Raw genomic sequence first — 56,393 nt, 5'->3', positions numbered from 1 at the left:
AGCGTCGCGGCGTCGTCTTTGCCGTGCACCAGGTCAACGTGCAGCCCCTGAACCGGCAGCCCTTTGATGGTATTCAGATTCTGGCCGATGCTATCGAAATAGGTGGTCAGCAGCAGTTTCACCTGCCCTTGCAGTGCGTCGTACGCCGGTTTGAACGCCGTCAGCCATTTGTCTTCAAGTTCCAGCACCAGCGCCGGCTCGTCGATCTGCACCCATTCGATACCGCGTTTCGCCAGTTCACCGAGAACCTGTTTGTACACCGGCAGGATATCGTTCAGCAGCGACAGGCGATCGAACGCCGCGCCTTTCACTTTACCCAGCCACAGATAGGAGACCGGTCCCAATAGGACGGGCTTGACTTTATGACCCAGCGCCAACGCTTCATCGACTTCGTCCAGCAACTGCGTCCAGGTGAGTTTGAAACGCTGACCCTGGGTAAATTCAGGCACCATGTAGTGGTAGTTGGTATTAAACCACTTGGTCATTTCCGCTGCGGCAGCCGGTTCGCCGGTGGGCGCACGGCCACGACCGATGCGGAACAGCGTATCCAGATCGACGGAGCCATCCGCATTCTGGTGACGCGCCGGCACATTGCCGAGCAGCAGGCTGGTGGTTAATACATGATCGTACCAGGCAAAATCGCCCACCGGCAGCAGGTCCACGCCAGCATCCTTTTGTTGCTGCCAGTGACGAGCGCGCAGATCGCGACCGACAGCCAGCAGTTCTTCCTGGGTGGTGTTTCCTGCCCAATAGCTTTCCTGCGCTTTTTTCAACTCACGACGTAAGCCGACGCGAGGAAAACCGAGAGTATGATTTACAATTGCCATGCTTGAATTCCCATTTAGCCGTCCAGATGTTTACACATCCATAATCCGCAGGTAGTGTAGTAAGCACAAGCGCAATTTATTCATTGTCACTGTGAAGGACTCTCATGATCGAACTAAAACACTTACGGACGCTGCTGGCGCTGCGCAATACAGGATCGTTAGCCGCCGCCGCCGCACAGCTCCATCAAACGCAATCCGCGCTATCGCATCAATTTAGCGATCTGGAGCAACGTTTGGGATTCCGGCTATTCGTCCGTAAGAGCCAACCGCTACGATTCACTCCACAAGGAGATATTTTGCTGCAGTTGGCGGAGCAGGTGCTGCCGCAGATCCAACAGGCGCTGCAGGCCTGCCACGAACCTCACCAGGCCACGCTGCGTCTGGCCATTGAATGCCACAGCTGCATTCAGTGGCTGACGCCAGCGCTGGAAAATTTTCATCAGAGCTGGCCGCAGGTCGCCATGGACTTCAAGTCCGGCGTCACGTTCGACCCGCAGCCGGCTTTGCAGCAAGGAACGCTGGATTTGGTGATGACTTCAGATATTTTGCCGCGTAGCGGTCTGCACTACTCGCCGATGTTCGACTTCGAAGTCCGACTGGTGCTGTCCCCCGACCATCCGCTGGCGGCCAAAGAACAGATCGACCCGGAAGATCTCAGTGAGGAAACGCTGATGATTTACCCCGTGCAGCGCCAGCGCCTGGATATCTGGCGCCACTTCCTGCAACCAGCGGGCGTCAGCCCGGCGCTGAAGAGCGTGGACAATACGCTGCTGCTGATCCAAATGGTGGCGGCCCACATGGGGATCGCCGCGCTGCCGCACTGGGTGGTGGAGAGTTTCGAACGTCAGGGACTGGTCGTCACTAAAACGCTGGGGAAAGGATTGTGGAGCCGGCTGTACGCCGCAGTGCGCGATGGCGAGCAGCGTCAGCCGGTGATTGACGCTTTTATTCGTTCGGCGCGTCAGCACGCCTGTTCGCATCTGCCGTTCGTGCGGGACGCTTCGCAACCCAGCGCTGATGTACCCACAACGACGATAGAATAACGGCCGAGCCGACGATAAAGCTCGGCCAATGCGGTCGTTCCTGCCAAATCGCGAAATTGACCAACAGGCCTGCCGGAACGTGAAAGTTGTTCATAATTCCCAACGTTCCGGCATCCACCTGCGTCGCGCCATAGTTCCACATGAAATAACCGATGCCGGACGCCCCAATTCCCAGCCATACCAGTACGCCCCACTGCACAGAAGTGGTCGGCAACTTATGCGCGTCGCCGAACAGCAGCCAGGCCGCCACCGAAACGCCCAGCGCCCCCAGATAAAACCAGGAGAATGCGCTGTGCTGCGGCATGGGGTAGACCTCCATCAGCCGCTTGTAGCCAACCTGTCCGATGGCAAAGAAGATATTGGCCGCCTGCACCAACAACAAGCCCCACCAGAACTGTCCGCTGATGCCGTCGTAACGAATCACCGCCGCGCCCGCCACGGCCAGCAGCGCACTGAGCGCGTAGCCCCAACGCAAGGGTTCCCGTTTTAGCAGATCGTAAATCAACGTCACATATAGCGGCGTCATGACGGTAAACAGCAGGAACTCCGGCACGGTGAGATAGAGATAGGCCTGGAAAGCGAACAGGTACATGATGCCCAGTTGACAGGCGCCCACCAGCAGATAAAGCAGCAGCGCCCGCGGCGCATAGCCCCGCCAGCGCAGGAAAGGCAGAAAGATGAGGGCGGCTAGCCCGACGCGCACCAGCACCGAGAACCAGCTGTCGACGTGACCCGCCAGGTATTCGCCAATCAGGCTGAAGGAAAAGGCCCATAGGATAGTCGTAACGATCAGTAATAGCACGGGGTGACTCACTCAAATAGCGCTCAACAGGAACCACTATTGTAAATGAGTTCTACGCGGGATTTTTCACCAATGCGGTTGACAACCGAACAAATAAAGCGCGATTGTCAGCCGCATTTCACGTTAACAACTTAGAATTGCCAGCGCAGCCAGGCGAAGAAGACGTTGCCGTTGTTGTATGTTCCAGGAATGTAGGTTGCCTGGAAAGACAAACGCTGATAGTTGATCGAGGCCAGCGGCAGGAGCACCGGAATCGGGATGTAGTTCCAGTTATCCCGCATGGTTACGCCCGCCGTGAAGCCCAGCCCCAGATGGAAATCGCCATTGACCGTCGGCTGCCAGCGTTTTTCATAGCCGTAGCCTCCAATCGGCTCCCACTTGTTAAATGAGTCCTTGAACGCCATCAGATACAGGCCATGCCAGTCGCCGTCCTGATCAAACCGCGTCACGCCGAAGCCCGCGCCCCATGGACGCTCATTGTAGCGATCGGTCTTTTCCTTGTCGTAGGTCCAGCGGTTATGCCAGGTGATTGTCGGTACGTAGAGATCGTAAGACTGCGGCGCGCTCCAGGTCGTGGACAGATTGGTTTTGGCCCGTTGCCAAAACCCCGCCTCCGACGCCGTCGTTTCCTGCTCTTCCGCATTTATGGAAGCGTTTTTGGAAGCCATATCTTCAGCCATCACCGGGGCCGAGAGTACGGTCAAAAGGGGTAAACACCGAGAAGGTACAGCTAATTTCAACAACATATCCAGTTCTCAATTACTCATAAAATCCGCACAGCCGCTGTCAAGGCGGTGTCTTTTCAGAGGGTGCGGCGATGGGGAAAGATAGAAATAACATGTGTGGTCTCAGGCAAAAAAATCGCGTTGCTCTTCAGGAAGATCACACCACGAGGACAGGCGACGCAAAGCGTTTCGCCCGAGAGTGCGGCCTCATTCCAGAGCGCTTGAGAGCATCAAGATCGACGGCGCTCAAATGCCGTCTCCGTATTCAAAACCGCGAGCGCCGTTGAAATACTGATCCATATCCATGGAAGGTTTATCTGTTTCAGGTCGACCCACGATACGCGCCGGCACACCGGCGGCGGTGGTATGAGGAGGAACCGGTTGCAGCACCACGGAGCCGGCGCCGATTTTGGCTCCACGTCCCACCTCAATGTTTCCTAAAATTTTGGCGCCAGCGCCGATCATCACCCCTTCACGAATTTTGGGATGGCGATCGCCGGACGTTTTACCGGTTCCGCCCAGCGTGACCGACTGAAGAATCGACACATCGTTTTCCACGATAGCGGTCTCGCCGATGACGATCCCCGTCGCATGGTCCAGCATGATGCCGCAGCCGATGCTCGCCGCAGGATGGATATCCACCCCAAAGGACACTGAAATCTGATTTTGAAAGTAGGCCGCCAGCGCCCGGCGATCCTGTAACCAGAGCCAATGACCGATGCGATAGGCTTGCAACGCGTGAAACCCTTTCAGGTAGAGTAAAGGCGTAGAATACTTATCCACCGCGGGATCGCGCAGGCAGACGGCTTGAATATCGCGCGCGGCGGAGACAATCATCTGAGGATCGGCCCCGTAGGCCTCTTCCAGCACTTCACGAATGGCAATGGCGGGCATGGTGGAGCTGGCCAGCTTGTTGGCCAGCATGTAGCTCATCGCGCTGCTCAGATTCTCATGTTTCAGTAACGTCGCATGAAAAAAGCTGGCCAGCATGGGTTCGCCCTCGGCCAGACTTCGCGCCTCATCTTTGATGTTTTTCCAGACCAGCTCTAATTCATCATTAGACATTGCAACCGTCCTCCGAAGTCCATCGCGTACTAAAGTCATGTCTTCTCTCTGCAGGACAAAACGCGATAGGCGCCATCAGTCGGCGAATACCCGTTATCCTTGAAAAGGGATTAGCTGGCGCTCTCGTCCTTACGCGACCGGCCCAGCAGGCTCAGCGCGGCTTCTCGTGCATCTTTGCCGCAGTAAAGCACCTGCCACAACTGTTCGGTAATCGGCATCTCGACGTTAAGACGCTTGGAAAGGGCCATGACTTCTTTTGTGTTACGGTAACCTTCCACGACCTGACCAATCTGGTCACGGGCCGCATCGACGCTCATCCCCTGCCCCAGCATCATGCCAAAACGTCGGTTACGCGACTGATCGTCGGTACAGGTCAGAACCAAATCGCCCAATCCGGCCATCCCCATAAACGTCGAAGGGTCCGCCCCCAGCGCAACGCCAAGGCGAGTCATTTCCGTCAGGCCGCGGGTAATCAATGCCGTACGGGCATTCGCGCCGAAGCCCATCCCATCAGACATGCCCGCGCCAATGGCGATAACGTTTTTAACCGCACCGCCCAGCTGCACGCCGATAAAATCCGGATTTCGATAAACCCGGAAGCTCTTGCCGCAGTGCAGCAGTTCCTGCAGGTCATCGGCAAACTGGCTGTCCGTCGACGCCAGCGCGATAGCGGTAGGCAGGCCGGCAGCCAGCTCTTTGGCGAATGTCGGCCCCGACAGCACCGCCAAAGGTATTGCGTCGCCCAACGCTTCTCGCGCCACGTCCTGTAAGAGACGCCCCGTTTCAGCTTCCAGCCCCTTGGTCGCCCAAACGATGCGCGCATCCGCGCGCAGATGCGGCTTGATCTGGCGCAAGACGTCGCCAAAGACATGGCTCGGCACCACCACCAGAATATTTCGGCTGGCGGCCACGGCACGCGTCAGATCGCTCTCCAGCAGCAACGTATCCGGAAAAGGCACATCCGGCAGAAACGCTTGGTTGCACCGGGCATCCTGCAACGCCTGCACGTGGACAGGATCATGACCCCAGAGCACCACGTCATGGCCGTTGCGCGCCAGTGTGATCGCCAGTGCGGTGCCGTAGGAGCCGGCGCCGATAACGGTCATGGAAGCATCAGGCATGTTCATCAGGCATCCAGCTGCGGCGCGGCGGCGCCTTCTTCGGAAGCTTGCTGTTCCAGGTAGTTCATGAACAGAGCATCAAAGTTGACCGGTGCTAGGTTCAACTGCGGGAAAGTACCGCGGGAAACCAGGCTGGTGATGCATTCGCGCGCATACGGGAATAGTACGTTCGGGCAGTAAGCGCCCAGGCAATGAGCCAGCTGCGGACCTTCAAGACCGGAAACGGTGAAAATACCCGCCTGCTGAACTTCACACAGGAACGCCGTTTCTTCACCCAGCAGCGCAGTCACCGTGACACGCAGTACCACTTCATAGACGTCATCGGCCAGCTGGCTTGACGCCGTATCCAGATCCAGTTTGACCTCTGGGCTCCACTCCTGCTGAAACACCTGCGGTGCCTTCGGCGCTTCGAAAGAAATATCTTTAGTGTAGATACGTTGGATTTGGAATGAAGTTTCGACGTTGTTGTGTTCGGACATAGTTAAAAATACCTTTTGTTAGATTTCCTTGACGCGCTTCCCTGTCTGCGGAAAGTCAACGCCATCGCTAAGGGCCCGCGCCCGGTCAATCATTGCCGCAGGCGCGACGAACGGCCGTCCGGGTTACTTGCCGCGGACCAGTGGAAGGTTCTCGCCGCTCCAACCCGTAAGACCCTCTTTCAGGATCACGACGTGGGTAAAGCCCGCATTGAAGAGCTGCTCCGCCGGCTGACGAGAAGACATCCCGTTAGCGCAAACCACGATGACAGGCTGAGCCTTGTGTTTTTCCAGTTCGCCCAGGCTACCGTTTTTAATATCGTTAGGTAACAGGTTGATGGAACTGGCGATGTGTCCACGGCGATACTCTTCGCGCGTACGCAAATCCACAACGACCGCATCTTCTTTATTGATGAGTCGGATTGCTTCTGTACGAGCAACCTCCTTCACCTTCGAAAACTTACTTTTAAACGTAAGCACAATGACCATAACAAGCAACACAACCCAGGCCAGGCTGAGGATCGGGTGTCTGCTAACGAATGGCATAATCTCTTGCATAATGTCTTGCATGAGGTGTAACGACTCCGGAATCAGTTAAGCAATCAATATTGAGGTGTTTGAGTATACCTGCGCGATAGGGCAAATACAGCCTGAAAGCCAATATCGCCGAGCGAATCTGCGCGTAGCTACATAAAAACCCGCCATAAAGCGCCGCGAACGATCATTTTATGCGGAGAGCCTTCTACTTATCTATTATTGATGTCATTGCAGCCTGCGCCGACGCCTCTCGCACACAGTTAGTAATAGAAACCCTGAGTGAGACAACTGGTCAGCGGCTGTGCATCGTGGAATAATCCATCATCATGAATAAAAGCGCGTTTTCTGTACCGTTACGGACAACAGGCCGCCAACGTCGGCGACTTCGCTGCGCCAGTGCATTATGCATTGGCGCTTTGCTATTGCCGTTTTGCAGCGCGGCCGACGACAGCCAGCAACAGCTCAAATCTTTGCAGCAGAATATTGCGGCTAAAGAAAAGAGCGTGCGAGAGCAGCAACAGCGGCGCAGCGCGCTGCTGGAGCAGTTGAAACGGCAGGAACAGTCGATTTCACAATCCAGCCGCCAACTGCGGGAAACGCGCGGCACGTTGGAGAGTCTCGCGCAGGAAATCAAGGCGCTCAACGCCTCCATCACCAAACTGCAGTCGCGACAGAAAGCGCAGGAGCAACTGCTCTCACAACAGCTGGATGCCGCCTTCCGTCAGGGTCAGCACAGCGGGATTCAACTCATTCTGAGCGGCGAGGAAAGCCAGCGTCGCGAACGTATTCTGGCGTATTTCGGCTATCTAAATCAGGCCCGTCAGGAATCTATCGCCCATCTGCAGCAAACGCGCACCGACCTTGCACAGCAAAAACAGGCGCTGGGAGACCGGCTGGCGCGTCAGCAAAGTTTGCTCAGCGAACAACAGCAGCAGCAGAAAACTCTCGAACAGGCCCAGGGCGAACGCCAGAAAACGCTGAGCACGCTGGAAAGCACGCTGGAAAAAGACCAACAGCAACTGACTGAACTACGCCAGAACGAAGCGCGCCTGCGCGACAAAATCGCCCGCGCAGAACGGGAAGCGCGCGCGCGCGCCGAGCGAGAAGCCCGGGAGGCTGCGCGCGTCAGAGAGAAAGAAGACAAGGCCAAACGCAGCGGCACCCGCTATACCCCCACCGACAGCGAACGTTCTTTGATGGCGCGCACCGGCGGACTGGGAAGACCGGATGGACAGGCCTTCTGGCCGATTCGCGGCCAAACCCTGCACCGTTACGGCGAGCCATTGCAGGGCGAACTTCGCTGGAAAGGACTCGTGATCGGCGCACCGGAAGGCACCGAGGTCAAGGCTATCGCCGACGGCAGCGTGCTGATGGCCGACTGGCTGCAAGGCTACGGTCTAATGGTCGTGGTTGAGCACGGTAAAGGCGACATGAGCCTGTATGGATATAACCAGAGCGCACTGGTATCCGTCGGCGACAAGGTCAAGGCAGGACAACCTATCGCGCTCGTCGGCACCAGCGGCGGACAAAGCCAACCGGCGCTGTATTTTGAAATTCGACGTCAAGGTCAGGCCGTTAACCCACTCCCCTGGTTAGGAAGGTAGTTTTGCGTCCATTCATTTCTCGCGTTATCTCGGCTATCGCCCTGTGTGGCCTGGTTGTTCCAGCCTGGGCCGGCAAACTGTCCATCGTTATCGACGACTTCGGCTACCGCCTCCACGATGAACGACAGGTGCTGGCTATGCCGACGGCAATTTCCGTCGCGGTGCTGCCGAACGCGCCTAACGCGCGAGAAATGGCGACGGAGGCCCACCAGCAGGGCCACGAAGTCCTGATCCATCTGCCCATGGCCCCGATGAGTAAGCAGCCGCTGGAGCGTGATACTTTGCGTCCGGACATGAGCAGCGAAGAGATTCAGCGCATTCTGCGCGAGGCAGTCAGCAAAGTCCCCTATGCCGTCGGGCTGAATAATCACATGGGCAGCGCCATGACCGCCAGTCTGCCGGGAATGCAGAAGGTCATGCAGGCCATGACCGCATACCCGCTCTACTTTCTGGACAGCATGACAATCGGCAGCAGTCAGGCCAGCCGCGCAGCGGAAGGCACCGGCGTCAAAGTCGTCAAGCGCAGGGTTTTTCTGGACGATAGTCAGAACGAAAACGACATTCGCAAACAATTCAACCGGGCCGTCGAGCTGGCCCGCCGCAACGGTTCCGCCATCGCCATCGGGCATCCGCATCCGAACACCCTTCGCGTACTTCAACAGATGCTGCCCACGCTGCCGCCCGATATCGTGCTGGTGCGGCCTAGCCAGTTATTGAACGAGCCTCAGGAACCGCAGCATTACCGGACGGTGCCGGTTTACACCGCATCGAAAAACGCGTTCCGCGCGCCGCAGCAGTGCCGCGCTAAACATCAGCTGCCGCCGATGCCTCAACCACAGGTGCTTAGCCAGCTTAGCGAGAACATGGGCAACAGCGTTCCCGTCGTCTATCTCAAGCAACGTTGGCAAACCTGGATGGGCGCCCCCTTCACCGGGACATCGCCTGTCGAAAACTAATGCCAAGCTGTCCGCTGGAAAATGAAATGCTATGATAGCGCCCAATAGATAGCGTGAGGCGCGGTGCCTCACCTAACAGCTTAGCAAGGGTAACTCCCATGATTATCGTGACTGGCGGCGCCGGCTTTATCGGCAGCAATATCGTGAAAGCCTTGAATGACCAGGGTTACCGGGACATTCTGGTAGTTGATAACCTGAAAGACGGCACCAAATTCGTCAACCTGGCGGATCTGGATATCGCCGACTACATCGACAAAGAAGATTTCATCGCCAATATCGTCGCCGGCGACGATTTAGGTGACATCGAAGCGATTTTCCACGAGGGCGCCTGCTCTTCCACCACCGAGTGGGACGGCAAGTACATGATGGATAACAACTATCAGTACTCCAAAGAGGTGCTGCATTACTGCCTGGAACGCAGCATCCCCTTCCTGTATGCCTCTTCCGCCGCCACCTATGGCGGACGTAGCAAGGATTTCGTGGAAGAGCGTCAGTTCGAACAGCCGCTAAATGTCTACGGTTACTCCAAATTCCTGTTCGATCAGTACGTGCGTGAAATCCTGCCGCATGCAGGCTCGCAGGTCTGCGGCTTCCGCTATTTCAACGTCTACGGGCCGCGTGAAGGCCACAAAGGCAGCATGGCCAGCGTGGCATTCCACCTGAATCAGCAAATCCATCAGGGCGAAAATCCGAAGCTGTTTTCCGGCAGCGAAAGCTTCAAGCGCGACTTCGTCTATGTCGCCGACGTCGCCGCCGTGAACCTGTGGTTCTGGAAACAGGGCGTCTCCGGTATTTTCAACTGCGGGACTGGCCGGGCTGAGTCGTTCCAGGCCGTCGCCGACGCCGTGCTCGAGTATCACAAGACCGGCAGCGTTGAGTACATTCCCTTCCCGGAAAAACTGCAGGGCCGCTATCAGTCCTACACTCAGGCGGATCTGACCAAACTGCGCGCGGCCGGTTATGACAAGCCGTTCCACACCGTCGCTGAAGGCGTAGCCGACTACATGGCCTGGCTTAACCGCGACGCGTAATCCTGCGTTACCGTAGGGGATATCGAACGGTATGAAAATTCTGGTAATCGGTCCATCCTGGGTTGGCGACATGATGATGTCGCACAGTCTTTATCGCACGCTTAGGACCGAACTCCCGGATGCTGTCATCGACGTGATGGCGCCGGCCTGGTGTCGTCCGCTGCTGGCTCGCATGCCGGAAGTGAATCAAGCGCTGGCTATGCCGCTGGGCCACGGCGCGCTCCAGCTGGCTGAGCGTCGCCGTCTGGGCATCGCACTTCGGCCTCAGCGCTACGATCGTGCATACGTCCTGCCTAACTCATTCAAATCCGCGTTGGTGCCGTTTTTCGCGCAGATACCCCAGCGCACCGGCTGGCGCGGCGAAATGCGCTATGGATTGCTGAATGACGTTCGCGTGCTGGACAAGGCGGCCTTTCCGCTGATGGTGCAACGATACGTTGCGCTCGGCTATGACGCGAAGGCGATGAACAGCGCGGACGATCTGCCCGCCTCACTGCCGTGGCCGCAGTTACAGGTCTCCGAGACCGAAATCTCAGCGGCACTCGCCGAGTTCAGCCTGCCGGGCGACCGGCCGCTGATCGGGTTCTGTCCCGGCGCGGAATTCGGTCCGGCCAAACGCTGGCCGCATTACCACTACGGCGCACTGGCTCAAGCGCTGATCGAACGCGGCTATCAGGTCGCGCTGTTCGGTTCAGCCAACGACCGTCAGGCAGGCGAAGACATTCGCAACGCCCTGACAACACAGGCTCAGGCCGATTGCTTCAATCTGGCAGGCAATACCACGCTGGATCAGGCGGTCGTGCTGCTCGCCGCCTGCCGCGCCGTGGTCAGCAACGACTCCGGTCTCATGCACGTCGCCGCCGCGCTGAATCGGCCGCTCGTCGCCCTCTACGGTCCCAGCAGTCCCGACTTCACTCCGCCGCTTTCCAACGACGCGGAAGTGATCCGCTTGATCAGCGGCTACCATCGTGTACGCAAAGGCGATGCGGAACAGGGGTATCATCAGAGCCTGATCGACATTCATCCGGAACAGGTGCTGAACGCGTTGGAAAAACATGTGAATGTGCGAGGAGCACAGGCATGAGAGTGCTGATTGTGAAAACCTCCTCGATGGGAGATGTCCTGCACACCCTACCCGCATTAACCGACGCGATGCATGCCGTGCCCGGCATCCAATTCGACTGGGTGGTGGAAGAGGGATTTTCCCAAATCCCTGGCTGGCATCCGGCCGTTGACCGGGTCATCCCAGTTGCAATTCGCCGCTGGCGCAAAAGCTGGTTCAGCCCCGCCGTTCGCCAGGAGCGTTCTACGTTTAAACAAATGCTGCGTTCCCGACGTTACGATGCGATCATCGACGCGCAGGGACTGATCAAAAGCGCGCTGTTGGTCACGCGCCTGGCGCGTGGTAATAAACACGGGCTGGACTGGAAGAGCGCCCGCGAACCGCTGGCCAGCTGGTTTTATCAATACCGTCACCGAGTGGCGCGCGAGCAGCATGCCGTCGAGCGCATTCGTGAACTGTTCTCAATCAGCCTGAACTATCGCCGACCTACGGAAGCCGGGGATTTTTCAATTGCAGCCAAATTCCTGACCTCCCCCCCGGAAGACGCCGGGCGTTATCTGGTCTTCCTGCACGCCACCACCCGCGACGAGAAGCACTGGCCGGAAGATCACTGGCGCGAACTGATCGCGCTGACGCAACCGAGCGGCCTACGCATCAAACTGCCGTGGGGAGCGGATCATGAGCACCAGCGCGCGCTACGGCTCGCGAAAGGTTTCCCCCACGTGGACGTTCTGCCGCGGCTGAATCTGGAACAGGTGTCCAGGGTATTGGCCGGCGCAAAGGCCGTCGTATCGGTGGATACCGGGCTGAGTCACCTGACGGCGGCGCTCGATCGGCCGAATATTACGCTCTATGGCCCGACGGATCCGGGACTCATCGGTGGATACGGGAAAAATCAGACCGCCGTCGTATCCCCAGATAAAACGATGTGTTCAATCACCAGCGCTGATATTTTTTCCCGCTTGCCGCTTGATCAAAAAACATGATTCTAACGACAAAAAGACAAATAAGAATATTCCATCTCATCAATGGGATACTTTGATGTCATGTTTAACCTTGATGATATGAAGCATACAAAATACAGAATAGGGAGCTGGAGATTCTTCCCAGAAGGTAAATATGTCGATATCGATCCATAAACCCATTGCGCTATTTTTACTGGTAATAACGTTATTGCTGTGCTCTTTTTGGGCTATTCCCAGCAAACTTTTGCCCTTCCATCGGAATTTACTTATTTATAGCGCCTTCGTCTTTTCCTTGTTACTTTTTTTCAAAGACCGACGCTTTTTGCAAAATCTCAACGCAGCAAAGTTAAAAAATGTGCTGATGATATTAGGCATAATGACCGTCGTAACGTTGTCATGTTCACTCTTATTTTCACACCACTTGCACGAGACGTTAAGGGCCTGGCACAGTCAATGGATGAGGCCGCTGATGTTATTTGTTTATGGCCTGGTCTTTTATTCGATAATTGCGTTTAATTTTCCAAACTTGAGCTATAAAAAACTGATTACCGCCATCATTCTGAGCTTTTGGGCGCCGATCTTCCTCCATATTCTGACGATTGCTTATATTTACTTTAAGTCCGGCGCTATCATGTGGGGAGAAACCTATATCTTCCCATCGCGTCTGGAACTCAGCTTTCAAATCAACCTGATAAGCATCATCATCTTCTCTGATTTGCTGTTGCGCCTATTGGAAAACCGCCGACTGCTGACGTTGAATACCTGGATTGTCGTCACGCTAGTTATTTTCAACGTCATCGCTACCGGTCTTGCAAATACCCGGTGGGGCACGGTCGGCATGATCTTCGGAATATCTTCCATCAGCCTGATTTTTATTATTAGAAAAATCAACGCCATTAATTTGGGGAAATTAAGCCTATACTCGCTGCTTATAGTTTGTACGGTAATGAGCGTCGGCCTGTTTTCCTATGAAAAAGATCCTCGCTGGAAAAGCATCGTAGAAGATGTAGAAATTGGTTGGAATGCCCCCAGCAACAGCTTTTGTTTTATTTTCAATAGCCCGGAACGCGTAATTCCGCTGCACGCAGATGGCACGCCGGTCAGCCATTCTAACGCCTGTCGTATCGCCTATGTCCACCAGGCAACGAAATTTATCGTGGAACATCCGTTGGGAATTGGCACCAGCAAAACCGCTTTTCTACAACGATTGCATGAGAAATATCGCAATCCGCTGATCGATATCAGCCATAGTCATAGCGGTCTTCTGGAATATGGTTTGCAATACGGCGTTCTAGGAATGCTACTGTGGATCATTTACAACCTTATGATATTTAAAATATCCATTCGGGCATTCTTTAAAGAAAACAAAACCGTTGGCGTAGTGCTATTACTCCTTTCGAGTGGTTTTTTCTTCCGGTCAATGGTAGACAGAATATTATTAGATCATTATATGGAAGAATATATGTTCCTGAGCGGGCTACTCTTGGGGATTCTTGCCTATAAACCGGTGCCGTCCACGAAAATCGCGAACGGTTGAAGTTACACGGAATATCATCAACGTCATGATGGTATTCCGTTTTTTATTGCATACAGTGTATTCAACCATATAATAACTTTAGTTTAATTATTATTTACTTATAGGCCGTCATGGAAAACATTCTAGAAATTAACAGGGTTGATAAGTCACATATCAAACTAAGCTACGTCACCCACTTTTATTGCAACCAAAGCGATATCGAGTCCGTTATCTCGCTGTTGCGCGAGTACGAGCAGTACTCCCCCGATCTGCTGGACGTCATCCAGTTCGTCATCGTCGACGACGGCTCCCCGGTCAGCTATGAGATTCCAGAATTCAACCTGAACCTTGTCTGGCTCAAGATTAACGAGAACATTCCGTGGAACCAGGCCGGCGCACGGAACCTCGGCGTGCTGTATGCCAAGTCCGACAAAATCGTCATGACCGATCTCGACCACATCATCCATGAGAATACGCTGCGCTACATGACGGAAAGGCGTAATCCGGGACGCACCTTCTTCAAGCTCTATCGCAACTCGCCGGAAAACCCGCAGAAAATCTACAAAGGCCACTCCAACCTGTTCTTTATGTCGCGCGCCCGATTCATGCGCTTCTTCGGCTACGATGAGGAGTTTGCGGGCAACTACGGAGCGGAAGATTATCGCTTCGTGAAATACCAGAAGTATCACGGATCCATTCAGCGTTATTTATCGAAGAAATACCTTTGTTCAGAAAGGAATGTGAACCGCAATAAGTCGTATCACACGCTGGACCGCGATCTCTCCGCCAATACGCCCGTCGATGATAAAAAGAAACATGAGATAGAAACCTACGGCGATGAGTTCGGCCACAGCAGAATGTTTCTAAACTTCAGCTGGAAAATCGTAAAAAACGTCCACCGTACGCCGCCTGCGCGTAAGAAAAACACGCTCTGGAAACCCATGTGGTGGTTCAGATACCTGTTCGGTTTTCTGGCCCGCTAAACAACACGCCCCTGCCTTTCGGCAAGGGCGTTTTTACTAGCTCAATCAGACAGGCCGTCAAAGATATAGCGGTACAGCCTCAGCGAAGCATACCTTCCGCTTGCGTCTTTATCCGTTCGATACGATGCGCGACCCGGTCAATCACCTGCTGCGGCTTAATCGCCTCCATCACATGACCTTGCTGGATAGCGAGGTTGTTGGTGGCGCCATAAATCACATCGTGCAGGTCAGGATCCTGATAGGGTCCGGTACTGTGCGGCTCCGCGGTCACAAACAAACTCACCGTCGGCACCTTAAGCGCTATCGCAATATGCAGAGGCCCGGTATCCCCGGTCACCAGCACATCCATACCGTTGATCAGCCCCACCAGCTCTTTCAGATTGGACGAACCGATATGGTTAACGATGCGAGAATGCAGCGCCGGATCGACCTGCCGCAGCAGCGACTCGGCCAACGGACTATCCCCAGACCACCCCGTCAGCGCAATCTGGCAGGTCGGGTCCGTGGCAAGAAAATGCTCGGCCACCGCGGCGAAATACTCAACCGGCCAGCAGCGCTCAGACGTTGAGGCTCCCATCTGAAAACCAATCACCGTGCCGCGCCCCGCTTTGTCGACAGGTGCCACCGCAAAAGGGATGCGCATGCTGATATCGCTGACGTCCGCCCCCAGCATAGAGACCAGCGCCAGCTTGCGCTGAATAACATGTCCGCGAAATCCGATGACATATCCCGCCAGCCAGCGATCCATCGGCGTAATGCCGTCGACATAGTTATCGCGCAACACGTATTTCGCCCCTGACATCACCGCGCTTAGATAATCATAAGGATCGTGTGAATGCAGAATGATGGCCAAGTCGGGCATACCGAACTGTTGAATGTCCCGCACCAGCTGAGGAACCGTTTTGATTTTGGTATTCCAGCATACGACATGCTGCCAATCGTCCCCGTCTTCAACAAAGGCTTCCAGCTTCTTGTGCACGACCAGCGTGATCTTCGCCTGGGGGAAGCGCTGGCGCACCGCATGGATCGCCGGCGTATTGAACATCAAATCGCCCAGCGCGGTCGTGGAATAAATGACGATATGGGAGAACGCGCTCTCCGTAACGAGCTGCTGCGAAGGCTGAAGCCGCCCCTTGCCGCGAGTGTACAGACGCAAAAACAGATCAACGAGCTTAAATTTCCAGCCTTTCTTCATCTAATCAGCCTTAATTCCCTGATAAAATTCCGACAACGTTTTGCCCTCTGTTTTTTCCGCGAGCGAAGCGAATAACGCGTCTAGGTCGCGATACAGCATTTCGATATCTTGCTCGGTAGTGAACGTAGGGCTGCCTCCCGGCATAAATTCGGACGAGTGGAGCATGAACTCCACGTAGTCGCTGCCATCGGCCAACATCTTTTCGACCACCGATTCCATCTGACGCAGGTTGCCGCCTTTCGGCCGCACCCAATTCACGGAAGCGCTGCGCTGTTTTCCGCGCAGGCAATCGTATATCCGTGTCATCGCGTTGAGTAGCCCACTGTGCTTATACTGAATGCTCATCGGCACTTCCAGTAATGTGGAGTTCCCCGGCTGCGCAATATTATTCGGGTCCATGAAGTAAGCATGGTGTGGGAAGCGGCTATAGTCTGTGCCGCCCTGCCCGTTCGGGTCGCCCTGCGAATACCGCCAGTTCACCAGCGGCGTGACGGAACAGTCAATCTCATAGCCATACTCCATCAACAGCTGAACGTACTCTTCGTTCAACGCCCAGCGGCCAGCGCGATGGCTGCGGATTTTACGCTGGAACGTATCTTCGAGTAACGACGTTATGTACTCAATTTTCCGTCGCATCAACGCCTTAGGGTATTCGATCAGATAAGGTTTATAGCGCCAATCATTCCCGGTCAGATCAAACTCAGGCGGATTGTTCCAGGCATGTAGGTGCATCCCAACCTCGCCTTGGTCTCGGGCGATGACGTCCCTGGCGAACTCTATATAAGCGGGATCCAGCGCCATCTCGTAATTCGTCAACCAGGTGGGCTTGAAACCGTATTTTTCACAGAGCTGCTGAAATCGTGGCAAATAATGAGAATTTCTTGTCGAAATCTTGTCATTATTCTGCCAAAGATTATCTCCTTCCGTGTCGATCGTGATGATAAATGCTGGTTTACACATGGAAATTGCGCCTGATAATCTTAGGACGTAAAGTACGTCGGTGACGTGGGCAGCCTAAACCGCTACCGTCACCCTGAAAAGTCATTATTGTAACTGAAGATGTTGCTACGCAGGTAAAAACGGAGAACACAGTTCGTCGGGGATCAATAGTAGCCACTCTTGGCGATGTCATCTAAAATCGCCCTCTGCTTGCAATGAGAAACGTCGCTGATGAATCACACCACAGCCCATGCCGTCAGGCATATTCTGCTGATAAAATTTCGCCATCATGGCGACATGCTGTTAACCACTCCGGTCATCAACACCCTGAGTCAAACCTATCCAGATGCCGAAATCGATGTGCTGCTGTACCTCGAAACGCAGGACATGCTGGTAGCCAATCCACGCATCCATCGCATTTTCGCCATCGATCGCCAATGGAAGAAACAAGGACTGCGGACCCAGCTCAGCAAAGAGTGGCAGTTGATCGGCCAGTTGCGTCATCAGCGCTACGACCTCGTCATTAACCTGGCCGATCAGTGGCGAAGCGCTTTGATAGCGAAACTGACCGGCGCGCCGGTGCGGTTGGGTTTCGACTTTGAGAAACGTCAACACCCGCTCTGGCGATACTGCCACAGCGATTTAGTCAGCTCCGAGCAGCATGGGCAGCAGCATACCGTGGAACAAAACCTGTCCATCCTCTCACCACTGGGCATTCCTTCCGTCAGCACGCAAGTCACGATGGGGTATACCGCTGAAGACTGGGCGCAGTGTCAGAAGAAACTGCGGCAGCAGCAGGTTGACGGTCCCTACATCGTCGTCCAGCCGACCTCCCGCTGGCTCTTCAAATGCTGGAGCGAAGAGAAAATGGCGGCGGCGATTTCTGCACTGAGGCAGGACGGGCACACGATCGTCGTGACATCCGGACCCGATGTCAAAGAGCAGAAGATGGTATCCGATATTCTCGCCCACTGCCCGACCCACGGCGTGGTCTCGCTCTCCGGCCAGCTAACATTGCGCCAGCTGGCGGCGCTTATCGACCATGCACGCCTGTTTTTGGGCGTAGATTCCGTCCCCATGCATATGGCAGCCGCCCTGCAAACGCCCAGCATCGCCCTGTTCGGTCCTTCCAAACTGCACTTCTGGCGTCCCTGGCAGGCGCCGGGAGAGGTGATCTGGGCCGGTGATTACGGCACGCTACCCGATCCGGATGATATCGATACCGGCACACAACAACGCTATCTCGACCTGATCCCCGTCGAGGCGGTAACGGCCGCGGTACGGAGACAACTATCATGAGTCATTTTCGCCTCGCCATCGTGCGGCAGAAATATCGGCCGGACGGCGGCGCCGAACGCTTTGTAAGCCGCGCGCTGGAAGCGCTGGAAGATGAAGATTTACAGCTGAACGTTATTACGCGTCAGTGGCAGGGTGAAAAGAAGCCGGACTGGCATTTGCACCTGTGTCATCCCCGCTACTGGACCCGAGTCGGGCGTGAACGCGGATTCGCCGACGCTGCCCGCGCCCTGTGGCAGAAAGAGCAGTTCGATTTGGTGCAGAGCCACGAACGTATCGCAGGATGCGACATTTATCGCGCGGGCGACGGCGTTCATCGTCGCTGGCTCATGCAGCGCGCGCGTCTGCTTCCCGCCTGGCGCAAACCGTTACTGTTCTCCAACCGATTCCATCGCTACATCATGCAGGCCGAAGGCGATATGTATCGGGCGCCGCAGCTGAAAGCGGTCATCTGCAACGCAGAATTGATTAAGCAGGAAATTATCGAAGAGTTTGGTCTCAGCGCGGATAAGATCCACGTCATTTATAACGCTATCGACAGCACGCGCTTTTTACCCGCGGAAGAGTCGCAGCGCCGGGCGATGCGCACCGCGCTGACGCTGCCGCAAGACGCCTGCGTGATGGTTTACGTCGGCTCCGGCTTCGAGCGCAAAGGGCTAGCGGCCGCCATCCGGGCTGTCGCCGGAACGAACCGCTACCTCATCGTCGTCGGGCAGGATAAAGCGGAACGTCAATACCGGGCGCTGGCGGCTTCATTGGGATGCGAATCGCGTATCCGGTTTACCGGTATGCAGAAAGATCCGCAGCCTTACTATCATGCGGCTGACGGCCTGCTGCTGCCGACGCTCTACGATCCCTTCCCCAACGTGATTCTGGAAGCGATGGCCTGCGGACTGCCGGTCATCACGACCACGACCTGCGGCGGATCGGAATTCATCCGGGCCGGTGAAAATGGTTTCGTCTGCGATGCGCTCGATATCCCGGCGCTGACCGATGCCGTGATGGCGCTGCCCGTCGCCGCACCCGGCAGCCGCATGGGCGACGCGGCGCGCGCGCGCATTATCGATGCGTCGCCGCAAAAGCTTTCTCAGCAGCTTATCTCGCTCTATCGAACCCTATTGGACGAATAACACATGCGTATCTTGATGATCATCGACGGTCTGCCTGGCGGCGGCGCAGAAAAAGTGGTGTTGACGCTGGCCGCAGGCTTTGTGGCTCAGCGCCATCAAGTTTCGCTATTTTCGCTGCGCGACGTCTGCGAATACCCTGTGCCAGAAGGCGTGGATTATCAGACGATCGCCGACCACAGCCGAGCGCCCTGGCGCAAGCTCACCGAACTTCGCCGCCGCGCCGCAATGCTGGATGCGGCGATCCAACGTACGCAAGCGCAGCTGGGACCGTTTGATCTGGTGTTGTCAAATCTGCACAAGACCGACCGCATTGTGGCCCGCAGCCGGGCGCTCAATCCCGACAACGTCTGGTTCTGCCTGCACGGCATGTTCTCCCCGTCGTATCTCGGCCATCGAACCGGTCTATCCCGTTGGTTGAAACGCGCCAAAATTCAACGGGTCTACCAGCAACGCAACATCGTTGCGGTGTCTCAAGCGGTGCTGTCGGATTTACAAAGCGCCTTTCAGGTACGGCCTTCCAACGCGGCAGTCATTAACAACCCGTTTGATTTTGCGGCGATTGCCGTACTGGCTGACCAGCCCTGCGAACGCGCCGGGACGGATTATCTGGTGCACGTCGGTCGTTTCCATCCCAACAAACGTCACGACCGTCTGATTCGTGCCTATGCGCTGAGCGGCATCGAGATGCCGTTGGTCTTGTTGGGTAAAGGCCGGGACGAGGAAGTACAGCGCATACGACAGCTGGCCGTCGAGTTGGGCGTGGCCGATCGCGTTATTTTCCAAGGGTTCTGCGACAACCCCTACCCTTATATCCGCCATGCCCGACTGCTGGTGTTGAGTTCCGACAGCGAAGGCTTCGGCAACGTGCTGGTTGAAGCGTTGAGCTGTGGAACGCCGGTCGTCAGCACCCGCTGTCCCGGAGGGCCGGAAGAGATCCTGACCGGCCCATTGGCTCAGGGTCTCGCGGCGTTGACCGACGACTCGCTGGCAGCGGCGCTGAAGTCGGTTCTGGCGTCTCCGCCGGAAATCGACAAGTCCCAGCTGGAGCGCTACCGCATCGAATCGATATGCGCGGCCTATCTCGCGCTTGCAGAGCGTCAATCGGCTCACTGACCGCCGCGATTTTACGGCAGTGCGGCCCTGACACGCTTTTCAGCGCTACCGCATCCGCAGCGGGAGACAAAATGCCTCCCGCGTGTTTATTAACATTCCGGCTATACCTCGTATGCACGACGAGGCTGTCGGAATTTATCTGAAAGAGCGGGATAAAACGCCCGCCGGAGACGACAACAACGAACCGGTATCCTCCATTGTTCACAGAAAAATAGGCGAATACGCACAATTCTGTTTCGTTTTTTTCATCGGAAGAAAATGGGCTATCAAAGAAAATAACGCCGGGGGAGATAATCCTGACTCTGTTCTTCGCATCGAGCTTCTCTACCAAATAAGCGCAACGTCGAGAAAACAGGAATACACCGCGAAGAATCAAGGCCCATTCGCCGGTATTACTACGCGATATTTTCGCGAAACGCCCGTGCCACATTGAAACGGAACCGGCTCGATGCAATAAGCAACATATGAAACATTATCCTTATAATTCAATTGGTTGTCTTCTGTAATATAATTTTCTTTGACTCATCGACAAAGGAGCTATGCCGTCATGGGTATCTCTGGCTACCGCGATGCGAGGACGAAAAGAAAATAAATACCCAAAAGTTTCGATACTTTATTTCGAATAATTAATTAACGCAGAGAATATTCACTGAAATAGTAAATAGCGATGCGATAAGACAAAAAACAGAGAATATATTCACCGGCTATTTAGCCTTTTGTTAATAATGACGAGACTTGATAACACCCGTATGAGGTTATTAATTGAGGATGTCATTTCGCTCTCTTTTTTCAATTTTTATTTACATAAATCATATGATTTTTGCACAACGCCATTATGGGTAAATGCATGGCGCCACTTACCTTAAAGACTAGTTATTACAGCGAGTTACGTCCAGATGACGACACGACGCATGAGTTGCAACATATTGATTAAACGCGTATTACACCCAGGCCCCAAGAAAAGGGATATCCCGGCCTCCGTTATCGTAAATGATAGATTTAGCGTCTATAAATATATAGAATTCGCTATCTCTGACTTAAATATAGATACTTATGTTACAGCTGCTGTATACCGTTCTGCTTTACCTCATCCAGCCTCTGATCTGGATTCGTCTTTGGCTACGCGGCCGTAAAACCCCTGCCTATCGCAAACGCTGGGGCGAACGTTATGGCTTTTACAAAGACACCGTAAAACCGGAAGGTATCCTGCTGCATTCCGTTTCCGTGGGAGAAACACTGGCCGCCGTCCCGCTGGTGAGAGCGTTACGCTACCGCTATCCGTCGCTGCCCATCACCGTGACCACCATGACGCCGACCGGCTCGGAACGCGCGCAATCCGCCTTTGGCAAAGACGTGTACCACGTCTATCTCCCTTATGATTTACCGGGCGCGATGAAACGATTTTTAAATCACGTTCAGCCACGGCTGGTCATTGTGATGGAAACCGAACTTTGGCCCAATATGATCGATGCCCTGCATCAGCGCCATATTCCGCTGGTCATCGCCAACGCACGTCTTTCCGAACGCTCCGCCGCCGGTTACAAAAAGCTGGGCAAGCTGATGCGCACCCTGCTACGACGTATCACCCTGATCGCCGTTCAGAATGCGGAAGACGGCGAACGGTTTATTTCGCTGGGCCTCAAGCGCAAACAGCTGAACGTCACCGGCAGCCTTAAATTTGATATCTCCGTGACACCGGAGCTGGCGGCGAAGGCGGTGACGTTACGGCGTCAATGGGCTTCCCAACGCCCGGTGTGGATTGCCGCCAGCACCCATGACGGCGAAGAGAAGATCGTTGTCGACGCACACTGCGAACTGCTGAAGACCTTCCCTAACCTGCTGCTGATTCTGGTGCCGCGCCACCCAGAGCGTTTCAACGACGCCAAAACCATCGTCAGCAAGGCCGGTCTCGATTATACCATGCGCAGCGAGGGTGCTATCCCGCCGGCCTCATCGCAGGTGGTCATCGGCGATACAATGGGCGAACTGATGCTGCTCTACGGCATCGCCGACCTGGCTTTTGTCGGCGGCAGCCTGATTGGACGCGGCGGCCATAACCCACTGGAGCCAGCGGCGCATGCCATCCCGGTACTGATGGGACCGCATACGTTCAATTTCAAAGATATCTGCGCCCGATTGCAGCAGTCCGATGGTCTGATCACGGTGACGGACACCGCCTCCTTGGTCGAACAGGTCAGCAATCTTCTCTCCGACGATGACTATCGCCAGTATTACGGCCGTCACGCGGTACAGGTGCTGCATAAAAATCAGGGCGCGCTGCAAAGTCTGCTAAAACTACTGGAACCTTATCTACCGCCGCGGAGACAATAATGAGCCATCCTCGCCTGTCTGTTGTGCTCATCAGCCGTAATGAAGCAGAGCTGCTGCCGGACTGCCTCGCCTCTGTTTCCTGGGCGGACGAGATCATCGTTCTGGATTCCGGCAGCTGCGACGATACGCAGGCGATCGCCCGTCAGTACGGCGCACAGGTGTTCCAGCATCACGACTGGCCGGGCTTCGGCCGACAACGACAACGGGCGCAAAGCTACGCCAGCGGCGACTATATCTTCATGATCGACTGCGATGAGCGCGTCACACCCGAGCTGAAACTCGCGATCGAGCAAGTGCTCGCGGCGCCCGATGGAAAAACCGTCTACCGCTGCGCGCGCCGCAATCTGTTTTTAGGTCGGTTTATGCGCCACAGCGGCTGGTATCCCGATGAGGTGATCCGCCTCTACCCGCGCCACTATCGCTACAACGATAACGCGGTGCATGAGTCGCTGGATTACGGCGACGCGCGCGTCGTTTCGCTGGCAGGCGATCTAGAACATCTCACTTGCCGGGACTTTTTCGCGTTTCAGCAAAAGCAATTCGACTACGCTACCAGCTGGGCGCAGTCGCGTTTTGAGGCGGGTAAACGCTGTAGCTACCTTTCCATCCTGACCCATACGCTCGGCGCTTTCGCCAAGACCTGGCTGCTGCGCGCCGGCTTTCTGGACGGCAAGCGCGGACTGCTGCTGGCGATAGTCAATGCGCAGTATACGTTTAATAAATATACTGGCTTGTGGGCACTGAATAACCAGCGTAAACATCATGACGACTAGAGCGATTTATCCCGGCACCTTCGACCCATTGACCAATGGCCATCTCGACCTGCTGACCCGCGCCGCCCGGATGTTCGACCATCTCATCCTGGCGATTGCCGCCAGTCCCAGCAAAAATACGCTGTTCACGCTGGAAGAACGCGTTGCGCTGGCGTGCGAAGTGACAAGCCATCTGACCAACGTGGAAGTCATGGGATTCAGCGAACTGATGGCGCATTTTGCCCAGAAGCATCAGGCGACTATTTTGGTGCGCGGACTGCGGGCGGTATCGGACTTCGAATATGAGTGGCAGTTGGCGAAGATGAACACGCATCTGATGCCCGAACTGGAGAGCGTGTTCCTGATGCCTGCGGAGCAATGGTCCTTTATTTCGTCCACACTGGTGAAAGAGGTCGCCCGGCACGGCGGCGACATCGATCCGTTTCTTCCTCCGCCCATCTCGGCGGCCCTGCGGAAAAAGCTGGCCTGACGCGCCGTCAGCGCTGGCAGGTGCGGCAATAAAACGTGCTGCGCTGCCCTTGTTTCAAACTTTCGATCAACGTCCCGCAGTGGCGGCAAGGTTCGCCGCAACGGCCATAGACCTGCAGTTCCTGCGCGAAATAGCCCGGTTTGCCATCTGACTGCAAAAAATCACGCAGCGTGGTTCCGCCTTGCTCGATAGAACGTAGCAGCACTTTCTTGATGGTGACCGCCAAGAGTTGGAACTCAGCCTCGCTCAATGAGCCTGCGGCTCTCTCCGGCGAAATACCCGCGCTGAACAGGGATTCGCTGGCGTAGATGTTACCCACGCCGACCACGAGCTTGTTATCCATGATCCAAAGCTTTATCGGCGTCTTGCGGCCCCGCGATTTCTCGAACAGGTAGTCGCCGCTGAACGCATCACTGAGCGGTTCCGGACCCAAATGAGCCAGCACGGAACTTGTCGCCGGATCCGCGCTCCACAGCCAGGCGCCGAAGCGTCGCGGGTCTGTATAGCGAAGCACCTTGCCGCTATCCAGAACCAGATCAACATGGTCATGCTTACCGGGTTCCATGTATTCAGGCAACACGCGCACACTGCCGGACATACCGAGATGGACGATAATCCAACCGCGAGTCAGCTCGATCAACAGGTATTTAGCGCGACGCTGTACGCTGAGCACCGCTTCATCGCTCAATGACATAACTTCAGGGGATACCGGCCAGCGCAGGCGCGCGTTGCGCACTTCCGCATGCAAAATGGTGTGTCCGACCAGATGAGGTTCGATACCCCGGCGACTGGTTTCCACCTCTGGTAATTCAGGCATGTTTCCTCCCGTGAAAAGTCATGGTCAACACTCTACCACAGCCGTATTCGCCAATTGCAGACACAAAAAAACCCGGCCGAGGCCGGGTTTTTGATAATCCACTAAAATTATTTGATTTTAGCTTCTTTATAGATCACATGCTGACGGACAACGGGATCGAATTTCTTCAGTTCCAGTTTTTCCGGCTTAGTGCGCTTGTTCTTCGTAGTGGTATAGTAGTGACCAGTACCAGCAGAAGAAACCAGCTTGATCTTCTCGCGAACACCTTTAGCCATGATTCAGTTCCTTAATACTTCTCACCACGGGCACGTAAGTCGGCCAGAACCGCCTCAATACCCTTTTTATCGATAATACGCATACCTTTAGCAGATACGCGCAGCGTAACAAAGCGCTTCTCACCTTCCACCCAGAAACGGTGTGAGTGCAGGTTCGGCAGAAAACGGCGTTTGGTCGCATTCAGTGCGTGGGAACGGTTGTTACCCGTCACCGGACGCTTGCCAGTAACTTGGCAGACTCGGGACATGTCTATTCTCCAAAAATCAAATCAGCTCGAGCTTCGTATAGGGTATTGGCCGCCTCGTCAGGCTCTAGAGCCCATCTCAGCAACTTCACTGAAAAGACTCTGTCATCAGGGGAAACCTGCTGAGATAGGCTCTTAACGCCACACCCAAGATTCTCAAAGGTGGCGTAGTATACGCTCTGAAGCGTATGCGCTCAAGTCCCGAACAGCTAAAGATCCCTCAGGATCGTCGAAATATGCCTTAAATCCACCCGCGCTCAGCAAAAGAGACGTACTCACCGTGCCCGATAACCAGGTGATCAAGCACGCGGATGTCCAGCAATTGACATACTTTGACGATATGTTCCGTAATGGCGCGGTCAGCCTGACTGGGCTCTGCCTTTCCCGACGGATGGTTGTGCGCCAGAATCAACGCGGCTGCATTCGCCTTCAGCGCCTCACGAGCAATTTCTCGCGGGTGCACCTCTACGCAGTTAATCGTACCAGCAAACATCTCCTGATGGCGAATGACACGATGCTGATTGTCTAGAAAAAGGACTAAAAAAACTTCGCGTTCACGATGCGCCAGCAACAACTGGAGATATTGCAGCGTCACCTCCGAGCTGATCAGGGCGTCTTCGCGCGCTAATCGTGAGGCAAACAGCCGCCGCGACAGCTCTCCCACCGCTTGCAACTGCGTATATTTGGACAGCCCGATACCGCGAGCTCTGCAAAACTGGGTCTGTTCCGCCGTCATTAACTGATGCAGCGACCCAAACTGGTTCAGTAGATTTTCCGCCAACTGCATAACATGCGTTCCCGGCAATCCGGTACGCAAAAAAATGGCGAGCAGTTCCGTATCCGTCAATGCACAGGCCCCATTCCGTATCAGTTTTTCCCTTGGTGCCTGCCCGTTTAACCACATCATGATAGTGTCTCCCTCCCTGAGTCTTGGGGGCATTCTGGCATGCGGACTGGGGGTGAACGAGGGGCCGGAGGGAAAGATGCGAGGCAATACGCAATCGGTCATTGCAACAAGCTCCTCCATGACAAGATTCCGTTTCCTTTGGACGCTTATGGTAAAATGCCCGACACTTTCTTTAGCTCACACTCGGACACAACGATGACGGAACTCTCCAGTCTGCTCGCGCTCGCCGGCAAACATATCGTACTGGGTATCAGCGGAGGCATCGCCGCCTACAAATGCCCCGAGCTGGTCCGCCGCCTACGGGATGAAGGCGCGGAGGTACGCGTAGTGATGACGCCTGCCGCTAAAGCGTTCATCACGCCGCTCACACTTCAGGCCGTCTCCGGCTATCCGGTGGCGGACGACTTACTGGATCCGGCCGCTGAAGCCGCGATGGGGCATATCGCGATCGGGAAATGGGCGGATTTAGTGATTGTCGCCCCCGCATCGGCTGACGTTATCGCCCGACTGGCGGTCGGTATGGCCAACGACCTGCTGACGACGGCCTGTCTGGCCAGTGCCGCGCCGCTGGCCGTCGCGCCGGCGATGAATCAACAGATGTATCGCGCTCTGCCGACGCAGGACAACCTCGCGCGGCTGACCGAACGCGGCGTGCATGTTTGGGGGCCGGACAGCGGCAGCCAAGCCTGCGGCGACGTCGGCCCCGGCAGAATGCTTGACCCGATGGATATCGTGGAACAGGCGAAGCAATTTTTCGCGCAAACCGCCGATCTGCAGCACCTGAACTTCTTGATTACCGCAGGGCCGACGCGAGAAGCGCTGGACCCGGTCCGTTTCATCAGTAATCACAGTTCCGGTCAGATGGGTTTCGCCATTGCCGAAGCGGCTGCGGCGCGCGGCGCGGCGGTCACGCTGGTGGCCGGCCCGGTCGATCTGCCCACGCCCAACGGCGTACGGCGTATCGACGTCGCCAGCGCGCTGGAAATGCATGAAGCGGTCATGTCCGCCGCCCCCGAACAGCACATCGTGATCGGCTGCGCCGCCGTAGCGGACTATCGGGCAAAAAATGTGGAGAGTGAAAAAATCAAAAAGCAGGGCGATGAAATGACTGTCACCCTGATAAAAAATCCGGATATCATCGCCGACGTTGCAGCGATTCAGGCTCATCGGCCTTATGTTGTCGGGTTTGCTGCCGAAACCACTAATGTGGAAGAATACGCGCGGCAGAAACTGGCCAGCAAAAAACTGGATTTAATCTGCGCAAACGACGTGTCCCAAGCCGACCGCGGATTCAATGCGAAAACCAACGCGTTGCACCTTTTCTGGCACGGGGGAGACAAACAGTTGCCGCTCGGCAGCAAACGTCTCCTGGGCCAACAGCTAATTGACGAGATTGTCAGCCGATATGACGAAAAAAATTGACGTAAAAATTATCGATCCCCGCATCGGACAGGAATTCCCGTTGCCGACGTATGCCACGCCGGGTTCCGCTGGTCTGGACCTGCGCGCCTGTCTGGATAGCGCCGTAGAACTTGGCGCGGGCGAAACCACCTTACTGCCGACCGGTATGGCCATTCACATCGGCGACCCTTCGCTGGCGGCGGTGATTCTGCCTCGTTCCGGTTTGGGCCATAAGCACGGTGTGGTGCTGGGCAATCTGGTCGGGCTGATTGACTCCGACTATCAGGGCCAGTTGATGGTGTCCGTCTGGAACCGCGGCTCGACGCCGTTTACGATCGAACCCGGCGAGCGCATCGCGCAGATGGTCTTTGTGCCGGTCGTTCAGGCTGAATTCAATCTGGTTAACGAATTCACCGACAGTGAACGCGGAGAAGGGGGTTTCGGTCACTCGGGCCGTCACTGATCCACATCTATTCTTTCGAAAAAACCTATTAGCCACAGCGTAACTAACGCGACTGTGGCGCTATCTGGTGTGGGCAGTTGAATCATTATCAAGGGTCTTTTCAGACATGGCAGAGAAAGAAAATACGAAAAGGAACCGTCGCGAGGAAATCTTGCAGGCACTGGCGCAGATGCTGCAATCCAGCGACGGCAGTCAACGGATCACTACCGCGAAACTGGCTGCAAACGTCGGCGTATCTGAAGCGGCACTTTACCGGCACTTTCCCAGTAAAACCCGGATGTTCGACAGCCTGATCGAATTTATCGAAGACAGCCTGACAACCCGTATCAACCTGATTTTGCAGGATGAAAAGGAGACATTTAATCGTCTTCGTCTGATTTTGCTGCTGATTTTAGGATTTGCCGAAAAAAATCCGGGATTGACTCGTATCCTGACCGGACATGCCTTGATGTTTGAGCAGGATCGCCTGCAGGGAAGAATCAACCAGCTGTTCGACCGTATTGAATCTCAGATCAAGCAGGTTCTACGGGAACACAAAATGCGCGGCGGTGAACCGTTCAAGAACGATGAAACGCTGCTTGCCAGCCAACTGTTAGCCTTCTGCGAAGGCATGTTGTCCCGCTATACCCGTTCGGAGTTTCGCTTCCTCCCCACCCAGGAATTCGACCTGCGCTGGCCGATGTTGGCCGCCCAGCTCGCCTAACGTCAAACGCTGGCAGCACCGCTCACCGGCGGCGCTGCCACATGGTTAAACGCCGTAACGATCGCGATAGGTCTGCACTGCGGTCAGATGTTCCGCCATCTCCGGCTTCTCCCGCAGATAGGTGATAAGATCCTTAAGGGTGATGATGGAAATCACCTGACACGCATAATCCCGTTCCACTTCCTGAATCGCGGAAAGCTCGCCGCGCCCACGTTCCTGACGATCTAACGCAATCAAAACGCCTGCCAGCGACGCGCCCTGCGCGGAAATGATATCCATCGACTCACGGATTGCCGTGCCCGCCGTGATGACATCGTCCACCAGCATGATGCGCCCCTCCAGCGGACTGCCGACCAGACTGCCGCCTTCGCCATGATCTTTGGCTTCCTTCCGATTGAAGCAGTAGGGCAGATCGCGATCGTGATGTTCCGCCAGCGCCACCGCCGTCGTCGTCGCGATAGGAATGCCTTTGTAGGCTGGCCCGAACAGCACGTCGAATTCGATAGCCGCATCCATCAGCGCCGCGGCATAAAAACGCCCCAATAAAGCCAGATCGCGCCCGGTATTAAACAGCCCGGCATTGAAGAAATAGGGGCTGGTGCGCCCGGATTTCAGCGTGAATTCGCCGAACTTTAATACCTGCTTGCTGAGTGCGAATTCAATAAACTGGCGTTGATAGGCTTTCATGACAACTTCTCCTGTGATGATGGATGAATACCCGGCGACAAACCGAAAACCGCGCCCTTCAGCCAACCGACCTTTGCCGTCGACTGAGAAATACCCTCTGACGTAACCTTATGATGACAAAAAACACTCGGCGTTTTGCTCCCCTCAGCGGATAACATCTCAACTCCGCGCCTGACGCAGGGCACATCGCGCTGCCGCAAAGGGCTACAACCCGCCAACATTGCATATTCAGGGATGAACCTACGATGCCGCACAGTGAATGATCGTGCCCAAACGTCAAGCGCGGTGATCCACATCGCCGGCGGTTTTATTCCGACGAAAAAAAAGCGACCCTCCAGGCCGCTTCTTCAAGACGCTTTATTCCGCCAGCGCCGCTTTCTGCGCCTGGATAATCGTTTCAATGCCCCCTCGAGCCAGCGCCAATAGCGCCAATAGCTCGTCGTGGCTGAACGGTTCACCCTCTGCGGTGCCCTGCACCTCAATCATGCGACCGTCTTCGGTCATGACCACGTTCATGTCCGTTTCTGCGGCAGAGTCTTCGACATACTCCAGATCGCAGAGCGCTTCGCCGTTGACGATACCGACGGAGACCGCGGCCACCATGCCTTTCAGCGGGTTTTTCTTCAGCTTGCCTTTAGCAACCAACGCATTTAGCGCATCTGCCAGCGCCACGCAGGCACCGGTGATGGAGGCGGTGCGGGTGCCGCCGTCGGCCTGCAAGACGTCGCAATCCAGCGTGATGGTATATTCGCCCAGCGCTTTCAGATCGAGCGCAGCACGCAGAGAACGGGCGATCAGACGTTGAATTTCCAGCGTACGTCCGCCCTGTTTGCCGCGTGCGGCTTCGCGTGCGTTACGGGTGTGCGTCGAACGCGGCAGCATGCCGTATTCTGCGGTAACCCATCCCTTGCCCTGCCCTTTCAGGAAGCGCGGTACGCCTTCTTCCACCGTGGCGTTACACAACACTTTGGTATCGCCGAACTCGACGAGGACGGAACCTTCCGCGTGTTTGGTGTAATGACGGGTTAACGTGAGCGGGCGTATCTGTTGTGCACTTCGGCCTGTAGGGCGCATGGCTTCTCTCCGGCGGGTGAATGTTGACTGGCGCGCATTATACGGACTTCACCCGGCCCTGCCTACCGGCCCGGCGGATTAAAACGGGCGCGAAGAGCGCCAGCGACGGCGGCCCGAACGGCTGGAGCGACCTGCTTTCGGCATGTAAACTGTTAGCTCGACTTTTCATCAGCCAGTGAATTTACGCCATGCGTGACGCGCGACAAACTGACCCAGATCCTAACACCCCACTCCCCTGGCAGCAGCAGGGAACGGCCCCGGACTACCGTTTCTCTCTCGCCAATGAACGCACGTTCCTCGCCTGGATCCGCACCGCGCTGGCCCTGCTGGCTGGCGCGGTCGCCATCGACCAGTTTACGACGACGCTAGCGTCCCCTGCCGTACGACAGGGGATTGCCGTGCTGTTGGCTCTGGCCGCGGCCTTGATGGCGGGAATGGCCTACCGGCGCTGGGCGGGCAACGAACGGGCGATGCGCAACGGCCTTCCCCTACCCTACACTTCTATGTTGGTCGTCTTCGCCTGCGGACTTGGCGCGGTAGCCATCGCGCTGGCGCTGCTGATCGTGCAGCTGTAGGGTGCCGACGATGCCGTCTCCCCCGTCGCCGCGCGACCCAGGCGTTCAGCCGGAACGCACCGTGCTGGCGTGGTCGCGTACCGCCATCCTGTTGCTGGTCAACACGGCCCTGTTGCTGAAGGCCGGAACATTGAGCACCCAACCGCTGCTGCTGGCCGCCGGTCTTCTGCTGTTGCTGGCGTCGCTGGCGATTTTCATCTGGGTTCCGTTGCGCCTGCGCGCCATCCAGCGCGCGCCGCAGACCCACAGCATACCACCTACGATCCTCATGCGCGGATTCACGCTGACCTTGATTTTGATCGCCTTGCTGATTGCCGGGCATGCGTCATTTTCTCTGCTTTTGGCCCTATAACACGGAATTATCACGCGCCGCAGTCGCACCCAAACGTCTTATTTATCTCTCAAAAACAATTAATTAGATAAAAATTCACCTATACCCTCAGGCTATACCCCACCGACAAACAAGTATTCGTCACCACGCAGGCATCGTGAAATAGTCATAGGCAGAGAACTGGCTCCCGGCAGGCACGAACGACGCAGAAGATGACAACAGCGCAACGTCGGGCCGACACGGTACACAAGCGGTTCGCCGGATGGAAACCGGTTCGCGTCGACATCCCCCGAGCCCCGAAGGTTCTGCCCTATTCCATTAACGATGAGAAACGACATGATGCTGATCCCTCAACCTTACCTGCTTTTCCTTGGCGACGTGACCGACCCTCTGGCGATTAAAACCGCACGCGGCATCCACGCGTGGCGTCCGGAGCAGTGCGTTGGCCAACTGCGCCTGCCGGGCAGCACCCTTTCGCTGGGTCTGGACGATCTGGATATCGCCGCCGCCGCTGAGCGAGGCGCTAAAACGCTGGTGCTCGGCACGGCCAATGCCGGGGGTTTTCTGCCGCCACACTGGCTGGACACCGTACGCGCCGCGATTGAGGCCGGCATGAATGTCGCCAACGGTTTGCACCAGCGTCTGGTTGACGTCCCGGGCCTGCAAGCGCTGGCAGAGCAGCATCAGGTACAGCTGTTCGACATCCGCCACATGCGTCCGGCACTGTCCGTCGGCTCCGGTGAAAAACGCAGCGGTAAACGCATACTGACCGTTGGCACCGACTGCTCCGTCGGCAAAATGTACACCTCGCTGGCGCTGGAAGCGGCGATGCGCGATCTGGGCATGAAGGCGGACTTCCGCGCCACCGGCCAGACCGGCGTGCTGGTCGCAGGCGAAGGCATCGCGATTGATGCGGTCATCGCCGACTTCATCGCCGGAGCCGCCGAAGCGCTGTCCCCCGCCAACGACGAAGATCACTGGGATATCGTGGAAGGTCAGGGTTCCCTGTTCCACCCCTCTTACGCGGGCGTCAGCACCGGCTTGATCCACGGCGCGCAGCCGCACTGGCTGGTGATGTGCCACGAAATGGGCCGTCCGCACATGCGTCATCTGCCGCACCAGCCGATGGTGAGTCTGGAGGAGTGCGTGGATGCCAACCTGCGCGCCGCGCGCGTCACCAGCCCGGAGGTGAAGCTGGCCGGTTTCGCCATCAACACCTCCCACTACACTGAACAGGAAGCGCGTGAGTACTGCCAGGAGATCAGTCGACGCTTTGGCGTGCCGGCGACCGACTCCGTCCGTTTCGGCATGCAGGACATCGCCGCGCTGTTGAAAGAGCAGGAGTAAGCCAATGCGACAGATGCAGATCGAAACCGTGGAATTGCCCCTGGCTCGTCCGTTCGCCATCTCTCGCGGTACGCGCACGGCGGTCACCGTAGTGCGGGTCACGCTGGAAGAACGCGGCTTTATCGGCCGCGGCGAATGCACCCCGACAGCCCACTATCAGGAAACGCCTGAAGGCGTCGTCCGGCAGCTGGAAACGGTGCGGGATGCCGTAGAACGCGGCGTTTCACTGACCGACCTGCAATCTTTACTGCCGCCGGGCGCGGCGCGCAATGCGATTGACTGCGCGCTGTGGCGGCTCAACGCGGCGTTGAACAAACAGACGCTGTGGCAGCATCTGGCCATTCAGTCGCCGCAGTCCGTCATCACCGCCGAAACGCTGAGCCTCGACACGCTGGAAAACATGGTCAAGGCCGCAGCTGACGCGGTATCCCGCGGCGCGCTGCTGCTAAAAATCAAGCTGAACGCCGAGCAAATTGTGGAGAAAGTGGCGGCCATTCGTCAGGTGGCGCCCAACGTGACGCTGATTGTCGACGCCAACGAAGCCTGGGGAGAGCACGATCTGGGGCCGCTGCTTCAGCAGCTCGCCGCCTGCCGTGTCGCGATGGTGGAACAACCGCTGCCCGCCGGAGAAGACGGCGCGCTGGCGGATTTCATCCACGCCATTCCGATCTGCGCCGATGAAAGCTGCCATCACGGCGGAGATATCGCCGCGCTGCGCGATCGCTACGAGATGATCAACATCAAGCTCGACAAGTGCGGCGGCCTGACCGAAGCGCTGGCGATGGTCAATGAAGCCAAGCGGTGCGGTCTGCGCATCATGATCGGCTGCATGCTCGGCTCCTCGCTGGCGATGGAAGCCGCGCTACCGGTCACGCTCAGCGCCATCCATGTTGATCTGGACGGCCCCATCTGGCTGGCGGCGGACAGCGCCCCTTACCTGACCTATAACCTCGGCCGCATTTGGCTATAACCGCATACACCGGAGTGACGATGACGGATACCCAGTCCACAAAGCCGACCACCGCCATAGCATCCGGCAGCGCACCGCGTCCGGTGCTGGAAATCAACGACCTGAGCGTCAGTTTCAACGGCCGATCCGGCAACCATTTGGCGCTGAAAGGCGTTTCGTTCACGCTCAACAAGGGGGAAGTGGTGGCCGTGGTGGGTGAAAGCGGCTCGGGTAAATCGGTGACCTCGCTGACGGTCATGGGCCTGCTGGCCCCCTCTGCGCGCATCGAGCGGGGGGATATTCGTTTCACCACCCGCGGCGGCGAGCAGCACTCGCTGCTGCCCATGAAAGACGACGCTCGCCGCCAACTGCGCGGCCGGGAAATGGCGATGATTTTTCAGGAGCCGATGACCTCCCTGAACCCCGTGCTTAAGGTGGGGGATCAACTGACCGAAGCGCTATTAGATCATCAGATCTGCGATGCGGCCGCCGCCGACGGCAAGGCCCGGGCGCTGCTGCGCAAGGTGCGTATCGCCGACGTCGATCGGGTGATGAACAGTTACCCGCATTCGCTGTCCGGCGGCATGCGTCAGCGGGTGATGATCGCGCAGGCGCTGGCCTGCGATCCGCAATTGCTGATCGCCGATGAACCGACGACGGCGCTGGACGTCACCGTGCAGGCGCGCATTCTCCAAATCCTGCGCGACCTGCAACAGCAAAGCGACATGGCCGTCCTGTTTATCACCCACGACATGGGCGTCGTCGCGGAAATCGCCGACCGGGTCGTGGTGATGTACCGGGGCGAAGTGGTCGAAGAGGGGACGGTCGAAACCATTTTCACCGCGCCGCAGCACCCGTACACCCAGGCGCTGCTGGCCGCCGTTCCGAAACTGGGCGACATGGAAAACAGCCGCTGGCCGCGCCGCTTCCCGCTGCTGGGCCAGAGCCAGAAAACGCCTGAAAGCGACCACATCACCGCGCGTTACGACGCGCCGCCGCTGTTGGATATCCGCGGCCTCAAGGTTTACTACCCGGTACGCACCGGCATCTTGTCCCACGTCACGCACCACGTCCACGCGGTGGAGCAGATCGACTTCAGCGTCTGGCCGGGCGAAACGCTGGCGATTGTCGGCGAAAGCGGCTGCGGCAAATCCACCACCGGACGCGCGCTGCTGCGGCTGGTCGACAGCGAATCCGAAAGCATTCAGTTTCAGGGCAAAGAGGTGTCGCTGATTCGGGACAAAGCGTTTCAACCGCTGCGCCGCAAGATGCAAATGGTGTTTCAGGATCCCTACGCCTCGCTCAACCCACGTCTGACCGTGGGATTTACTATCGCCGAACCGCTGATGCTGCACGGGCTGGTGAAGTCGCTGGAAGAGGCGACGCCGCAGGTGCAGGCGCTGCTGAAAAGCGTCGGTCTGGAGCCGGAGCACGCCCAGCGCTATCCGCATGAATTTTCGGGCGGACAGCGCCAGCGCATCGCCATCGCCCGCGCCATGGCGCTGCAACCGGAAGTGATCATCGCCGACGAGGCGGTGTCCGCGCTCGACGTGTCCATTCAGGCGCAGGTCGTCAACCTGATGATGGATTTACAACAGAAGACCGGCGTGTCGTGGATTTTTATCTCCCACGATATGGCGGTGGTGGAGCGTATCGCCAACCGCGTCGCAGTCATGTACCTCGGGCAGATTGTGGAAATCGGACCCCGGCAGTCCGTGTTTAATCACCCGCAGCACCCCTATACCCGCCGCCTGCTGTCCGCCGTGCCGGTGGCCGATCCCCTGCGACGCAGCGAACGTCAGTGGGACGACAGCGAAATGCCTTCCCCGCTGAAAAAAGCCAGCGAGAAGGTCGCCAAGGCGACGTATCGCCGGGTCGCGCCGCACCACTGGGTCAGTATTCACGAAAACAACGCATAAAAACGCTTATTCGAATCACAACATCACGCAGGAGAGACACCATGCAACTACGACTTCGCCGTTCCACCGTCGCACTCGGGCTATCCCTGTGTCTGGCGGCCGCCGCCCAGGCGCAGGATTTACGCGTCTCCATGTATGCCGATATCACCGGGCTCGATCCGCACGATACGTCCGATACGCTGAGCTACTCCGTACAAAGCGGCATCTTTGAGCGCCTGTTCCAGTTCGACAGCGCGATGAAACTGGTGCCTAGACTCGCCACTGGCTATACCAGCAACGACAACGCGACCGAATTCACCATTACGCTGCGCGACGGCGTGACCTTCCAGGACGGCACGCCGTTTAATGCCGAGGCCGTAAAAGCCAACCTGGATCGCCTGAGCGACCAAAGCAAAGGCCTGAAACGCAACAGCCTGTTCAAGATGATCAAAAGCGTGACGGTGCTCTCGCCGTCGCAAGTCAAAATCGAGCTGGACGAATCCTTCGGCGCGTTCATCAACACGCTGGCGCACCCGTCCGCCGTTATGCACAGCCCGGCGGCGCTGAAACAGTATCCCGACGAAGCCCAGCTGCGCGTACATCCGGTCGGGACCGGCCCGTTCAAATTCAGCGAATGGCAGCAGGGCAAAGACGTCAAGCTGGTGAAAAACGACCACTACTGGCAACAGGGCTGGCCAAAAGTCGACAGCGTAACCTTCTACCCCGCGCCGGAAGACTCTACCCGCGTGGCCTCGCTGAAAGCGGGTCAGACCGACGTGGCCTATCCGCTACCGTCCGATCTGGTGAATACCGTGAAAAGCGACAGCAAGCTGGCCATTCAGAGCGACGCCGGAATTTACCTGTACTGGATCGCGATGAACAACCAAAGCCCGGTGCTGAAAGACGTCCGCGTGCGTCAGGCGCTTAACTACGCCATCAACCGCGATATCTGGCTGAAAGTCAGCTTCGCCGGTTTGGGAACGACCGCCCAGTCGCCGATGGCGCCGAACGTGCAGTTCTTCCAGCCGCAGACCGAAACCAACTACAGCTATAACCCGGCCAAGGCCAAGGCGCTGCTGAAGGAAGCGGGCTACGGCAACGGCCTGACGCTGAAACTGTGGACCACCAACCGCACCGATTACATCCGCAGCGCACAGTTCTTCAAGCAGCAGTTGGAGCAGGTCGGCGTCAAAGTGACCGTCACGCCGATGGACTCCGGGATGCGCGACCAGAAGCTGTGGGGCGTGACCGATCCGAAGAAAGCCGAATACGACCTGTTCTACAACGGCTGGTCTCCGTCTACCGGCGATGCCGACTGGGCGCTGCGTCCGCTGTACGCCACCGAATCCTGGGTGCCGACGTCCTACAACGTCTCTTACTACAGCAGCCCGGCCACGGATAAAGCTATCGCCGACGGTCTGGCCACCGCAGATGCGGGCAAACGCGCCGCCGCTTACGCCGAAGCGCAGAAGCTGATTTGGAAAGATGCGCCCGTCGTCTTCCTGGGCGCGCCGGACAATCTGGTCGGTAAAGCCAAAAATCTGTCTGGCGTTTACATGCTGGCCGATGGTTCGCTGATCTTTGATCAGGCTCAGTTCAAGTAATCACACAGGGGAGCGCCATGTTTGCCTATTTAATTCGACGTTTGCTGGAAATGATCCCGGTACTGCTGGTGGTCTCCCTGTTGGTGTTCGGTTTTATCAAGCTGCTGCCGGGCGATCCGGCACGGCTCTACGCCGGTCCCGACGCCACGGTAGAAGCGGTGGAAACCGCCCGCCAGCATCTGGGGCTTAACGATCCGCTGCCGCAGCAGTATCTCAATTGGCTCGGCGGTTTGGCGCACGGCGACCTGGGCGTGACTTACCGCACCCAGCAGCCGGTACTTAGCGTCATTCAAAAGAGTTTCATGCCGACGCTGTATCTGGCGTTAGCCGGATTCGCCTGGTCGGTGGTGCTCGGTCTGCTGATCGGCGTGCTGTCGGCGCTGAAGCGCGGCCGCTGGCAGGACTGGTCGTTGATGAGCCTGGCCGTGGGCGGCATTTCGATGCCCCCCTTCTGGCTCGGGCTGCTGCTGATCCAGTTCGTCGCCATGCCGTTCGGCGTCTTTTCCGTCGGCGGCTTTAACCAGCCGTCCGACCTGATCCTTCCGGCGCTGACGCTGGGCGCGTCGGTGGCGGCGGTGATGGCCCGCTTTACCCGCTCCGCCTTTATGGAGGTGATGCAGGAAGACTTCGTGCGCACCGCCAGAGCCAAAGGGCTGCGTAGCCGACTGATCGTCTGGAAACACGTCATGCGCAATGCGCTGATCCCGGTCATTACCATGCTCGGGCTACAGTTTGGTTTCCTGCTCGGCGGCTCCATCGTGGTGGAAAGCGTATTCAGCTGGCCCGGCCTCGGTTGGCTGCTGATCGAATCCATCAAGACGCAAGACCAGCCGGTGATTCAGGCGCTGGTGATGCTGTTCGTCTTTGAATTCATTGTGATTAACCTGCTGGTCGACCTGCTGTATGCGGTGGTCAACCCAGCCATCCGCCTGCGTTAGGAGCGACGACCATGACACTGCCTACTGAACCTGCCGTAGCCGCCTCCCCCGTGGACCCGTCGACCATTCGTTCGCCGTGGCGCGACTTCTGGCAAGCCGTACGGCGCAATCCGATGGCGATGCTGTCGGGCGGATTCATCCTGTTTCTCGTGCTGGTGGCGGTATTCGCGCCCTGGCTCGCGCCGTACAACCCGCTGGAGTCGGACTGGATGGCGCTAGCCTCTCCCCCGTCCGCCAGCCACTGGATGGGCACGGACGATCTGGGCCGCGATGTGATGAGCCGCATTATCTTCGGCGCGCGCATCTCGCTCTATATCGGTATTTTCTCCGTCACGCTGGGCATGCTGGCGGGCATCGCGCTGGGTCTGCTGGCGGGCTACTACGGCCGCTGGGTCGACATGCTGATCATGCGCGGTTCGGACGTTTTGTTCGCCTTTCCCGGTATGCTGCTGGCGATCGCGGTCGTGGCCATCCTCGGGCCGGGGCTGAACAATGTGATTATCGCCGTCGCCGTGTTCAGCGTGCCGGTCTTCGCCCGTATCGTGCGCGCCTCGACGCTGTCACTGAAGCAGGCGGCCTACGTCGAAGCGGTGCGCTGCGCCGGTGCGCCTGACCGCATTATCCTGCTGCGCCACATCCTGCCCGGCACGCTGTCCAGCGTGATCGTCTATTTCACCATGCGCATCGGCACCAGCATTCTGACCGCCGCCAGCCTGAGCTTCATCGGTCTGGGACCGGAACCGGATGTCCCCGAGTGGGGCAACGTGCTGGCGATGAGCCGCAGCATGATGATGGCCGGACAGTGGCACGTCAGCGTATTCCCCGGCCTCGCCATTTTCTTCTCGGTGCTGGCATTCAACCTGCTGGGCGATGCGCTGCGCGACACGCTTGACCCCAAACTCAACGGGTGAGGAGGCGAATATGAGCGCTTATCAACAGGCGCGGCTGAACGCGCTGCTACAGCGCTGGCGGGATGAACGCCAACTGGGCACCCCGCGATTTATGAGCGGTCCGCACAATGCGCTCAGCGATGTGCCCGGCGTTCGCGTTGGCCACAGCACGCTGGCGCAGGGCGAGATACAAACCGGCGTCACCGCCATCGTGCCGCCCGGCGGCAACCTGTTCGTCCATCCCCTACCCTGCGGCGCGGCGGTGCTTAACGGCTTCGCCAAACCGGTGGGATTGGTGCAAATAGAAGAGCTGGGACAGCTGCACACCCCGATCCTGCTGAGCAACACGCTGGCGGTCGGGACGCTGTTTACCACGCTGGTGCGCGACGCCATCCGCCGCAACCCCGAGTTGGGCCGTTCACTGCCGACCGTCAATCCGCTCGCACTAGAGTGCAACGACGGCTGGCTCAATGATATTCAGGCGCTGGCCGTGACCGAAGCGATGGCGCAGTCGGCGCTCGACGATGCGGCTACGGCCTTCGCTCGTGGCAGCGTCGGGGCCGGACGCGGGATGAGCTGTTTCGGCCTCAAAGGCGGCATCGGCACAGCATCGCGATACATCATCGATTTGGACGCAACGCTCGGCGTGCTGGTGCTTGCGAATTTTGGCACCCTCGCCTCGCTGACGCTGGACGGTGTCCCGATGGGACAAGCTATCGCTCCGCTCCTGCCCGAACTGGCGCCACAGCGCGATGCGGGATCTATCATCATTATTATGGCGACAAACGCGCCGCTGGACGCTCGTCAGCTCAGCCGTATCGCCAAACGGGCGGGCGCGGGTCTGGGACGGCTGGGCAGTTACTGGGGTCACGGCTCTGGCGATATCGCCGTCGCATTTTCTACCTGTGCGACACCGGAGCCGCCCGACGACGAACGGCTGGAGCCGCTGCTCAGCGCGGCGGCGGACGCCACCGAACATGCGGTGCTGGACGCGCTGTTACAGGCAGAGCCCGTCACCGGCTTCCGCGACCATTTCCGCCCGGCGCTACCGCAGGTGCTGGACAAGCTGGCGCAACACATTTTTGAGTGAGGAAATTATCATGAGAGTCTTTATTTCAGCGGATATCGAGGGCGTTGCCGGCGTGATGCGCCCGGAGCAGTGCAGCCCCGGCCACCCGGAATATGCGCTGGCGCGCGCGCTGATGGAACAGGAAGTCAATGCCGCCATCGAAGGCGCCTTCGCCGGCGGTGCCAGCGAAGTGGTGGTCGCCGACAGCCATGCGTCCATGACCAACCTGCGAGCGGACAATATCGACCCACGCGCCCGTCTGGTGCAGGGCAAACCGCGCGGACTGTCAATGGTGGAAGGTCTACAGGAAAGTCCGTTCGACGGGCTGATGTTCATCGGCTATCACAGCGCCGCCGGGGAGCTCGGCGTATTGGCGCACACCATCAACAGCCGGGCCTTCTACCGCGTCAAAATCAACGGCGAAGTGATGGGAGAAAGCGATATTTACGCCGCAGCGGGCGCAGAGCTGGATACGCCTTTGTGGCTGGTTAGCGGCGACGACGTCTTGCAGCAGTGGATTAAACGCTACTACCCCGCGACCGGCTACGCCTGTGTGAAACGCGCTATTTCCCAGACGGCGGCCGAGTCCCTGAGTCCGGAAGAAGCCCGCAACGCCATTAGCCAGGCGGCGACCCACGCCGTCCAGCAGGCGCATCAGGAGCAAACGACGCGTCTACAGCCGCCTTATCGTCTGGAGATTATGGTGGCGAAGCCGGTGATGGCCGACCTATTCTGCCTGATCCCCCACGTCGAGCGGGTAGATGCGATCACCGTCAGCTACAGCGCGCCTAATATGGCGGAGATCATCAATCTGCTGTGCGCATTCTCCTATCTGGCCTCGACCCAGAACTAAATCCAACGCTCGGTCTGACGACATCGTCAGGCCGATACGCAGACAGGGAGCGCGGGCAAATCACAACGCGCTCCGGCTCCCGACGAGGAACATCATGAAACCGGTGATTGTGATCCACGGCGGCGCTGGCGCTATCGCCCGTGCCGCGATGAACAGTGAGAAAGAACAGCGCTATCGCGCCGCGTTGCAGGAGATCGTCCGCAGCGGTCAGGCCGTGCTGGCTCACAACGGCAGCGCGCTGGATGCGGTCACCGAAGCCGTACGGCGGCTGGAAGAGTGCCCCCTGTTTAACGCCGGCAAAGGCGCGGTATTGACCCACGAAGGCACACACGAGCTAGACGCCAGCATCATGGACGGGCGGACGCTGGACGCGGGCGCCGTGGCGGGCGTCAGCCACATCCGCAACCCGATACTGGCCGCGCGCAAGGTGCTGGAACACAGTCCGCACGTCATGTTTACCGCCGAAGGCGCGGAAAGCTTCGCCCAGCAGCACGGTTTGGAGATGGTCGAGTCAGACTTCTTCTTCACCGACGACCGCTATGAGCAGTTGCTACAGGCGCAGGCGAACGGCGGGGGGATCGTGTTGGATCATGACGGTGCAGGCAACCTATCCGGCGGCGATCCGATTGATCCGCACCATAAATACGGGACGGTCGGGGCCGTGGCGCTGGATGCGGCGGGCAATCTGGCGGCCGCGACATCCACCGGCGGCATGACCAACAAGCAGATCGGCCGCGTGGGTGACTCCCCCGTCATCGGCGCGGGCTGCTACGCCAACAATCGGACCGTCGCCGTGTCCTGCACCGGCACCGGCGAAGTGTTTATGCGGACGGTAGCCGCCTACGACGTTTCCGCGCTGATGGAGTACGCCGGGCTGCCGCTGGCGCAGGCAACCGAACGGGTCGTGATGAATAAAGTGCTGGCGCTCGGCGGTAGCGGCGGCCTGATCGCCGTCGACCATGCGGGCAATATCGCGCTGACCTTCAACAGCGAAGGGATGTACCGCGGCTATGGCTACGTCGGCGCAGAACCGGTGGTCGAGATCTATCGGTGAATGTAAATGCTCGCCCCCGATGGGGCGAGCGCGTTCATCCGTCAGGAAGCCGGTAGCATCCGTCTTCCGCCCAACAGCCGAAAAATAGCGGGGCAAATAGCATAGTCATGCCTGCCTACTTCTCCGATGACATCAGTCCCAACTGAATTCACCATTTTGGTGCAAACCGTGCTGTCAGTCAGTAAAGCCGCACCATCATGGAGAAAATCAACACGCCCTACCGACGACGCCCGCTCGCCGCCCTCTTTGATCCCTTCCCTTCATCGCTGGCCTTCGCCCTTTTCTATCCTAAGTCATAACGACATGGCGTAATTGTTGCATTTGCAACAGTCAGTTTGATGCGTTTCGCCTCCGACGGTTCGATTTCCACCCGCCACACGTGGCAAAATGACTTAAGGTTCAGACTATGCGACTACGCCATATCGAAGTTTTTCAGGCCATTCTTCAGGCCGGCACCATTAGCGGCGCGGCGCGCTTACTGAATGTCTCCCAACCGAACGTCAGCCGGGTGCTGAACCACGCCGAGCAACAGCTTGGCTTTGCCCTGTTCGAGCGCCGCACGCAAGGCATGGTCGTCACGGACGAAGGCCACCGACTGATCCCGCAGGTACAGGCGCTGCATGAACAGCTCCAGTCCATCAATGCCCTGACGGAACAAATTCGCAAAGGACAAAGTCAGACGGTGCGTCTGGGCGCGGCGCATGCGTTCGGCCAGATGATTGTCGCGCCGGCGATGGTGGCCTTTCATCAACAGTCGTCGCGGGTGAACGTGGAGCTGGTGACCGAACACTTCAGCACGTTGTGTCAGGAGATCCAGCAACATCAGTTGGATCTGGCGTTGGTCTTCGGTCAGCAGGTGCCGTCCGATCTGGTCGCCGAACCGCTGTGCCAGTCCACGATGGTCGCGTTACTGCCGAAAGATAACCCGCACCAAGGCCCCGTCTCGCTAGAGTGGCTGTGTCAGAACAACTTATTAATGATGCAGCAGCAAGACCCGTTGGGCCGGGTGGTTCATCGCGCCCTCAACGACCGTGGCCTGCAACCCGCCGCCTCCCTGTTTATCAAAACCTATTCCGTCATCGCCGATATGGTGCTGGCTGGCGGCGGCACCGGGATTGTGGATTTGTTCACCGCGCGCCGTTACACCGACCAACTGAAAATTGTCCCGATTATTCAGCCCTTGCCGTTCGAGGTGATGATGATCAGCCGTCGCGACACGCCGCAGTCACGTGAGGCGCTACAGCTAAAACAGGTGCTGAAACACAAATGCGCCGAGCTGGCCAATCAGTGCGCCTCTTTCCTACTCGCGGCGTAAGTTTTCTTGCCTACGCTATCTCATAACGCAGTATGTACCCGCAAAAGCGCCGGTGGATCAGCCTGTTATTCACCGGCTTTATTTCGCTGTACGGCGACTGACGCGCCCATCTGACGCCAGGGAGAGGCCCTCTCGCATTTCCCGCGAACCCGCCCTGTTCCTTCACGCCGGACCGCTTTTGCTATCATGCCGTATCCCGCGACGTTATAATCCTTCCATCATTTTTCTGACAGGTATGCACCGATGATCCGTAGCATGACCGCTTACGCACGGCGAGAAATTAAAGGCGAGTGGGGAAGCGCAGCCTGGGAGCTGCGTTCCGTCAACCAACGTTATCTGGAAACTTACATCCGTTTACCGGAGCAGTTCCGCAGTCTGGAACCCGTGGTGCGCGAACGTATCCGCAACCGGCTGACGCGCGGCAAAATCGAATGCAACCTGCGTTTTGAACTGGATCCCCGCGCGCAGGGTTCGTTAATTATGAACGAACGACTGGCGAAACAGCTGGTTGAAGCCGCGCAGTGGGTCAAGATGCAGAGCGACGAAGGGGAAATCAACCCGGTCGATATCCTGCGCTGGCCGGGCGTGATGGCGGCGGAAGAGCAGGATCTGGACGCCATCAGCGCCGAACTGATGCAGGCGCTGAACGCCGCGCTGGATGACTTCATCGCCGCGCGTGAAAGCGAGGGCAACGCGCTGAAAGCGCTGATCGAACAGCGTCTGGCGGGCGTTAGCGCCGAAGTCGCCAAAGTTCGCGCGCATATGCCGAACATCCTGCAATGGCAGCGTGAAAAGCTGGTCAGCAAACTGGAAGACGCGCAGGTGCAGCTGGAGAACAACCGGCTGGAGCAGGAGCTGGTGCTGATGGCGCAACGCGTCGACGTCGCTGAAGAGCTGGACCGTTTAGAAGCGCACGTGAAGGAAACCTACAAAATACTCAACAAGCACGAAGCCGTCGGCCGCCGCCTGGACTTCATGATGCAAGAGTTCAACCGCGAGTCCAACACGCTGGCCTCCAAATCCATCAACGCCGACATCACTGCCTCCGCCATTGAGCTGAAGGTGCTGATCGAGCAGATGCGGGAACAGATTCAGAATATTGAGTAATTTCCACCCTGTTCTACTGACTGCCACTCCAAAGATACCAACGACATGGATACTACGATACTCGTAGTATCCAGCTCAGGCAAAAACTACGATTTTCGTAGTCATGAAAACAAGACTTAATTATCAGGACATTTTTTGTCAACGGCTTAAGCAGGCGCGCAATGCCAAAGGACTTTCGCAAAAACAACTTGGTATTGATGCCGGGATAGATGAGTTTGTCGCCAGTACGCGCATCAATCGCTATGAAAGAGGCATACATCAGGCCAACATTGAGACGATCCAATTGCTGGCAGAGGTGCTGGAATTACCGGTCGCTTATTTTTATACCGCCGATGACGAGCTGGCCGAACTGATACTGGCGTTTCAGGCGTTACCCAATGAGGAAAAACAAGAGATCCTGGCGATGGTAAAAAGCCGGGCTGAATAGCGTCGCTAAAGGCTGTTTTTTCCTCCCCCTTTCCCTCGGCTAATAAAAAACAGACTACGGCTCAAATCAGCCATTACGCAGCTCCCGGTTATTTTCCCACCAGCACCACATTGCTATCACGTAAGCGCTGTATGAAGTGAAACTAATGCATCATGGAGGCATTCGTTAACAATTGAAGGCCGCAGACGATTGCGCCAGCTTATAGGAGTGTTGTACTTGCAAAAAGCCGTTGCTTCACGCAGAAAAAACGGGATACAGGCCTAAGGTGTCGAGGTAAGTTAATCCTACCCACGTAATGTGGACACAGTCCTAAGCGAGGTTCTGGTTTTCAAATTATTTCGGGCTGAGACCGCCACAAGCACTGTGACGACGCCAGCGATTGTCATCACATTCAATATAATTAAATACCGTCGTCCGCATTATTTCCCGGCTGATAAAACGCTCGCCGTGGATACATTCTACTTTCAGTGAGTGGAAAAGCTTTCCGCACACGCGTTATCGTAGCAACAACCTTTTAAGCCCATACAAGTTATGCCGCTTCAGCAATGCCTGATAATCCGCTGAGCAGTACTGCCCTTCGCGATCTGTGTGGACGATGACAGTTTCCGTCCGTTTACGCCGCCACAACGCCATTTGTAATGCACTGCAGGCGCAGTTGTGCTGTCATCCTTGATGACATTACCAGCCGATAACGGCCCTCGACCACAGATCGATGACGACTGCCAGATAAAGCCAGCCTTCATCAGTACGTTAGTACATGATATCACCCGACCATTTTTGATTAGGACCGCTGGCGTAAAAATCCTGTTCCAGTAGATTCTCCAATACAGGCAGACCATGCTCACAATAACTGACCGGGCTGAACCGGCGTGCAGCTTTTGCCCGCTGGGCCTGAAGGCGAAGGCTGGCAGCCACGCTTTTCATGTTGTAGCAGTAACCCTGAGCATGCAGTTCATCGGCCAGACAGGGAGCGCCGTAGCGTTGCTTTGCCTGCCAGAAAGTTTCATGCACGGCTGCTGTCACAGCGGCTCCTGAACTGCCGACGAACGCTGTCACGGTGCGCCGATTTTGCCATGCATACCAGCCGCTGCGGGCCACACGTAGCACCCAACACATGGCTTTGATACTAAACTCAACCTGATGTTTATCGATAAAGACATACTTCACTTCAGGCGCTTCGCGAAGTATGTCGCGGCCTTTTGAGAATAGACGGTTCTTCATCGCGCTCTGCCAGTTGGCGTTTCAGGTGGGCAGTTTCAGCGGCCTGCTTGTTTTCCCTGTCGGAAAACGTCATTTGCTGCGCCAGTTATAGAGTTGCGATTCATACAGGCTAAGTTCGCGGGCAGCGACAGCCATACCAATGCGCACAGCAAGTTTGAGAGCTTCACCGCGGAATTCGGGTGTGTACAGTTTACGGGACGGTTTAGTGGTTGATACTAGTTTTGCCACGAGTAATCACCGCTGGTTGAGAGTTTACTCACTTAGTCGCGTGTCCACTATTGCTGGTTAGGATCACGACTTTTGGTTTACTGATGTGGTCAGTGGGAAAGTTCCGGCAATTCAGCGTAAGGTGTTTGCTGAAATGCTTGGCAAAATTCGAACAGGCAAAACGCTGGTTGTTGCAAAACTCGATCGTTTGGGGCGCGATGCTATTAATGTGCTCCAGACCGTCCGACTGTTATCTGATCACCGCATCAAGGTGATCTTCCACCAGCTTGGCAATACGGATCTCACCTCAACTACTGGTAAGCTGCTACTGTCTATGCTGGTCGCAGTTGCGGAGATGGCGCGTGACTTGCTAATAGAACGCACTCAGGCGGGGCTGTCACGAGCAAAAGCGGAAGGCAGAAGTTGGGAAGACCGTGGCGCGATTTTAGAGAAAAAATGGCGGATCCAAGTGTCAGTGCGTTAGCACGAGAATATGGCGTTACTAGAGCGACTATAGCGTCAAACATGCCCTTAAACGGGAGCAGGGCGTCACAACATGAGAGGGATGAGATTGATGCCATTTATGATGGTGCTGTAGATTTACTGAGTAGCTCATGATCGTCATAATGAGATAAGAGCATAGTAATTATTATAGGAGGTGTAAATGTCGATTGTTCTTCCTGTGAGATTAGATAGCGAAATATTAATTTCGAACGAAAATGATTCGTTTTCGATAACTCAATTATCAGATTTTTGTCTAACTGGTAATTATGATTTTTTTGATTTGTCTGGGATGCCAATAAAGGTGAATGGTTATGACTCTTCACATGAAAATGAAGGTAGAGGACTGAGAATAACCAATCTATGTGGGACTCTAAATGGAGAGATTCTCAAGTTATGTCCAAAATGTGGTCAGGTCAAGAACTTTTATCATTATGGAGTTTCATATAGAACGACTAATGAAAAAAGAGACCAAAGTGAATGTGAGGTTTGTAGAAGTAATTATCAAAAAATTAAATTCTGCTAGGTATTTTTTTATGACAAGAGTAAGTTCTGAATCCCACATTGGTGAGCTCGGCTCAGCTTTTTTACAATATCTATGTAGCAAACAAGAAGTAATTTACCGTCCAGTTAGGATTTTTGATGTTGGTATAGATGCATTTATTGAGCCCCAAGTGGGAAATATTGCTACAGGAGCAATGATAGGAGTTCAAATAAAAACAGGGAAAAGTTTTAAAACAAGTTCAGGTCGCTATTCTTTCAAAAGTGATAAAGCTCATTTTGAATATTGGTCTAGATGCACTTTACCTATCATAGGTGTCGTCTATGATCCTGAGGATGAAAAAGGTGTTTGGGTTAATTTGAGCGATATAGCTAAGGACAGGCTTACCAATAAAGGGCCATGGGTAATTAATCTTTCGATTCAAGAACACTCATTAGACTCTGACAGCTTGCAAACACTTATTGATAGCGCTGAATTAACAAGAATTAAAAAAGATTTTATTAAATTCTCTTACTTAACCATGCCTCAACCGAATAAAAATAAAGAGAAAGATTCCTTTAAAAATTTGAGCACCATCTCATCTCATACTGCATGGGATGAACTCTTAGATACTTTTCTTTCCCTTCTTTATGATGACAGAATTGTTGCCGGTGCTGGTTATAGATTAAGTTTATATTTCCCCGAGGGAAAAAGTGATTTTCGCTATCAATACCTAATAAAAAGATTGTCTTTGCTTAATGATGTCCAGTTAATCAAAATGATATTTTCAGTGAAAGTTGCATTGGATGATTGTTGTGAGCATGTGGCAGAGCATATATGTGATATAATGAGACATATTCCCGACATATATTTAAGGTTAGAAAGTATTGTTTTCAATAATAACTTGAGTAATGATGTGAATGTTGTTGCTATTCAATTGATTGAATCTTTATCCGAATATGAACGTCAAGATTTATGGGACATGATTAGTAATAAGAGGTTGTTGTAATATGATTTCCCTATTTTTAGGGGCCGGTTTTTCTAAATGGGCTTTCGATTTGCCACTGGTAAGTCAGCTTTTTGATTTTAACATTTCTTACCTTACTGCCTCAGAAGAGAAAAAACTCCATCTAATTAAGGAGGATTGGTCTGCCTGGATACAAAAAAATCCGGAAGCAACATACGAGAATTTTGTTTATTGGTGTGTTAATAAATCTTCTCATCGTAGGAGTAGAGTTGTTTGGTATGTTAATAGAAGATTAACTGAACCATTCATTACAAGGATTCGCGGTGGGTATTCTGCTGCTATGTTCGATGAAAAGATTGTGAAAAAAAATCAAAGGATAGTTTTTTTACGTAATTTATTTACTGAGTTAGAGGGGGTTGGTTTAAAAAATATCATCACTTGTAATTATGATAATATTGTCGAGTATACCCTGGGTTGCTCTGGGTTTAATTATGGTATAAAAAATGAAATTTTAGTTGGAAGAGGAAGAAATCCACAATTTCCTTGGCAAAATTCAGATGTGAGAGTTACTGGCGAGATCCTGCTTGCTAAATTACATGGCTCTTTATCGTGGGACAAATATAATAAATACACCAGCGGAAAACCTGGTAGGACAGGGAAATCTCTAATTGTCCCCCCTGCTCCTGAAAAAGAACCTCCGCTTGAATTGCTAGATGTTTGGTCATTTGCTAGGAATGCATTAGCGAATAGCAAAGTCTTAATTGTTTTTGGCTTTTCTTTTAATGCGTATGATAATGCTTTGCTAAATCTACTAAGGGAAAATGGCTCAAATTTAAAAAAGGTAATTTTGATAGATCCTTTTCCAAAAGTTGATGAGGCCAAATTTCTTTGGCCTTCGGCATCAATAGAGATTATCAACCCCTTAAATGATATTGTTTTTACTGAAAAGTGGTTCGAAATATTATGAGCAGGTTGCTTAATTCATTCAAATAAAGCTGCGATTACTTCCCCGGTATTGGCGTTGAAAACACAAAAATACTGAAGCGGTGTTTGTATCCTAAGACTGTTAATTGCTTTAGCTTGTTGTCCGAACATTTGAATAGTTCGTTCGTTTTCGTCATGTCAGAGGTAGATGTTGAATACTGGCTGCGTTTCTCTTTCCTTCCACACATGCCAAATTGTCGCTTTTTCATACATTACCTGTTTGCACTTTTTTACGGAAGAAGGTCACCGGGACGATTCAGGCTGTGGGGGTTATGATAAATCATCCACTTGTGGCAGAATTCCATGGCAATCAAACCAGATGGAGTCGGTTTAGTGGAGCATGAAAAGTTTATGCAGTATGGCCGTATTAGGATTGTGGCAGAATCCACGGGAAAATATTAAGCCCGAACCCCAAAGCTACTTTAGGGATGACCCGGTTTACTTAACGCCACCAAAAGGGGAGTGGATTGACCCGATTCAGGAATGTGAAAAAGAACATAATCCGTTAGAAAATGGTGTTTTTGTCTGGACCGAGATTAAAGGGACGGGACACGCATTTGTTTCTGTTCACGAGCGGAATAATGCTTCTGTTTTCACTTATGGCCGATTTGGTAGGCGGTCTGGTGTTGCTGGGGTTGTCGGAGATGGTATTCTTAATTTTTTGCAGTTTGAAGATGCCAGAAGATATTATCGAGAAGAACTATACCAAACGGAAGCTAAGGTTTTTCTCATTACAGATGCGGATCCAGTGATTGCAAGGATGTACTTTGAGAAATTATGGCGTTCAGGAAGTAAAGTGAAAGAAACCATAAAAATGGGAGAAAATACTAAAATAAATGGTCGAACAATAGATCAATATGACGTCACAGGGGTTAATTGTACTACTCATGCAACAAAAGGCGTGAAAATAGCGGGAACACAAATCTTTAAGGGTGGATATACCACTAACTCTCAGATAAATGTTAATTATGAAGAAGATTTTTCAATTCCAGTATCATTTCGAAGGTATTTAGTAAGTAAGAGTAAAGAGAACTCCATGCTTGTTGTCGATATGACGAATGAATTCAAAAAACAATATCCTAATACTGATAACTATACACCAGTGAGTGAAGATGTCATTTTAAGGGGCGTATCTGAAGTCGTTTCTGGGATAGGGGAAATTTCACCTTATTCCGGTGGAACTGTCGGTGGATTATTCGATGGAGCTTATGATGTTAACAACTAAATGCAAGGCTTTGATTCGATGGGGCAGTATTCTTCTTGTCTCTTTTTTTTATTTTATCAGTATCGCTCTTGTTTCTTTTGGGCATGTTCAAGATAAAGAAAGGATGGTTTTTTTATCTGATAAAACAGTATCAGTTGAATATCATTTTGCGATATTAGCGGATATGAGGGAGTCTATGGACTCTATGCGTTCGGTGGTATTAATTGGCTTTCCGATTAGTGTAATATTGATTCTAATTATTTTTAAAAAGGTTAGATAAATAATCTTTTTTATACGGAGCATACACAGGTTAGCCCTGTTTTTTTGTGAATTTATTAATATTACGTTAGGTGTTGCATAGACAAAAAATGATCTTATTGAGATATTTTTTCATTTGTATAAAGCAGCATGAAATGTACAGTTGAGATATACATTTAAGGAGACACATCATGCGAACTTACACCTCAACTCTGGCTAGAGCCAACATTTCAGAAGTACTAGATGCAGCCACTCATGGCGAATCCGTTGAAATTACTCGTCGCGATGGCAGTTCAGCTGTGGTCATCAGCAAAACTGAATTCGAGGCATACCAGAACGCTAAATTAGATGCGGAGTTCGAAGAGATTATGTAACGTCATGGCCACACGGTAGAGGCACTGACAAACAGATGATATGGATTAGCGCTTAGGAAGTTATCGCTTTCCATGACCGAATATTACAACGGCTTCCCGGCGTCGCGGGCATTGCTGATCCCGGTAGGGCCGAAGCACTCATTTATCGGGTACAGAATCGCGCGGACTGTGAAGGCATAACGGATATCTTTGAGCTTACGGCCACTTACAGGATAGCTATCGCTCGGGGTCATATCTTTAATGATGGTAATAAACGAACCGCGTTTTTCGTTACCATGACCTTTCTCTACCGTAATGGTGTCAAAATACGTGATAACGATAATGCGTTGGAAAATTTAACCGTAGAAGCCGCCACGGGAGAAAAAACCGTTATCCCGTTAGCCCAACATCTACGGGATTTGATGGATAACGCCATTTCTACCAGTCTACTTCCCCGTTGATTAACACGCATTGCCTACCGTTTTAACTAACAAATCTCCCCAACATGGCTAATCGGGTTGAACTGAACTGGCTTCACATTGACCCACACACCCGTGCATGTTTAAACAACGAGTGACCCCGTCCCTCAATGTACATCCCCTTTCGTGTTAGCAATGCTTGCTTCTGACAGAGGCCAGCCCATCCCCCGCTGTGTACGAGAAACGGATTGAATGAAACGGTGATGATTCGAATAACCATATCTATTTCCGCTCAGACGATATTATTCTTCGTGGCCGTCATGATACCTCAGCTCGAAATTTGGCAACTGTGGCGCATTGAGTTTCAACCAGTCCAAGAGGAAGGCGATATTTTTGTTTTTAGACGAGTTTTCGGGCCAGACGAGGTAATAACCGTCTCCTGTTGCGATCGCCTCCTTGAATGGAAGAGCGAGGAGCCCGCTATCGATTGCCGCCAGGCTGAGCAGCAGGTCGCCGACTGAGACGCCATGTCCGCTCAGCGCGGCCAAATTTCCCTGTTCCAACGTGTCAAAGACCTTTCCTCCGTTCACGTTGAGTCCCGGATAAAGACCTGTTCTTTTCAACCATCGCCTCCAATCTCGCCGGTCTGGTGAGGGATGAATAAGATCGCATTCAGGAAGCGATGTTTGGGCGGCGTTGAGCATTGAAGGAGAGCAGATGGGGACAAGCCATTCCCGGAACAGCAATCTGCTGTCGGTTGATTTGCCGAAATCACCGTTACCCAGCAGGATCGCACAATCATAGGGTTCACGACTGAAATCAACGGTATCCGTGTCCATCCAGACGCTGGTGATCTCGATGTCAGGCTTAATATAACGCTCCCGGAAAGCATTAAGCACATCGAGAAGCCATCGCATAGTGAGCGTTGACGGCGCTTTCAGGCGAAGAGAGTGACTGTTACTTCTGAATGCGAGACAAGCCCTCTCTATGCTCATGAAACCTTCCGTCAGTTGCGCCGCCAGGACGGTGCCAGCGTCATTCACTCTGACTCTCGGACCATGTCTTTCGAACAGTTCACAGTCAAACCACGCTTCCAGTGTGCGGATATGCCTGCTCACGGCACCCGGAGTGATATTGAGTATTACGGCCGCCTTACTGAAAGACCCCATTCGAGCAGCAGCCTCAAACGCGCGCAGTGCATAAAGAGGTGGTAATGACATAACCGTCTCCATTGTGAGTATTAATCACATTAAGCGCGATTTTTATACGTTTTTCAATGGCCTTTCCGGGATGAATAATCCTTCCGCGCAAGTAAAACGGAGGGACTCTTGTGAACAACACATTACTGCGAAATGGCACCATTATCGGGCAGTCTGATTTGATGAGACTTAGCAGCAACGCCGGAAAGGTTTGCCCGGTTCAAGAATGGCAAATTGACGGCTTTCGGGACATAGCCGCGCGGCTGAATGACAGAGCGTTTCCCTGTCTGTTCGCGCGCCATGCCTGGAAATCAAAAACGCTGCTCTTTGGTCTTATCAGTGAGGGCAATACCGCCGCCGATATGCTTGCCGTCATGCAGCGTTTTACAGAACGGACGCAAAAAGCGCCGGTGGAAGAAAGACTATACAGTCCTCTGGTATTGATCTTTGAGCGTGCCGGGCTGGACTCTCTTGATGAGGCACAAAGGTTTGCATGGCAACAGTTACAGCGCCTGCATGATTATGACACCCATGCCTGGCCTGACAATATTCCTGACGACCCGGAAGAAAGCGCATGGTCATTCTGTTTTGCCGGTGTTGAGCTTTTTTTCAATGTCAGCGGCCCGGCCTACTCACGGCTCCGTAGCCGCAACCTGGGTAAACGCGCTGTTTTTATCGTTAACCCCAGAGCACACTTTGACATTCTCGCCAGCCAGAAAGACTCTAAAGGGATCAAAATCAGAGAGACAATTCGCACGCGCGTTTGGCGCTACAACGATGGTTATGTGCCTTCTGAGCTTGGTTTTTACGGCCAGGAGGATAGCCTGGAATGGAAGCAGTATCTGCTCAACGAGCCGGGGACGCCGCATCTTGCGCGCTGTCCGCTCCATATACATAAGGACAAATCCTCGAAATGAATATGACACTGCTTGGCGCTTACATGCTTTCAATCATGATGCTGCTGCTGACCCCTGGCCCCGTGGTGGCACTGATTACGGGAACAGCAGCGCGTTACGGATACCGCAACGCTTTTGCCACAGCCTTCGGAACTAATGGAGCCTCTCTGGTACTGATTGCGCTGGCGACGCTCATGCTGAAAGGCATCGTGTCAATTTCACCGCTATGGCTCAGTGTGCTAGGGCTGGCAGGCTCGGTGTATATTGGTTACACCGCTATTCAAAGTCTTTTGACGTTGCCCCGGAGCGGCACGGAGACCACGCAGCCTCTCCAACAGGCTTCAAGAGGAGGGTTTATTCGCGGTTTCATCACAGGCCTTTCCAATCCCAAAGACATACTGTTTTTTGTTTCCTTCTTTCCGCAGTTTATTGCCGTTACGCAGGATTTCAGCACCAGTATTCTGACTCTCTGTGCCGTCTGGATCGCTTTCGATTTCTCCATACTGACGCTCTATATCCTGACAGTCAGAAAGTGGATGCCTGCAATGCACGCGCGAAAAATTGAAATGATCTCTTCGCTTTTTCTCCTTGCCGTTGCCTGCTGTGGCGTGATTTATAACGTGTCAGAGCTAGCCCCCCATCGGCTTCTTTAACATGACAGACCGGTCACGGCTCAATACGCTCGGTTGCCCTGTCACATAGGTTCATCAGCAGCCGGAAATGAACCAAATATCGACGTCTTCGTGAATAAATACACCAAACGCGCCCATGAAATCCCAATCAACCTTAAACGAAGAGCTACATGACGCTCAAAAAAACCATTGAAATAGATATTACCCGGAAACAAGAGGATAGTTTTGACGATTTTTTCTGAAAGCAAGAAAACCGCCCTTATTTCGGTGAGAAGAGGCCGAATAAAGAGCGGTTTTTGTTTAATATTTATAATTCGATATTACAAATATTTAGAGGATCAGCCTTTACCCGGCTTTGCCCCCATGAAGACCTGAATGTAACCGCCATTGGACCCTTTTACGGTTCCCCAGCGAGCACCAACACCACCAGCTACGGCTTTCATTTCTTTAGCGTTCAACTCACGCAGTTTATTTTGCTTTTTCATTTTGTATCTCCTTTAAGATGAAAAAATGATCTTGCTATAACTTTGTCCTTAACCCATTTCTACAGGTCATGAACAGTTTTTCAATCAGCCATAAAATACGACTGAGGTTGAAACTTGGAATTTAAATTCATATCTTCATTAAATACATTTGTGGGATCTATTGATTTTCTTACCCACAAACACACTTTTATTCAAATTATCAAGACTTCGAGTGAACGTAGAATGTAATGTTGATACCACTTAATGCTTACGCGCGGTTATTAATTGTTTATTATAAATACTTTCAAATATTGAAGTTGATAGTTACATAAACGCCGTGCTTTTACTTTCTGGTTTTTATTTTTACTATTTGTCGCGTTTATCTATTTCTATACCACAATCTTAATTGAAGCAAGATAATAAATGACTTAATCTCTTTCTCTATTGCATATCAGTTTTTTAATCTGATTTTTTATTTCTTTTATTATATCTTTAACAAAGAGATAATAATGACCGCTCTAACAATCAAATAATATGACTCTATTTAATTTCAAATATAAATGAAATTCATCATTATTAATTTATGCTTGCGTCGCCTGCAGCGTGATGACTCTGTCTGCAGCGTTAATCGTCGACTCCCGGTGTGCGATCATGATGCGTGTGATATTCAGCTGTTTAATGGCCTGACTTACATAATCCTCGCTTTCGCTGTCCAGCGCGCTGGTCGCTTCATCCATGAATAGCATTCCCGGCTTGCGATACAGCGCACGGGCAATAAAAATGCGTTGTTTTTGCCCCCCGGAAAGTCCTTCACCCAATTCGCCGATGAGCGTCTCGTAGCCCATCGGCATCTCCATGATGGTGTCATGGATGTAGCTGGCTTTGGCGCATTCCACCATCCATTCGGCGTCGATATCCTCTGCAAATCCGCAGATATTTTCCATTATCGAACCGGAAAATAGCCGATCGTCCTGCATCACGCAGCCGATCATTTTATGGTAGTTGTTCACACCAAGTTGCCGTATGTCCACGCCGTCGGCCAGCACGCAGCCAGACTCCGCTTCGAACAGACCACACAATACTTTCATCAACGTCGTCTTCCCAGCGCCGGAAGGCCCGGTTATTGCCACGCTTTCCCCTGGGGCGATATGAAGGCTCAGTTCGCTGAATACCGCTTTGGATTGGCTGTCGTAGCGATAACTCAAATCACGGGTTTCCAGCAAAATCGGCCGCCCTTCAACTTTATTGCCAATCCCCATCTTGTGGGGTTCTCGCGGGTGCAAGGCGATATCGGCGATGCGTTCGTTATGCAGGCTCATCATGCGTAATTGAAGCAGGAAGTGGGTCAACGACGCCAACCGTTCGGAGAACTGCTCCCTGAATACGCCAAACGCCACGAACATCCCGATGGTCATCTGGTTATCAATGACCTGACTCGTTCCCAGCCACAGAATCATCACCTGGTCACAGGAGGCAATAAAGGTATTCAGGCCCCCGAAAAGCAGGTCCATTTTAGTCACCTTGATTCCCGTGTTAATGGTATCGATTTCCAGATTGAGCCAGTGGCTGCTTCGTCGACTGCTCATCCCCTGCATTTTGACGGTGGCGATTCCATATAACGTTTCCATAAAAAAGGAACCGGCCCGCGCGCCCCGAATCAATGACTCTTCCGACAGCTGGCGATAGCGGTCGTAGGTGAGCAGGCGGATAAGGACATA

58 protein-coding genes and 3 pseudogenes (2 of these 61 running past the window's edge) are annotated in these 56,393 nt (G+C 54.6%); 41 read left to right on the top strand and 20 right to left on the bottom strand.

Features of this window, described 5'->3' with window-relative positions; translation table 11 throughout:
• Positions 1 to 827, bottom strand: the 5' end (the start) of a protein-coding gene (gene metE, locus BLU64_RS10540; RefSeq protein WP_074728638.1) for a 5-methyltetrahydropteroyltriglutamate--homocysteine S-methyltransferase. Its footprint begins 1,441 nt before the window's first position; the window shows 827 of its 2,268 coding nt (coding positions 1-827); the start codon lies at positions 825 to 827; its stop codon lies beyond the left edge, outside the window.
• A gap of 104 nt (positions 828 to 931) precedes the next feature.
• On the opposite strand from metE, the gene metR reads away from it, so the two are divergent.
• A complete protein-coding gene (gene metR / locus BLU64_RS10535) occupies positions 932 to 1,870 on the top strand; it encodes an HTH-type transcriptional regulator MetR (RefSeq protein WP_074728636.1) in 939 nt (312 codons plus the stop codon).
• On the opposite strand, the gene BLU64_RS10530 is transcribed toward metR, so the two are convergent.
• The 6 genes from BLU64_RS10530 to BLU64_RS10505 all read right to left on the bottom strand — a co-directional run bounded on the left by BLU64_RS10530 (position 1,773) and on the right by BLU64_RS10505 (position 6,620).
• Positions 1,773 to 2,672 carry a carboxylate/amino acid/amine transporter gene (locus BLU64_RS10530; protein ID WP_074728634.1) on the bottom strand — a complete coding sequence of 300 codons (900 nt, stop codon included), beginning with the start codon at positions 2,670 to 2,672 and terminating at the stop codon, positions 1,773 to 1,775. The two genes, metR and BLU64_RS10530, sit on opposite strands and share 98 nt — an antisense overlap.
• Positions 2,673 to 2,803: 131 nt before the next feature.
• Positions 2,804 to 3,340, bottom strand: a complete 537-nt coding sequence (pagP, locus tag BLU64_RS10525) for a lipid IV(A) palmitoyltransferase PagP (protein ID WP_235195125.1) — start codon at positions 3,338 to 3,340, stop codon at positions 2,804 to 2,806.
• A gap of 303 nt (positions 3,341 to 3,643) precedes the next feature.
• Positions 3,644 to 4,462, bottom strand: a complete 819-nt coding sequence (cysE, locus tag BLU64_RS10520; RefSeq protein ID WP_074728632.1) for a serine O-acetyltransferase — start codon at positions 4,460 to 4,462, stop codon at positions 3,644 to 3,646.
• A 110-nt stretch (positions 4,463 to 4,572) separates the two neighbouring features.
• A complete protein-coding gene (gpsA, locus tag BLU64_RS10515) occupies positions 4,573 to 5,589 on the bottom strand; it encodes an NAD(P)H-dependent glycerol-3-phosphate dehydrogenase (protein WP_074728630.1) in 1,017 nt (338 codons plus the stop codon).
• Positions 5,589 to 6,062, bottom strand: a complete 474-nt coding sequence (secB, locus tag BLU64_RS10510) for a protein-export chaperone SecB (protein WP_026738436.1) — start codon at positions 6,060 to 6,062, stop codon at positions 5,589 to 5,591. Before secB ends, gpsA begins: the two co-directional genes overlap by 1 nt.
• 123 nt (positions 6,063 to 6,185) lie before the next feature.
• Complete coding sequence (locus BLU64_RS10505; protein ID WP_026743928.1) at positions 6,186 to 6,620, bottom strand: rhodanese-like domain-containing protein; 435 nt, start codon at positions 6,618 to 6,620, stop codon at positions 6,186 to 6,188.
• Positions 6,621 to 6,922: 302 nt separating this feature from the next.
• Between BLU64_RS10505 and envC the strand changes: the two genes are divergently transcribed.
• From envC to BLU64_RS10470, 7 genes are all read left to right on the top strand, one after another.
• A complete protein-coding gene (gene envC, locus BLU64_RS10500; protein ID WP_026743927.1) occupies positions 6,923 to 8,200 on the top strand; it encodes a murein hydrolase activator EnvC in 1,278 nt (425 codons plus the stop codon).
• A gap of 2 nt (positions 8,201 to 8,202) precedes the next feature.
• The gene (locus BLU64_RS10495; RefSeq protein ID WP_074728628.1) at positions 8,203 to 9,156 is read left to right on the top strand and encodes a divergent polysaccharide deacetylase family protein; all 954 of its coding nucleotides are present in this window, start codon (positions 8,203 to 8,205) and stop codon (positions 9,154 to 9,156) included.
• A 98-nt stretch (positions 9,157 to 9,254) separates the two neighbouring features.
• Positions 9,255 to 10,187 (top strand): ADP-glyceromanno-heptose 6-epimerase, encoded by a 933-nt coding sequence (rfaD, locus tag BLU64_RS10490; protein WP_026743925.1) that lies wholly within the window; start codon positions 9,255 to 9,257, stop codon positions 10,185 to 10,187.
• 31 nt (positions 10,188 to 10,218) lie between these two features.
• Complete coding sequence (gene rfaF, locus BLU64_RS10485; protein ID WP_026743924.1) at positions 10,219 to 11,271, top strand: ADP-heptose--LPS heptosyltransferase RfaF; 1,053 nt, start codon at positions 10,219 to 10,221, stop codon at positions 11,269 to 11,271.
• The gene (rfaC, locus tag BLU64_RS10480; protein ID WP_026743923.1) at positions 11,268 to 12,236 is read left to right on the top strand and encodes a lipopolysaccharide heptosyltransferase RfaC; all 969 of its coding nucleotides are present in this window, start codon (positions 11,268 to 11,270) and stop codon (positions 12,234 to 12,236) included. Before rfaF ends, rfaC begins: the two co-directional genes overlap by 4 nt.
• Before the next feature lie 133 nt (positions 12,237 to 12,369).
• Positions 12,370 to 13,752 carry an O-antigen ligase family protein gene (locus BLU64_RS10475; RefSeq protein ID WP_074728626.1) on the top strand — a complete coding sequence of 461 codons (1,383 nt, stop codon included), beginning with the start codon at positions 12,370 to 12,372 and terminating at the stop codon, positions 13,750 to 13,752.
• A 110-nt stretch (positions 13,753 to 13,862) separates the two neighbouring features.
• Positions 13,863 to 14,714, top strand: coding sequence for a glycosyltransferase family A protein (locus BLU64_RS10470; RefSeq protein ID WP_026743921.1), 852 nt, complete (start codon positions 13,863 to 13,865; stop codon positions 14,712 to 14,714).
• Positions 14,715 to 14,793: 79 nt separating this feature from the next.
• Here BLU64_RS10470 and BLU64_RS10465 read toward each other — a convergent pair whose 3' ends face one another.
• Positions 14,794 to 15,909: a glycosyltransferase family 9 protein gene (locus tag BLU64_RS10465; RefSeq protein ID WP_026743920.1), complete on the bottom strand. Its 1,116-nt coding sequence runs from the start codon at positions 15,907 to 15,909 to the stop codon at positions 14,794 to 14,796.
• Complete coding sequence (locus BLU64_RS10460; RefSeq protein WP_026743919.1) at positions 15,910 to 16,869, bottom strand: polysaccharide deacetylase family protein; 960 nt, start codon at positions 16,867 to 16,869, stop codon at positions 15,910 to 15,912.
• Between the two features lie 207 nt (positions 16,870 to 17,076).
• On the opposite strand from BLU64_RS10460, the gene rfaQ reads away from it, so the two are divergent.
• The 7 genes from rfaQ to coaD all read left to right on the top strand — a co-directional run bounded on the left by rfaQ (position 17,077) and on the right by coaD (position 23,960).
• Positions 17,077 to 18,147, top strand: a complete 1,071-nt coding sequence (gene rfaQ / locus BLU64_RS10455; RefSeq protein ID WP_394296488.1) for a putative lipopolysaccharide heptosyltransferase III — start codon at positions 17,077 to 17,079, stop codon at positions 18,145 to 18,147.
• Positions 18,144 to 19,274, top strand: coding sequence for a glycosyltransferase family 4 protein (locus BLU64_RS10450; protein WP_074728624.1), 1,131 nt, complete (start codon positions 18,144 to 18,146; stop codon positions 19,272 to 19,274). Before rfaQ ends, BLU64_RS10450 begins: the two co-directional genes overlap by 4 nt.
• Before the next feature lie 3 nt (positions 19,275 to 19,277).
• On the top strand, positions 19,278 to 20,387 hold the full coding sequence (locus tag BLU64_RS10445) for a glycosyltransferase (RefSeq protein ID WP_026743916.1): 1,110 nt from the start codon (positions 19,278 to 19,280) through the stop codon (positions 20,385 to 20,387).
• A 112-nt stretch (positions 20,388 to 20,499) separates the two neighbouring features.
• A complete protein-coding gene (locus BLU64_RS10440) occupies positions 20,500 to 20,820 on the top strand; it encodes a hypothetical protein (protein WP_026743915.1) in 321 nt (106 codons plus the stop codon).
• A gap of 620 nt (positions 20,821 to 21,440) precedes the next feature.
• A complete protein-coding gene (gene waaA / locus BLU64_RS10435) occupies positions 21,441 to 22,718 on the top strand; it encodes a lipid IV(A) 3-deoxy-D-manno-octulosonic acid transferase (RefSeq protein ID WP_026743914.1) in 1,278 nt (425 codons plus the stop codon).
• A complete protein-coding gene (locus BLU64_RS10430; protein WP_083351071.1) occupies positions 22,718 to 23,491 on the top strand; it encodes a glycosyltransferase family 2 protein in 774 nt (257 codons plus the stop codon). The genes waaA and BLU64_RS10430 overlap by 1 nt, the downstream gene beginning before the upstream one ends.
• Positions 23,481 to 23,960 carry a pantetheine-phosphate adenylyltransferase gene (gene coaD / locus BLU64_RS10425; RefSeq protein WP_026743912.1) on the top strand — a complete coding sequence of 160 codons (480 nt, stop codon included), beginning with the start codon at positions 23,481 to 23,483 and terminating at the stop codon, positions 23,958 to 23,960. Before BLU64_RS10430 ends, coaD begins: the two co-directional genes overlap by 11 nt.
• Positions 23,961 to 23,967: 7 nt before the next feature.
• Here the strand turns inward: coaD and mutM are convergent, their stop codons facing one another.
• The 4 genes from mutM to radC all read right to left on the bottom strand — a co-directional run bounded on the left by mutM (position 23,968) and on the right by radC (position 26,204).
• The gene (mutM, locus tag BLU64_RS10420; RefSeq protein WP_026743911.1) at positions 23,968 to 24,777 is read right to left on the bottom strand and encodes a bifunctional DNA-formamidopyrimidine glycosylase/DNA-(apurinic or apyrimidinic site) lyase; all 810 of its coding nucleotides are present in this window, start codon (positions 24,775 to 24,777) and stop codon (positions 23,968 to 23,970) included.
• Positions 24,778 to 24,884: 107 nt separating this feature from the next.
• Positions 24,885 to 25,052, bottom strand: coding sequence for a 50S ribosomal protein L33 (rpmG, locus tag BLU64_RS10415; protein ID WP_026738454.1), 168 nt, complete (start codon positions 25,050 to 25,052; stop codon positions 24,885 to 24,887).
• 11 nt (positions 25,053 to 25,063) lie between these two features.
• A complete protein-coding gene (gene rpmB / locus BLU64_RS10410) occupies positions 25,064 to 25,300 on the bottom strand; it encodes a 50S ribosomal protein L28 (protein ID WP_005290060.1) in 237 nt (78 codons plus the stop codon).
• Between the two features lie 238 nt (positions 25,301 to 25,538).
• Positions 25,539 to 26,204 (bottom strand): RadC family protein, encoded by a 666-nt coding sequence (radC, locus tag BLU64_RS10405; RefSeq protein ID WP_026743910.1) that lies wholly within the window; start codon positions 26,202 to 26,204, stop codon positions 25,539 to 25,541.
• A 195-nt stretch (positions 26,205 to 26,399) separates the two neighbouring features.
• Between radC and coaBC the strand changes: the two genes are divergently transcribed.
• The 3 genes from coaBC (at position 26,400) to slmA (ending at position 28,771) form a co-directional block, all read left to right on the top strand.
• Entirely contained in the window at positions 26,400 to 27,626 is a 1,227-nt protein-coding gene (gene coaBC, locus BLU64_RS10400) for a bifunctional phosphopantothenoylcysteine decarboxylase/phosphopantothenate--cysteine ligase CoaBC (RefSeq protein ID WP_074728620.1), read from the top strand.
• Entirely contained in the window at positions 27,610 to 28,068 is a 459-nt protein-coding gene (dut, locus tag BLU64_RS10395; protein ID WP_026738458.1) for a dUTP diphosphatase, read from the top strand. The genes coaBC and dut overlap by 17 nt, the downstream gene beginning before the upstream one ends.
• A gap of 106 nt (positions 28,069 to 28,174) precedes the next feature.
• On the top strand, positions 28,175 to 28,771 hold the full coding sequence (gene slmA, locus BLU64_RS10390) for a nucleoid occlusion factor SlmA (RefSeq protein WP_026743907.1): 597 nt from the start codon (positions 28,175 to 28,177) through the stop codon (positions 28,769 to 28,771).
• Between the two features lie 45 nt (positions 28,772 to 28,816).
• On the opposite strand, the gene pyrE is transcribed toward slmA, so the two are convergent.
• Entirely contained in the window at positions 28,817 to 29,458 is a 642-nt protein-coding gene (pyrE, locus tag BLU64_RS10385) for an orotate phosphoribosyltransferase (protein WP_026743906.1), read from the bottom strand.
• Between the two features lie 357 nt (positions 29,459 to 29,815).
• The gene (gene rph, locus BLU64_RS10380; RefSeq protein WP_026743905.1) at positions 29,816 to 30,532 is read right to left on the bottom strand and encodes a ribonuclease PH; all 717 of its coding nucleotides are present in this window, start codon (positions 30,530 to 30,532) and stop codon (positions 29,816 to 29,818) included.
• Between the two features lie 188 nt (positions 30,533 to 30,720).
• Here rph and BLU64_RS10375 point away from each other — a divergent pair, with 188 nt between their 5' ends.
• The 14 genes from BLU64_RS10375 to BLU64_RS10310 all read left to right on the top strand — a co-directional run bounded on the left by BLU64_RS10375 (position 30,721) and on the right by BLU64_RS10310 (position 44,889).
• Positions 30,721 to 31,107 carry a YidH family protein gene (locus BLU64_RS10375; protein WP_026743904.1) on the top strand — a complete coding sequence of 129 codons (387 nt, stop codon included), beginning with the start codon at positions 30,721 to 30,723 and terminating at the stop codon, positions 31,105 to 31,107.
• A 10-nt stretch (positions 31,108 to 31,117) separates the two neighbouring features.
• On the top strand, positions 31,118 to 31,459 hold the full coding sequence (locus BLU64_RS10370) for a DUF202 domain-containing protein (RefSeq protein WP_026743903.1): 342 nt from the start codon (positions 31,118 to 31,120) through the stop codon (positions 31,457 to 31,459).
• Positions 31,460 to 31,777: 318 nt separating this feature from the next.
• Positions 31,778 to 32,785: an N-acetyltransferase DgcN gene (gene dgcN, locus BLU64_RS10365; RefSeq protein ID WP_074728678.1), complete on the top strand. Its 1,008-nt coding sequence runs from the start codon at positions 31,778 to 31,780 to the stop codon at positions 32,783 to 32,785.
• Positions 32,786 to 32,789: 4 nt separating this feature from the next.
• Positions 32,790 to 33,755, top strand: a complete 966-nt coding sequence (dgcA, locus tag BLU64_RS10360) for an N-acetyl-D-Glu racemase DgcA (RefSeq protein WP_026743901.1) — start codon at positions 32,790 to 32,792, stop codon at positions 33,753 to 33,755.
• 20 nt (positions 33,756 to 33,775) lie between these two features.
• Positions 33,776 to 35,653, top strand: a complete 1,878-nt coding sequence (locus BLU64_RS10355) for an ABC transporter ATP-binding protein (protein ID WP_074728618.1) — start codon at positions 33,776 to 33,778, stop codon at positions 35,651 to 35,653.
• Between the two features lie 41 nt (positions 35,654 to 35,694).
• Positions 35,695 to 37,236, top strand: coding sequence for a glutathione ABC transporter substrate-binding protein (locus BLU64_RS10350; protein WP_026743899.1), 1,542 nt, complete (start codon positions 35,695 to 35,697; stop codon positions 37,234 to 37,236).
• A gap of 17 nt (positions 37,237 to 37,253) precedes the next feature.
• Positions 37,254 to 38,174: an ABC transporter permease gene (locus BLU64_RS10345; RefSeq protein WP_074728616.1), complete on the top strand. Its 921-nt coding sequence runs from the start codon at positions 37,254 to 37,256 to the stop codon at positions 38,172 to 38,174.
• Between the two features lie 11 nt (positions 38,175 to 38,185).
• Positions 38,186 to 39,085: an ABC transporter permease subunit gene (locus BLU64_RS10340; RefSeq protein WP_026743897.1), complete on the top strand. Its 900-nt coding sequence runs from the start codon at positions 38,186 to 38,188 to the stop codon at positions 39,083 to 39,085.
• Positions 39,086 to 39,095: 10 nt separating this feature from the next.
• Positions 39,096 to 40,154, top strand: a complete 1,059-nt coding sequence (locus tag BLU64_RS10335) for a DmpA family aminopeptidase (protein ID WP_074728615.1) — start codon at positions 39,096 to 39,098, stop codon at positions 40,152 to 40,154.
• Between the two features lie 10 nt (positions 40,155 to 40,164).
• Positions 40,165 to 40,986, top strand: a complete 822-nt coding sequence (locus tag BLU64_RS10330; RefSeq protein ID WP_074728613.1) for a M55 family metallopeptidase — start codon at positions 40,165 to 40,167, stop codon at positions 40,984 to 40,986.
• A 91-nt stretch (positions 40,987 to 41,077) separates the two neighbouring features.
• Positions 41,078 to 42,040: an isoaspartyl peptidase/L-asparaginase family protein gene (locus BLU64_RS10325; RefSeq protein ID WP_175527812.1), complete on the top strand. Its 963-nt coding sequence runs from the start codon at positions 41,078 to 41,080 to the stop codon at positions 42,038 to 42,040.
• A gap of 406 nt (positions 42,041 to 42,446) precedes the next feature.
• Positions 42,447 to 43,355, top strand: a complete 909-nt coding sequence (locus tag BLU64_RS10320) for a LysR family transcriptional regulator (protein WP_026743893.1) — start codon at positions 42,447 to 42,449, stop codon at positions 43,353 to 43,355.
• 243 nt (positions 43,356 to 43,598) lie between these two features.
• Complete coding sequence (locus BLU64_RS10315) at positions 43,599 to 44,462, top strand: YicC/YloC family endoribonuclease (RefSeq protein ID WP_074728610.1); 864 nt, start codon at positions 43,599 to 43,601, stop codon at positions 44,460 to 44,462.
• A gap of 103 nt (positions 44,463 to 44,565) precedes the next feature.
• Positions 44,566 to 44,889, top strand: a complete 324-nt coding sequence (locus tag BLU64_RS10310) for a helix-turn-helix domain-containing protein (protein ID WP_026743891.1) — start codon at positions 44,566 to 44,568, stop codon at positions 44,887 to 44,889.
• 333 nt (positions 44,890 to 45,222) lie between these two features.
• Here BLU64_RS10310 and BLU64_RS17240 read toward each other — a convergent pair.
• Positions 45,223 to 46,338, bottom strand: a pseudogene (locus BLU64_RS17240) (IS3 family transposase).
• A gap of 67 nt (positions 46,339 to 46,405) precedes the next feature.
• On the opposite strand from BLU64_RS17240, the pseudogene BLU64_RS10295 reads away from it, so the two are divergent.
• The 3 genes and pseudogenes from BLU64_RS10295 to BLU64_RS10285 all read left to right on the top strand — a co-directional run.
• Positions 46,406 to 46,839: pseudogene (locus tag BLU64_RS10295) on the top strand (recombinase family protein); the annotation flags it as partial.
• 437 nt (positions 46,840 to 47,276) lie between these two features.
• Positions 47,277 to 48,308 carry a DUF4365 domain-containing protein gene (locus tag BLU64_RS10290; RefSeq protein WP_157755386.1) on the top strand — a complete coding sequence of 344 codons (1,032 nt, stop codon included), beginning with the start codon at positions 47,277 to 47,279 and terminating at the stop codon, positions 48,306 to 48,308.
• Between the two features lies 1 nt (position 48,309).
• A complete protein-coding gene (locus BLU64_RS10285; protein ID WP_051625584.1) occupies positions 48,310 to 49,233 on the top strand; it encodes an SIR2 family protein in 924 nt (307 codons plus the stop codon).
• Positions 49,234 to 49,247: 14 nt separating this feature from the next.
• Here BLU64_RS10285 and BLU64_RS17635 read toward each other — a convergent pair.
• Positions 49,248 to 49,484, bottom strand: a pseudogene (locus BLU64_RS17635) (hypothetical protein); the annotation flags it as partial.
• A 124-nt stretch (positions 49,485 to 49,608) separates the two neighbouring features.
• Between BLU64_RS17635 and BLU64_RS10275 the strand changes: the two are divergent.
• From BLU64_RS10275 to BLU64_RS10260, 4 genes are all read left to right on the top strand, one after another.
• Positions 49,609 to 50,475 (top strand): hypothetical protein, encoded by an 867-nt coding sequence (locus BLU64_RS10275; protein WP_244888422.1) that lies wholly within the window; start codon positions 49,609 to 49,611, stop codon positions 50,473 to 50,475.
• Positions 50,462 to 50,734, top strand: a complete 273-nt coding sequence (locus BLU64_RS10270; protein ID WP_235195123.1) for a hypothetical protein — start codon at positions 50,462 to 50,464, stop codon at positions 50,732 to 50,734. The genes BLU64_RS10275 and BLU64_RS10270 overlap by 14 nt, the downstream gene beginning before the upstream one ends.
• 169 nt (positions 50,735 to 50,903) lie before the next feature.
• The gene (locus tag BLU64_RS10265) at positions 50,904 to 51,086 is read left to right on the top strand and encodes a type II toxin-antitoxin system Phd/YefM family antitoxin (RefSeq protein ID WP_051625583.1); all 183 of its coding nucleotides are present in this window, start codon (positions 50,904 to 50,906) and stop codon (positions 51,084 to 51,086) included.
• Between the two features lie 62 nt (positions 51,087 to 51,148).
• Positions 51,149 to 51,526 (top strand): type II toxin-antitoxin system death-on-curing family toxin, encoded by a 378-nt coding sequence (locus tag BLU64_RS10260; RefSeq protein ID WP_235195127.1) that lies wholly within the window; start codon positions 51,149 to 51,151, stop codon positions 51,524 to 51,526.
• Positions 51,527 to 51,786: 260 nt separating this feature from the next.
• On the opposite strand, the gene BLU64_RS10255 is transcribed toward BLU64_RS10260, so the two are convergent.
• Positions 51,787 to 52,704, bottom strand: coding sequence for a LysR substrate-binding domain-containing protein (locus BLU64_RS10255; RefSeq protein WP_026743886.1), 918 nt, complete (start codon positions 52,702 to 52,704; stop codon positions 51,787 to 51,789).
• A 110-nt stretch (positions 52,705 to 52,814) separates the two neighbouring features.
• Between BLU64_RS10255 and BLU64_RS10250 the strand changes: the two genes are divergently transcribed.
• Positions 52,815 to 53,600 carry a YqcI/YcgG family protein gene (locus tag BLU64_RS10250; protein WP_074728606.1) on the top strand — a complete coding sequence of 262 codons (786 nt, stop codon included), beginning with the start codon at positions 52,815 to 52,817 and terminating at the stop codon, positions 53,598 to 53,600.
• Positions 53,597 to 54,232 carry a LysE family translocator gene (locus BLU64_RS10245; protein ID WP_026743884.1) on the top strand — a complete coding sequence of 212 codons (636 nt, stop codon included), beginning with the start codon at positions 53,597 to 53,599 and terminating at the stop codon, positions 54,230 to 54,232. Before BLU64_RS10250 ends, BLU64_RS10245 begins: the two co-directional genes overlap by 4 nt.
• Positions 54,233 to 54,549: 317 nt before the next feature.
• Here the strand turns inward: BLU64_RS10245 and BLU64_RS17430 are convergent, their stop codons facing one another.
• On the bottom strand, positions 54,550 to 54,696 hold the full coding sequence (locus BLU64_RS17430) for a hypothetical protein (protein WP_157755385.1): 147 nt from the start codon (positions 54,694 to 54,696) through the stop codon (positions 54,550 to 54,552).
• Between the two features lie 560 nt (positions 54,697 to 55,256).
• A protein-coding gene (locus BLU64_RS10240) for a peptidase domain-containing ABC transporter (RefSeq protein ID WP_074728604.1) crosses the window boundary here: on the bottom strand, positions 55,257 to 56,393 show its 3' portion. It continues 975 nt past the right edge of the window; the window shows 1,137 of its 2,112 coding nt (coding positions 976-2,112); its start codon lies off the right edge, out of view; the stop codon is at positions 55,257 to 55,259.

Source organism: Lonsdalea quercina (genome assembly GCF_900107885.1).
Classification (GTDB): Bacteria; Pseudomonadota; Gammaproteobacteria; order Enterobacterales; family Enterobacteriaceae; genus Lonsdalea; species Lonsdalea quercina.
The sequence above is the reverse complement of the archived record's forward strand: the minus strand, read 5'-3'. Positions and strand labels throughout refer to the sequence as shown.

Excerpts from the sequence above, each read along its gene's own strand:
- metR (WP_074728636.1), top strand. The coding sequence starts at position 932 with ATGATCGAACTAAAACACTTACGGACGCTGCTGGCGCTGCGCAATACA.
- pagP (WP_235195125.1), bottom strand. The coding sequence starts at position 3,340 with ATGGCTTCCAAAAACGCTTCCATAAATGCGGAAGAGCAGGAAACGACG.
- cysE (WP_074728632.1), bottom strand. The coding sequence starts at position 4,462 with ATGTCTAATGATGAATTAGAGCTGGTCTGGAAAAACATCAAAGATGAG.
- gpsA (WP_074728630.1), bottom strand. The coding sequence starts at position 5,589 with ATGAACATGCCTGATGCTTCCATGACCGTTATCGGCGCCGGCTCCTAC.
- secB (WP_026738436.1), bottom strand. The coding sequence starts at position 6,062 with ATGTCCGAACACAACAACGTCGAAACTTCATTCCAAATCCAACGTATC.
- envC (WP_026743927.1), top strand. The coding sequence starts at position 6,923 with ATGAATAAAAGCGCGTTTTCTGTACCGTTACGGACAACAGGCCGCCAA.
- rfaD (WP_026743925.1), top strand. The coding sequence starts at position 9,255 with ATGATTATCGTGACTGGCGGCGCCGGCTTTATCGGCAGCAATATCGTG.
- rfaF (WP_026743924.1), top strand. The coding sequence starts at position 10,219 with ATGAAAATTCTGGTAATCGGTCCATCCTGGGTTGGCGACATGATGATG.
- rfaC (WP_026743923.1), top strand. The coding sequence starts at position 11,268 with ATGAGAGTGCTGATTGTGAAAACCTCCTCGATGGGAGATGTCCTGCAC.
- BLU64_RS10475 (WP_074728626.1), top strand. The coding sequence starts at position 12,370 with ATGTCGATATCGATCCATAAACCCATTGCGCTATTTTTACTGGTAATA.
- BLU64_RS10470 (WP_026743921.1), top strand. The coding sequence starts at position 13,863 with ATGGAAAACATTCTAGAAATTAACAGGGTTGATAAGTCACATATCAAA.
- BLU64_RS10465 (WP_026743920.1), bottom strand. The coding sequence starts at position 15,909 with ATGAAGAAAGGCTGGAAATTTAAGCTCGTTGATCTGTTTTTGCGTCTG.
- BLU64_RS10460 (WP_026743919.1), bottom strand. The coding sequence starts at position 16,869 with ATGTGTAAACCAGCATTTATCATCACGATCGACACGGAAGGAGATAAT.
- BLU64_RS10450 (WP_074728624.1), top strand. The coding sequence starts at position 18,144 with ATGAGTCATTTTCGCCTCGCCATCGTGCGGCAGAAATATCGGCCGGAC.
- BLU64_RS10445 (WP_026743916.1), top strand. The coding sequence starts at position 19,278 with ATGCGTATCTTGATGATCATCGACGGTCTGCCTGGCGGCGGCGCAGAA.
- BLU64_RS10440 (WP_026743915.1), top strand. The coding sequence starts at position 20,500 with ATGCACGACGAGGCTGTCGGAATTTATCTGAAAGAGCGGGATAAAACG.
- waaA (WP_026743914.1), top strand. The coding sequence starts at position 21,441 with ATGTTACAGCTGCTGTATACCGTTCTGCTTTACCTCATCCAGCCTCTG.
- BLU64_RS10430 (WP_083351071.1), top strand. The coding sequence starts at position 22,718 with ATGAGCCATCCTCGCCTGTCTGTTGTGCTCATCAGCCGTAATGAAGCA.
- coaD (WP_026743912.1), top strand. The coding sequence starts at position 23,481 with ATGACGACTAGAGCGATTTATCCCGGCACCTTCGACCCATTGACCAAT.
- mutM (WP_026743911.1), bottom strand. The coding sequence starts at position 24,777 with ATGCCTGAATTACCAGAGGTGGAAACCAGTCGCCGGGGTATCGAACCT.
- rpmG (WP_026738454.1), bottom strand. The coding sequence starts at position 25,052 with ATGGCTAAAGGTGTTCGCGAGAAGATCAAGCTGGTTTCTTCTGCTGGT.
- rpmB (WP_005290060.1), bottom strand. The coding sequence starts at position 25,300 with ATGTCCCGAGTCTGCCAAGTTACTGGCAAGCGTCCGGTGACGGGTAAC.
- radC (WP_026743910.1), bottom strand. The coding sequence starts at position 26,204 with ATGATGTGGTTAAACGGGCAGGCACCAAGGGAAAAACTGATACGGAAT.
- coaBC (WP_074728620.1), top strand. The coding sequence starts at position 26,400 with ATGACGGAACTCTCCAGTCTGCTCGCGCTCGCCGGCAAACATATCGTA.
- dut (WP_026738458.1), top strand. The coding sequence starts at position 27,610 with ATGACGAAAAAAATTGACGTAAAAATTATCGATCCCCGCATCGGACAG.
- slmA (WP_026743907.1), top strand. The coding sequence starts at position 28,175 with ATGGCAGAGAAAGAAAATACGAAAAGGAACCGTCGCGAGGAAATCTTG.
- pyrE (WP_026743906.1), bottom strand. The coding sequence starts at position 29,458 with ATGAAAGCCTATCAACGCCAGTTTATTGAATTCGCACTCAGCAAGCAG.
- rph (WP_026743905.1), bottom strand. The coding sequence starts at position 30,532 with ATGCGCCCTACAGGCCGAAGTGCACAACAGATACGCCCGCTCACGTTA.
- BLU64_RS10375 (WP_026743904.1), top strand. The coding sequence starts at position 30,721 with ATGCGTGACGCGCGACAAACTGACCCAGATCCTAACACCCCACTCCCC.
- BLU64_RS10370 (WP_026743903.1), top strand. The coding sequence starts at position 31,118 with ATGCCGTCTCCCCCGTCGCCGCGCGACCCAGGCGTTCAGCCGGAACGC.
- dgcN (WP_074728678.1), top strand. The coding sequence starts at position 31,778 with ATGCTGATCCCTCAACCTTACCTGCTTTTCCTTGGCGACGTGACCGAC.
- dgcA (WP_026743901.1), top strand. The coding sequence starts at position 32,790 with ATGCGACAGATGCAGATCGAAACCGTGGAATTGCCCCTGGCTCGTCCG.
- BLU64_RS10355 (WP_074728618.1), top strand. The coding sequence starts at position 33,776 with ATGACGGATACCCAGTCCACAAAGCCGACCACCGCCATAGCATCCGGC.
- BLU64_RS10350 (WP_026743899.1), top strand. The coding sequence starts at position 35,695 with ATGCAACTACGACTTCGCCGTTCCACCGTCGCACTCGGGCTATCCCTG.
- BLU64_RS10345 (WP_074728616.1), top strand. The coding sequence starts at position 37,254 with ATGTTTGCCTATTTAATTCGACGTTTGCTGGAAATGATCCCGGTACTG.
- BLU64_RS10340 (WP_026743897.1), top strand. The coding sequence starts at position 38,186 with ATGACACTGCCTACTGAACCTGCCGTAGCCGCCTCCCCCGTGGACCCG.
- BLU64_RS10335 (WP_074728615.1), top strand. The coding sequence starts at position 39,096 with ATGAGCGCTTATCAACAGGCGCGGCTGAACGCGCTGCTACAGCGCTGG.
- BLU64_RS10330 (WP_074728613.1), top strand. The coding sequence starts at position 40,165 with ATGAGAGTCTTTATTTCAGCGGATATCGAGGGCGTTGCCGGCGTGATG.
- BLU64_RS10320 (WP_026743893.1), top strand. The coding sequence starts at position 42,447 with ATGCGACTACGCCATATCGAAGTTTTTCAGGCCATTCTTCAGGCCGGC.
- BLU64_RS10315 (WP_074728610.1), top strand. The coding sequence starts at position 43,599 with ATGATCCGTAGCATGACCGCTTACGCACGGCGAGAAATTAAAGGCGAG.
- BLU64_RS10310 (WP_026743891.1), top strand. The coding sequence starts at position 44,566 with ATGAAAACAAGACTTAATTATCAGGACATTTTTTGTCAACGGCTTAAG.
- BLU64_RS10290 (WP_157755386.1), top strand. The coding sequence starts at position 47,277 with ATGAAAAAAGAGACCAAAGTGAATGTGAGGTTTGTAGAAGTAATTATC.
- BLU64_RS10285 (WP_051625584.1), top strand. The coding sequence starts at position 48,310 with ATGATTTCCCTATTTTTAGGGGCCGGTTTTTCTAAATGGGCTTTCGAT.
- BLU64_RS10275 (WP_244888422.1), top strand. The coding sequence starts at position 49,609 with ATGGCCGTATTAGGATTGTGGCAGAATCCACGGGAAAATATTAAGCCC.
- BLU64_RS10270 (WP_235195123.1), top strand. The coding sequence starts at position 50,462 with ATGTTAACAACTAAATGCAAGGCTTTGATTCGATGGGGCAGTATTCTT.
- BLU64_RS10265 (WP_051625583.1), top strand. The coding sequence starts at position 50,904 with ATGCGAACTTACACCTCAACTCTGGCTAGAGCCAACATTTCAGAAGTA.
- BLU64_RS10255 (WP_026743886.1), bottom strand. The coding sequence starts at position 52,704 with ATGTCATTACCACCTCTTTATGCACTGCGCGCGTTTGAGGCTGCTGCT.
- BLU64_RS10245 (WP_026743884.1), top strand. The coding sequence starts at position 53,597 with ATGAATATGACACTGCTTGGCGCTTACATGCTTTCAATCATGATGCTG.
- BLU64_RS17430 (WP_157755385.1), bottom strand. The coding sequence starts at position 54,696 with ATGAAAAAGCAAAATAAACTGCGTGAGTTGAACGCTAAAGAAATGAAA.